This window comes from Mycolicibacterium brisbanense (assembly GCF_001570425.1).
In the GTDB taxonomy this organism is placed as follows: Bacteria; Actinomycetota; Actinomycetes; order Mycobacteriales; family Mycobacteriaceae; genus Mycobacterium; species Mycobacterium brisbanense.
The window spans coordinates 112,953-170,623 of the sequence record NZ_BCSX01000028.1; the positions used below are offsets into that span (position 1 = coordinate 112,953).

The following is a 57,671-nucleotide window of genomic DNA, read 5'->3' on the forward strand; positions in this document are numbered from 1 at the left end:
TCGATCTGGCCGCTGCTCGTTCGGAGATCGAACAACTCGTAACCGCCCGACTGACTCAGGAGAGTCCGCGATGAGCCGAATGTTCGGAACTGTCAACCAAATCGGATACGTGGTGCGTGACATTCACGCCTCGATGGACCGCTGGGTCCGCCATGGTGTTGGACCGTGGTTCTACGTCGAGAACGTCGTCACCGACTACTTCCGTTACCGCGGTGAGGATTCGGCGATGACGATGAGCGTGGCGCTGGCCAACTCCGGTGATCTGCAGCTCGAACTCATCCAGCCCACCAACGACGCGCCGTCTATGTACCGGGACTTCCTTGAGTCGGGACACGAAGGTGCCCAGCACATCGCCTATTGGACCACCGACTATCAGGGCTTGTACGACCGTGCTCTCGCCGCCGGATACACCGTCGGGCAGGAGGGCTGCATCGGCGGTGAGCAGGGCCGCTTCGCCTATCTGGACACCGAATTCGACCAGGGCACGGTGATCGAAATCAGTGACATCAGCGGCCCCAAAGGGCAGATGTTCGCCTACGTGCGTGACGTCGCCGCCGATTGGGACGGCAGTGACCCGATTCGGGTGATCGGATGACCTCAGAATTCGGCTACCCCGACGTCGACACGCTGCCCGACGAGCTGCGTGAGGCCGTCACGCAGCGGGCATCGCTGAACATTTTCCGCATGATCAGCCACACCCCGAACCTGGCGCCCGGTTTCCTGTCGATGGCAGCCGATGTGCTGCAACACAACTCGTTACCGGCGACCTGGCGGGAGCTGGTGATCCTGCGGGTCGGGTACCGGTACGAGGCCGGATACGAGACCTATCAACACGTCAACATCGGCCGGGCCATCGGGATGCGCGAGGAGGCCGTAGCGGCCGCGGAATCCGGATCGACCGACGATCTCGACGAGCAGGAAGCCCTGTTGCTGCGGTTGACCGACGTGCTGCTCGACCGGCACACCCTCACCGATGCCGAACGCGACGAGGCGCTGACGGTGCTGACGACCAACCAGCTCGCCGACTTCACGCTGACCGTCGGGTTCTACCAAATGGTCTGCAACTTCCTCAACGCCTTCGGGGTCAGGCCCGAGAACGCGACGCGATGAAAGTCCACCACCTCAATTGCGGCACCATGCACGCACCCGGTGTGACGCTGGTGTGTCATGTACTGCTGGTCGAGACCGACGCGGGCCTCGTGCTGGTCGACACCGGGTTCGGCACCCGGGATTGTGCCGATCCGGCCGGGCGGCTCGGGATCTCGCGCCACCTGTTCCGACCGGCGTTGAACCCCAACGAAACCGCACTACACCAGGTCAAGGAACTGGGTTTCGACGCAGCCGATGTCCGGCACATCGTGGTCACCCATTTCGATCTCGACCATATCGGGGGTCTTGCCGATTTTCCCGACGCCCACGTGCACGTCACCGCCGCCGAAGCCCGAGGCGCCGTGCACGCCCCGTCGTGGCGGGAACGGCTCCGGTACCGAGCGGCGCAGTGGACCCATGGTCCGAAGCTGGTCGAACATGATCCCGAAGGCGAGAGTTGGCGCGGATTCGCTTCCGCCAAGCCCTTGGCCGCGATCGGAGACGGCATCGTGCTGATCTCGCTGCCCGGCCACACCCGCGGACACGCCGCGGTGGCGGTCGACGCCGGGCACCGGTGGGTGTTGCATGCCGGCGACGCGTTCTACCATCACGGCACCCTCGACCGCAGGTCCCGCGTGCCGTTGGCGTTGCGCGCCCAGGACTCCCTGATCAACTACAACCGAAAACAGTTGCGCTACAACCAGGAACGGCTTTCAGAGCTGTACGGTCGCGCTGACCCGGACCTGCTCATAGTCTGCGCCCACGATCCAGACCTGTACGTGCACGGCCAGGACACCGCTATCGGCCGCTGAGCCCGACGTGGCTGGGTAGCCACGTGCGCCGGTGCGTGTATTGCGTCGGCGTCATCGCGGTGAATTCCCGGAATTCCCGGGCGAAATGGGCTTGGTCGAAGTAGCCGAGGATGGCCGCGACGTCTGCGCCGCGGGCTGTGCCCCCGTCGAGCAGACGCAGCGACGCCTGTAGCCGCCGCACTCGCAGGTAGGCCTTGGGTGTCAATCCCACTTCGGTGCGAAACAGTCGAATCAGCCGCTTGGGCGAAAGTCCGGTCAGCGCAACGGCTTGCGCGACCCGCATCGACGGATCGCGTTCGGCTGCGGCGAGCACCGCGGTCACCTCGGCATGCCGGGGGCTGATCCTGGGCAGGAGAAACTCTTCCACCAGTGCGATGCGCGTCGCAACGCCGGCAGCGTCGAGCAGCCGGTCGTGTAGCTCGGCTCCGGCGGTACCCCAGACGTCGGAGAGCCCCACGCAGGTGTTCTCCAGTTCGCTCAGCCCGGGGGCGAATACGACGCCGGGGCGAAAGTGGATGGTCAAAACGGTTTGGCGGGTGTCGATCTGAGTGACGTAGGAGATGCTGCCCGCCCCCGCGATGAAGGCCGGTGGCACGCCGAGGCGGGTAGTTCCGTCGGCGGCGTAGAAGTCGACCTGCTGGCGCGGGCTGAGGTCGATGATCACCGTCGCCGCCCCGCGGGGCAGTGCCCGGCTGCGATGGGTCGAGCCGCCTGCGCGATCCCAGTAGCCGAAGAAGTCGACCTTGGACGCCAGCGCTGGGCTGGGCCGGAACAGCTGGGGGCCGCTCACGGCACTTTTCGCTGCGACTCGATGCCGGCCAGCCCGTCGAGCATCGACCGCAGTTGCCCGACGAGTTGGTCGGGGCTCAGCCGCAGCTCGCCTGCCAGCCATGCGCTGATGGTCTGCGCCACCCCACCGACCGCGAAATGAGCTGTGGCTCTGAGATGTTCGTTTTCTTCGAGGTTGAGCGCGGCCTCCGCATGCCGGCCGAGCAGCATCGCGAAGAACGTGGTCGATTCGACCCGCTTGCGCGCCAGCATCTCGTTGGCGAGCTCACTGCTGAACAAGAGCCTGCCCACCCGTGGGTCCTCGGCGATGGTTCGCACGATGTTGCGCATCGCGGCGCCGGTCTGCTCGGCCAGCGGTGCGGCCGCTACGACGGCCTGCGTGGAGGTGGCGATGTCGCCGATGACCCAGTCGTACACCGCGGCGACGAAGTGGTCCTTGTCGGTGAAGCTCTCGTAGAAGTACCTCGCGGCCAGTCCGGCCTGGCTGCAGACCGCCCGCACCGTCAGGTCGGTGGCCTCGGCCCCTTCTGCGCCCAGCAGATCGAGCCCGGCCGCCAGCAACTGGGCACGCCGCTGGGCGAGGCGGGCGGTTGCTTCGATGCCGCGGTAGGGACGGACCGGTGTCACGCAAATATCGTGACACATCTTGACACCTGTCAGACGCCCCGCCAATATCAGGAAACAGCCGTTCTCAACTTTGCGACAGGGGTGATCATGACGGTCGACGAGCCGATCCTGCATGTCGAGCGCGCCATGGGCGAGCCGGCGCATCCGATGCTCGCGACCCGGCGACGCAGGCGGGGCGCCACGATCGACGACGGGCTGATGGGCGTCGCCCTGCTGGCCGGCCCGGCGAACGTGATCATGCAGCTCGCGCGGCCCGGCGTCGGCTACGGCGTGATGGAGAGCCGGGTCGAGAGCGGACGCGTCGACCGGCATCCGATCAAGCGGGCCCGCACCACCTTCACCTACCTCGCCGTGGCCACCCGGGGCACCGAGCAGCAGAAGGCGGCGTTCCGGCGGGCGGTGAACAAGGCGCACGCACAGGTGTATTCGACCGAGGACAGCCCGGTGCAGTACAACGCCTTCGACAAGGGGCTGCAGCTGTGGGTGGCGGCGTGCCTCTACAAGGGGGCCGTCGATGTGTACCGGATGTTCGTCGGCGAGATGGACGACGAGACCGCCGACCGTCATTACCGGGAAGGCCACACGCTCGGTACCACGTTGCAGGTGCCGCCGGAGATGTGGCCTGCCGACCGGGCGGCCTTCGACAAGTACTGGCAGGAGTCGCTGCAGCAGGTGCACATCGACGATGCCGTTCGTGAGTACCTGTATCCGATCGCCGTGGCCCGGCTGCGCGGAGTGACTCTGCCCGGTCCGCTACGGCGGGCCTCGGAGGGCATGGCCCAGTTGATCACCACCGGCTTTCTGCCGCAACGGTTCCGCGACGAGATGCGGTTGCCGTGGGATGCGCGCAGACAACGCCGGTTCGACCGGCTCATCGCGGTCCTGCGAACGGTCAATCACGTGCTGCCGCCGGTGGTGCGGCAGTTCCCGTTCAACGCGCTACTGCTGGAACTGAACTGGCGTATCCGCACGGGTCGGCCGCTGGTGTAGGAGGCTTGTCAGCTTCGGCGCGTACTCTCGCGGCCGTGAGCAGCCGTACCGATAAAGACACCTGGGACATCTCCACCAGCGTCGGCCAGACCGCGTTGTTCGTCGCCGCGGCAAGGGCTTTGGAAGCGCAGAAACCTGACCCGCTGGCCGTCGACCGGTATGCCGAGGTGTTCTGTCGCGCCGTCGGCGGCGATGCGGCCGCGGCACTCGACGACCCCGCTGCGGATTTCCCGTTGCGCACCGAATGGGGCGGACACTTCGTCAACTTCCAGGGCGCCCGCACCCGGTACTTCGACGACTACTTTCACCGCGTCGCGCAGGCCGGCGTGCAGCAGATCGTGCTGCTGGCGGCCGGCCTGGATTCCCGGGCCTACCGGTTGACCTGGGCCCCGGGCACCGTCGTCTACGAACTCGACCAGCCGCGCGTGCTGCAGTTCAAGCGCGAGACGATGGACCGCCATGGCGACGCGCCGACGGCCGAGCGCCGCGAGATCGCCGTCGATTTGCGCGACGACTGGCCGCAGGCACTGCGCAGTCACGGTTTCGACCCGTCGAAGCCATCGGCGTGGATTGCCGAGGGTCTGCTGATCTATTTGCCGGCAGCCGCGCAAGAGCAGTTGTTCACCGGTATCGACGCACTGGCGGCCCCCGGCAGCTTCGTTGCTGTCGAAGAGGCGGAGCCCATGGACCGCGAAGTGTTCGAGGCCAAGCGTGCCGAAGGGCGGGTCTCCGGACAGGAGACCGAGTTCTTCTCGCTGGTCTACAACGAACAGCACGCACCCGCCGAACAGTGGTTCTCCGAGCACGGCTGGACCGCGACCACCACGGGCCTGTCGGGGTATATCCATCAGCTGGGCCGAGAATTGCCTGATCCCGGCACTGACGCGCGGTACATGCTCGATTCCAACAGCCTGGTCACCGCCCGCAAGGCGTGAGACGGCTCACGTCTCTTCCCGATACCGTGCGTCTCGACACTTAAGTTATGCAATGCTAACTTCAGCCGAAAGTTAGCTTAGGCATACATAAGGGAGAGAGACGGGGGCGGTGTCGCTCCTGTGCACGCATATGGGTAGTGACACGCTCGCCGCTCCGATTCAGGGAGCACCCAGGCTCGACCGCGATGTGGTCAGCCGATTTGCCACATGCTGCCGGGCGCTCGGCTTGACGGTCAACGACCGGCAGCGCCCAGCCGATCTGGCTGCCGCCAGGTCAGGGTTTGCCGGGCTGACACACATCGCGCACGACCACTGTGACTCCTGGATCGGGCTCGCCGCCGCGGGCGACGTGTCAGCACCGGTGATCGACTCGGTGTGGCGCACAGTGGCGAGTGCCGGCCTGTTGCAGCGCGAGATCGACCTCGCCGCGGGCGACCTCGGATTCACCTACGACACCGGGCTGTACCTGGGATTCCGGGCCACCGAACCGGACGACTTCCAGCTGGCGTACGCCGCGCGCCGGTGCGAGGCCGGTGCGCTGGCCGAGGCCGACGCACTCGTCGACGACGTCCAGACGCGTCGGCCCGGATGGTTCAACGCGCGCTGGCTGCGGGTCGCGATCAATCACCGCGCGCAGCGCTGGTCGGACGTCGTGCGGCTGCTGACGCCCGTGGTGACCGACGAGTCCCTCGACGGCGTGACCGCCCACGCCGCCAAGATCACCCTGGGTATCGCGTTGGCCCGGTTGGGTATGTTCGCGCCCGCCCTGTCCTATCTGGAGGAACCGTCCGGCCCGGTGGCCGTGGCCGCAGTCGACGGTGCGCTGGCCAAGGCCCTGACCCTGCGTGGCCAGGGCGAGGACGAGGACGCCAACGATGTCCTGCAGGATCTGTTTGCCGCGCACCCGGAGAACAGCCAAGTCGAAGAGGCGCTGCTGGACCCGACATTCGGTCTGGTCACCACCACGTCGGCGCGTATCGACGCCCGCAGCGATCCATGGGACCCGGCGACCGAGCCGACCGAGGACGAGTTCGTCGACCCCGGCGCCAAGGAACGCAAGGCCCATCTGCTGGTCGAAGCGGAGGCCGAGCTGGCCGAGTTCATCGGTCTGGAAGAAGTGAAGTTTCAGGTCGCCCGGCTCAAAAGCTCGGTGGCCATGGCCATCCGGCGTCAGGAACGCGGCCTGGCCGTCGCGCAACGCACCAACCACCTGGTGTTCGCCGGTCCGCCGGGAACAGGCAAGACCACCATTGCCCGTGTGGTCGCCAAAATCTATTGCGGTCTAGGCCTTTTGAAGAAGGAGACGGTTCGCGAAGTGCACCGCGCCGACCTGATCGGCCAACACATCGGCGAGACCGAGGCCAAGACCAACGCGATCATCGACAGCGCCCTGGACGGCGTGCTGTTCCTCGACGAGGCGTACGCCCTGGTCTCCACGGGTGCCAAGAACGACTTCGGCCTGGTCGCGATCGACACCCTGCTGGCCCGGATGGAGAATGACCGCGACCGCCTGGTGGTGATCGTCGCGGGCTACCGCAAGGACCTGGACAACTTCCTGGACACCAACGAGGGTCTGCGGTCGCGTTTCACGCGCAGCATCGACTTCCCCTCGTACAGCTCGTCCGAACTGGTGGAGATCGCCGTCCGGATGGCCGAGAAGCGCGACAGCCTGTTCGAGCCCGCGGCCCACGACGACATGGAAAAGCTGTTCGGCCACCTCGCCGAGGCCACCACGCCCGACGCCAATGGCGTGCCTCGACGCAGCCTCGACATCGCCGGCAACGGCCGTTTCGTCCGCAACCTGGTCGAGCGTTCCGAAGAGGAACGCGAATACCGGCTGGACCACCTGGAATCCGATGACTTCACCGACGAGGAGATGATGACGATCACGGCCGGTGACGTCCGTAACTCGGCCGCCCCGCTGCTGCGTGGCCTTGGTTTGACGGTGCCCGCATGACCGATCGGAGGTCGTTCAGCTCTCGCACGCCGGCCAGCGAGAACCCCGACCGCGTGCAGTATCGCCGCGGGTTCGTCACCCGCCACCAGGTGACGGGATGGCGGTTCATCATGCGCCGCATCGCATCCGGCGTCGCGTTGCACGACACCCGCATGCTCGTCGACCCGCTGCGCACCCAGAGCCGGGCCGTGGTGACCGGCGCGCTGATCGTCGCCACGGGTCTGATCGGTTGCTTCGTCTTCTCGCTCATCCGGCCCGGCGGCGTCGCCGGCCATGACAAGATCCTCGCCGACCGGTCCACGGCGGCGCTCTACGTGCTGGTCGGTGAGCAACTGCATCCCGTGCTGAACCTGACCTCGGCCCGGCTGATCGCCGGGGCTGCGGACAACCCCACCACTGTCAAGACCAGCGAGATCGACAAGTATCCGCGCGGCAATCTGCTCGGTATTCCCGGGGCGCCGGAGCGGATGGTTCAGAGTGCCGCGAAAGACGCGGATTGGACTGTGTGCGAATCGGTTTCGAGCACCAACGCCGGCGTGACGGTGCTGGCAGGTCGACCGGGCGCCGACGGCGAGCGGGCAGGGAGGTTGCCCACTGACCAGGGCGTGCTGGTGCACAGCAATTCCGGGCCCAACCCGGGGGACTGGCTGCTGTGGGGTGGTAAGCGCAGCCCGATCGACGTGGGCAACCGCGCCGTGACCGAGGCGCTCGGTCTGGGAACCGATGTCCCCTCACCCCGCCCGATCGCGGCGGGGCTGTTCAACGCGATTCCCGAGGCCCCGGCGCTGGCGCCGCCGGTCATCGCCGACGCCGGCGCACCCCCGCACTTCGAACTACCGATCCAGGTGCCGGTCGGCGCCGTGGTGAGTGCGTTCGCCGCGGACAACAGCCTGCGGTACTACGCGGTGCTGGCCGACGGTCTGCAGCCGGTATCGCCAGTGCTGGCCGCGATCCTGCGCAACAGCGACTCCTACGGGCTCGAACAGCCGCCCCGGTTGGGAGCTGACGTGGTCGCCGCGGCACCGGTCGCTCGCGACATTGACACCGCTGCCTTCCCCGAGCAGCCGATCCATCTGGTGTCGGCCTCGGCAGATCCGGTCACCTGTGCCCAGTGGACGAAACCCAGTGGGGCGAACGAGAGTTCGCTGACACTGCTGTCGGGCGCAATGCTGCCGCTGCCAGACGGGCTGCACACCGTCGACCTTGTCGGTGCGGGACGGGGCGGTACGGCCGACCGCGTCGCGCTGACCCCGGGCACCGGCTACTTCGTGCAGACCGTGGGCGCCGAACCCGGCTCGCCGACGGCAGGCTCGCTGTTCTGGGTGAGTGACACCGGCGTGCGCTACGGCATCGAAACCGCAGGCGACGACAAAATCGTTGGTGCACTTGGCCTGCGCAACCCTGCCCTGCCCATCCCGTGGTCGGTGCTTGCCCAGTTCGCTGCCGGCCCCACGCTGTCGCGAGGTGACGCCCTGGTGGCACACGACGCCCTATCGGCTGATTCGGGCCCGGCCCGGTTGGAGGCCCACTCATGAGCAGGTTGATCTTCGAACATCGGCGCCGCATCGCGCCGCCGGCCACCCGCACGGGCACCATCACCATCGAACCTCCGCCGGAATTGCCGCGGGTGGTTCCGCCGTCGCTGCTGCGCCGGGTGTTGCCGTACCTCATCGTCATCCTGATCGTCGGCATCATCGTGGCGCTGGTGGCCACCGGTATGCGGCTGATCTCGCCGACAATCCTGTTCTTCCCCTTCGTGATGCTGTTGGCCGCCACTGCGCTGTACCGCGGAGGCGGCGACAAGATGCGCACCGAGGAGGTGGACGCCGAGCGCGCCGACTACCTGCGCTACCTGTCGGTGGTACGCGACAACGTTCGCGCCCATGCGGCCGAACAGCGTGCGGCACTGGAGTGGTCGCACCCGGCGCCCGAGGTGCTGGCCACCATCCCCGGCACCCGCAGACAGTGGGAGCGTGACCCACGCGACCGCGATTTCCTGGTGCTGCGCACCGGATTGCACGACGTCCCACTGGATGCTGCGATGCGCGTCAAGGACACCGTCGATGAGATCGACCTGGAACCGGTGTCGCACAGCACCCTTCGTGGCCTGCTCGACGTGCAGCGCACCGTGCGTGACGCGCCCACCGGCATCGATGTCACCAAGTTGGCCCGTATCACCGTCCTCGGTGACGAGGACGAGGTCCGAGCGGCCGTGCGGGCCTGGATCGCTCAGGCCGTGACCTGGCACGACCCCACCATGCTCGGCGTCGCGCTGGCTTCGCCCGGTGTCGACTCCGAAGACTGGTCGTGGCTGAAATGGCTTCCGCATGTGGACATTCCGGGGCAGGCCGACGGTGTCGGCCCGGCCCGCTACCTCGCCGACGACGTGGCCGAGTTGCGTGCACTGCTGCAACCGGCGTTCGGTGACCGGCCGCCGTTCCCGGGGGAGACGGACCAGGCCGCCAAGCATCTGCTGGTCATCCTGGACGATCCCGATGCCGATCCGGACGACATCGCACGGCGACCCGGCGTGGCCGGGGTCACCGTGATCCACCGGTCGGCGAATCTGCCGAATAGTGAGCAGTATCCGGACCCTGAGCGGCCCGTCCTCCGGATCACCGAGGGCCGCATCGAACGCTGGCAGAGCAACGGGTGGCAGCCGTATGTGGACCATGCCGACGAGTTGCCGGCCGCCGAAGCCGCGCACATCGCCCGCCGGTTGTCACGCTGGGATTCCAACCCGGGATATGTCCGCTCCACCGCGACCGGCGGCGCCACGTTCACCACACTGCTCGACATACCCGACGCCGCCGCGCTAGATGTGGCGGGCCTGTGGGCACCGCGTCCCCGCGACGAAGAGTTGCGAGTCCCGATCGGTGTCACCGCCACCGGTGAGCCGCTGTACTTCGATCTCAAAGACGAAGCCGAAGGCGGCATGGGCCCGCACGGCCTGATGATCGGTATGACCGGTTCCGGTAAGTCTCAGACGCTGATGTCGATCCTGTTGGCGCTGTTGACAACCCACTCCGCCGATCGGCTGATCGTGATCTATGCCGATTTCAAGGGTGAGGCCGGCGCCGACATCTTCCGCAACTTCCCCCAGGTCGTGGCGGTGATCTCCAACATGGCCGAAAAGCGGTCGCTGGCCGAGCGGTTCGCAGACACGCTGCGCGGTGAAGTGGCCCGCCGCGAGCAGATCCTCAAAGAGACCGGTCGACGGGTACAGGGCAGCGCGTTCAATTCGGTGACCGAGTACGAAGCCGCCATCGCCGCGGGTCACGATCTGCCGCCGATCCCGACGCTGTTCGTGGTGGCCGACGAGTTCACCCTCATGCTCGCCGATCACCCCGAATACGCCGAACTGTTCGACTACGTCGCACGCAAGGGCCGTTCGTTCCGCATCCACATCTTGTTCGCGTCGCAGACGCTGGATGTGGGCCGGATCAAGGACATCGACAAGAACACCTCGTACCGCATCGGTCTGAAGGTCGCCAGCCCGAGCATCTCGCGACAGATCATCGGTGTCGAGGACGCCTACCACATCGAGTCCGGCCGCGACCATAAGGGCGAAGGCTTCCTGGTGCCGGCGCCAGGTGCAGTGCCGATCAAGTTTCGCAGCACGTATGTCGACGGCATCTACGATCCGCCCAGAGTCGAGAAATCGATTGTGGTACGAGCACTTCCGCAACCTCAGTTGTTCACGGCGAGCCGCGTCGAGCCCGAGCCCGACACCGTCGTCGTGACCGGCGACGCAGACGAGGTGGCCGCACTGCCACCGCGCAAGTTGATCACCACCATCGGCGACCAGCTCGCGCAGTACGGCCCGCGCGCCCCCAAGTTGTGGCTGCCGCCGCTGGACGAGGCCGTTCCGCTCGACGATCTGTTGGCCCGCACCGGGATCGACGCCGGGCAGCTTCGTTGGCCGCTCGGCGAGATCGACAAGCCGTTCGAGATGCGGCGCGATCCACTGGTCTTCGACGCCAACTCCTCGGCGGCCAACGTGTTGATCCACGGCGGCCCGAGATCGGGTAAATCCACTGCGCTGCAGACGTTCATCCTCTCCGCTGCCGCGCTGCACACACCACGTGAGGTGACGTTCTACTGCCTGGACTACGGCGGTGGTCAGCTCGCCGGGCTGCAGGATCTGGCCCATGTCGGAAGCGTCGCCACCCCGTTGGAGCCCGAGCGGATCCGCCGGACCTTCGGCGAGCTCGAGCAGCTGCTGCGGGCCCGGCAGAAGCAAGCGTCGGTGAGCGGGCAAGGCGCCCGTACCGACGGCTACGGCGAGGTCTTTCTGGTCATCGACAACCTGTACGCGTTCAGTCGCGACAACACCGACACGTTCAACACCCGTAACCCGTTGCTGGCCAAGGTCACCGAACTGGTCAACACCGGCCTCGCGTACGGCATCCACGTCGTCATCACTACACCCAACTGGCTGGAGGTGCCGCTGGCCATGCGCGACGGGCTTGGCCTGCGGCTCGAACTCAAACTGCACGATGCGCACGACAGCATCGTGCGGGTCGTGGGTACCCTGCGCCGCCCGGCAGAGTCGGTCCCCGCGGACCAGCCAGGCCGGGGTCTCACCATGGCGGCCGAGCACTTCCTGTTCGCGGCGCCGTCGCTCACTGACATCGCCGTCATCAACGCCCGGCACCCCGGCGTCAGTGCGCCACCGGTGCGGCTGCTGCCGGCCGCGCTGACCCCGGCTGCGGTGGCTCCGCTGTACCCGGCGCCCGAGACGGTGGTCATCGGCCAACGCGAAGAGGATCTGGCTCCCGTTGCGATCGACTTCGCGAACAACCCGCTGCTGACGGTGTTCGGTGACGCCAAGTCGGGCAAAACCACCCTGCTGCGGCACATCATCCGGACCATCCGGGAGAACTCGCAGCCCGACGAAGTCGCTTTCACCGTGATCGACCGCAGGCTGCACCTGGTCGACGAACCGCTGTTCGCCGACAACGAATACACCGCGAACATCGACCGGGTGCTGCCCGCGATGCTGGGGCTTTCGGCACTCATCGAAAAGCGCCGTCCCCCGGCCGGTTTGACCCCGCAGGAGCTCGCCGGATGGGGCTACACCGGACACACGCACTATCTGATCGTCGACGATGTGGATCAGATTCCCGACGGTCCGGCGGTCAGCGGGCCGTTCGCCGGGCAGCGGCCATGGACCAACATCGTCGGGCTGTTGGCCGAGGCATCGGACCTGGGGCTGCGGGTCATCGTGACGGCCAGGGCCACCGGATCGGCGCATGCGGTGATGACCGCGCCGCTGCTGCGGCGGCTCAACGACCTGCAGGCGACGACGCTGATGCTGTCGGGCAATCCGGCCGACAGCGGCAAGATCCGCGGCCATCGCTTCGCCCGGTTCCCCGCGGGACGCGGCATGTTGCTCGGCGACGGCGATGCCCCCGAATTCGTCCAGCTGGTCAACCCGTTCGGCGCCGATCCGGCACTGTCGGCGAACAACGGAACCAACACGACAGGAAAGGAATACCGATGACATTGCGCGTAATCCCGGAAGGGTTGACCGCGGCCAGTTCGGCCGTGGAGGCACTGACCGCGCGACTGGCCGCTGCCCATGCCGCCGCGGCACCGGTGGTCTCCGCGGTGGTGCCGCCCGCCGCCGACCCCGTCTCGCTCATGACCGCAACAGGTTTCAGCGCTCACGGCGCCCAGCACAACGCGGTCGCGGCGCAGGGCGTCGAGGAACTCGGCCGGTCCGGTGTCGGTGTCGGCGAGTCCGGTGCGAGCTACGCGACCGGTGATGCCATGGCGGCGTCGTCGTATCTGATCGCCCGCGGTATCTGAGATGACAGCCCCCGTGTGGATGGCCCTGCCACCCGAGGCGCACTCGGCGCTGCTCTCCAGCGGCCCCGGTCCCGGGCCGTTGCTGGCGGCCGCGGGGGCATGGCAGGCGCTGAGCACTGAATATGCCTCTGCGGCGGCTGAACTCACCAGTGTCCTGAGTGCCGTGCAGGCCGGTGCGTGGGAAGGGCCGAGTTCTGAGCAATATGCCGCCGCGCACGGTCCCTATCTGGCATGGCTGGCGCAGCAGAGCGCCAACAGTGCCGCCGTGGCGGTACAGCATGAGACAGCGGCCGCGGCGTACACCACCGCACTGGCTGCCATGCCGACCCTGCCGGAACTGGCGCTCAACCACGCGGTCCACGGGGTCCTGATCGCGACGAATTTCTTCGGTATCAACACGATTCCGATCGCCGTCAACGAGGCTGACTACGCCAGGATGTGGATCCAGGCGGCGACCACCATGAGCACCTACGAGGCCGTGTCGGGTGCGGCGGTCGCGGCCGTGCCGACCAGCACACCAGCACCGATGCTGTTGGCGCCCGGAGTGGGGGAGGCCGGTGACGCCGCTGCGACGGCGCAGCAGTTCGCCACCCAGGCCCGGGCCGGCGATTCCGGTTCGTCCCTGAGCATTTCGGACTGGCTGTCCGATCTGCTGGAGCAGTACCTCAAGAACGTTCCGGGCGGGCAGGAGATCATCGACTTCCTCAAGGACCCGATCGGCAACCTCGGAAAACTCATCACCGACTTCCTGACCAACCCGTCGGGCGCACTGACCACGTGGGGGCCGTTCCTGTTCGCGGTCGCCTACCAGGTGTTCTTCAACCTGGTGGGCTGGCCGACTTGGGGCATGATCCTCGCATCGCCGTTCCTGATCCCGGCGTTGGCCGCGCTGGGCATCACCGGGCTGGTGTTGCTGATCGATCACGTCATGCAGCCGGCCCCGGAGGTCGCGCCCGACGAGGCGTCGCAGGACGCGGCCCAGCCCCGGGCCGAACAACCGAACGTGTACAGCCTCGCCGGTGTGCCGTCCGGTGGTGGCGCGGTCACCGGCGGCGCAGGCGCGTCGGGCGGTGCCGCGTCGGGTGCAGGCGCTCCGGCGGCTCCCGCGGCGCCGGCCGCGCCGCTCACCTTGTACGCCGTGGCCGGTGGAGATCCGGGCGAGGGGTTCACTCCGACGTTGCGCGACAAGACCAGCGCCCAAGCACCGGCGTCGGGCATCCCGGCCGCCGCGTCAGGGGTCGCCGCTTCGGTGGCGGCACGGCGTAAGCGTCGGCGCAAGCGGGCCGCGGAGCTCGAGGACTACGGCTACGCCGACGCCTACATGGACTACGAGGAGCCGGGCCCGGACCCTGAACCGCGGCGCGAACCTTCCGTGAGCGCATCCGCGCGCGGCGCCGGACCGATGGGATTCACCGGTACCGCAACGCGATCCGATGCCGTCGCCGGCGGACTGACCACGCTGGCCTCCGAGGGTTCAGGCCTCGGCGACGGTCCTGTCGCGCCGATGCTGCCGGGCAGTTGGGCGCCCGACGATGCCCCGGACACACCGGAGGGGGGTCCGCGCCGCTGACCAGACCGCACCCGCACGTTCTGACCCACCACGCACCATCACGAGAGGAAAATTCATGAGTCTGTTGGACGCTCACATCCCCCAGCTGGTCGCCTCCGAGGCCGCCTTCGGCGCCAAGGCCGCGTTGATGCGCACCACCATGGCCCAAGCCGAGCAGGCGGCGATGTCCGCCCAGGCATTTCACATGGGCGAGGCATCGGCCGCATTCCAGGCCGCGCATGCGCGGTTCGTGGAGGTCTCCGCGAAGGTCAACGCCCTGCTGGACGTCGCACAGCTGAACCTGGGCGACGCCGCGAGCACCTACGTCGCGCAGGACGCCGCGGCCGCGAGCACCTACACCTCCGTCTGATCACCCAAGCCGAAGAGACTCAGGAGTTTTCATGTCGCAGATCATGTACAACTACCCGGCCATGCTCGCGCACGCGAGCGAGATGACCGGTTACTCGGGCGCACTGCACGCCGTCGGTGCCGACATCGCCAGCGAACAGGCCGCTTTGGCCAGCGCCTGGCAGGGCGACACCGGAATGACCTACCAGGCTTGGCAGGCCCAGTGGAACCAGGCGATGGAGGAACTGGTTCACGCGTACCGGTCGATGGCAAGCACTCACGAGATGAACACCATGTCGATGAGTGCGCGCGATCAGGCCGAGGGCGCCAAGTGGGGCTGATGCGCGGTCCACGGTGCATGTCCAGTGGTCGCTGACGCCGTCGAGCTGACCGCCGAGCAGGCCTGGTATCTCGCCGACAGGCTCGGTGCCGGGGCGTTCCCGTGGGTGTTGGCGATCACGCCGCCTTACAGCGACCCGGCACATCGTGCGGCGTTTGTCGCCGAGCAGACCGTCGAGCTGACCCGGATGGGAGTGCTCGACCCGGGCGGCGAGGTCAGAACAGAAGTGGCCCAATGGGTTCGGTTGGCCTGCCGGCCGGCCCAATGGCTCGACCTGAGATTCGTCTCAGGGCCGGGTGACCTGCTGCGCGGCATCGTGGGCAGGCGCGACGGCCGCAGCGTCGTGGTGTTGCGAAACGCGCAGCTGGTCACCTTCACCGAGATCGACATCAGCCACCCACACGCGCTGGTGCCGGTGCTGACTGCCGGACTGTCACATCGCAGGCCGGCGATCTTCGAGGAGTTCTCGATGCCCGCCGCGGCGGGTGCCCGCGCCGACGAGCAGATCCGCTCCGGCACGCCGCTGGCCGAGGTGCTGGGATTCCTGGGGATCCCCCGGTCGGCACATGCCGTGGTGGAGTCGGTGTTCGAAGGCCGGCGTACCTACGTCGAGATTGTTGCGGGTGAGCACCGCGACGGTCACCGCGTGACCACCGACGTGGGGGTGAGCATCGTCGACACCATGGCCGGTCGTATCCTCGTTGCTCCCACCAAAGCACGTGACGGAGAATGGATTTCGACGTTCACCGCGGGCACTGCAGATGCGATCGCCGTGGCTGTCGAACGGCTGACCGCGGCGCTGCCCGGCGGACGCTGGTTCCCCGACCATCCGCTCACCCGCGACTTCGCCGAAGCCGCACCAACCAATCGACCCAGAGAGAACGAATGCCCGACAACACTGTGATGCCGATCGTCCGGGTGGCCGTGCTGGCCTCCGGAGACGACGGTGGTCGGCTGACCGAGATGGCACTGCCGTCGGAGCTGCCGCTGCGCGAGATCCTGCCCGCGGTGCAACGGATCGTCCTGCCCGCGAGCGAGGACGGTGCGGCACCGGACCCGGTGCGCCTGAGCCTGGCCCCGGTGGGTGGGGCGCCGTTCAGCCTCGACGCCACCCTCGACACAGTCGGCGTCGCCGACGGTGATCTGCTTGCGCTGCAACCGGTTCCCGCCGGGCCGCCCGCGCCGCGCGTCGTCGAAGACATCGCCGATGCCGCGGTCATCTTCTCCGACGCCCGCCGGCGCCCCTGGGGCCCCGCGCATATCGCGCGCGGCGCGACGCTGGCGCTGATCGGGTTGATCCTGATCGGAACGGGTCTTGCTGTGGCCCAACGCATCAGCACTGGCCAGTGGCTGGGTCTGGCCGTGGTGGCGGGCACCGCCGCTGGCACCGTGCTGGCTGCGCTGTCCACCCGGGGCCACGCAGCCGTGCTCTCGACCGCACTGTCGGTGACCGCGTTTGTTCCCGTCGGGGCAGCCCTGGCTCTTGCGGTACCGGGCGGATTCGGCGCGCCCAGTGTCGTTTTGGCCGCCGCGGGGGTCACCGCATGGGCGTTGATCAGCATGGCCGGTTCCCCAGATGATCGCGGCATCGCGGTGTTCACCGCCGTCGCGGTCGCCGGGGTGGGCGTGCTGCTGGCGGCGGGTGCCGCGTCGCTGTGGGAACTTTCGACCACCGTTCTGGGCTGTGCCCTGGTGCTCGTCGGCTTGCTGGTGACCGTCCAGGCGCCGCAATTGTCGGCCATGTGGGCACGATTCCCGCTGCCGGTGATTCCCGCGCCCGGTGACCCCACACCGTCGGCGTTGCCGATGTCGGTGCTGGCCGATCTTCCGCGTCGGGTCCGGGTGAGCCAGTCACACCAGACGGGCGTCATTGCCGCCGGCGTGTTGCTCGGCGTGACCGGATCCCTGGCGCTTGTGGCGGGACCCACCGTGTCGCCGTGGGCCTGGTACGTCGTCGTTGCGGCTGCGGTCGGCGCCGCACTGCGCGCCCGGATCTGGGATGCCGCGGGATGCAAGGCCTGGCTGCTGGGGCACTCGTACCTGCTGGCCGTGTCACTGCTGGTGGGCTTTGCGGTCCAGGGTCGTCACCAGGCGGCCTGGTGGGCGCTCGTCGCGCTTGCCGTGCTTGTGCTGGCATGGGTGGTGGCCGCGGTCAGCCCACGGGTGGTGTCTCCGGACACGTACTCCTTGCCGATGCGCCGACTGGTCGGGTTCCTCGCCACCGGTGTCGACGCCTCGCTGATCCCGGTGATGGCGTATCTGGTCGGGCTGTTCAGCCTGGTGCTCGACAGGTGACGCAGTGATCCGCAAGAACCTCGGCGTCGCGGCGGTTTCCGCGGTGGTGGCGCTGATCGGCTGCCCGTCCGCGGGCGCCATCAGCCCGCCGGTGGTCGATCCGCAGGCCGGCCCCCCACCGGGCAGCGCCGGTCCGCTGCAACCGATGATGCAGCGCACCGCATGCAGCACGACGGCGGTGTTGCCTGGCACTGATCCAGGTGCGGTCAGTGCAAATCAGTTGGCGCTCAACCTTTCCGGTGCCTGGCAGCACAGCCGCGGCGAAGGTCAGACCGTCGCGGTGATCGACACCGGTGTGCAGCCGGGGCCACGGCTGCCCGACGTCGAACCCGGCGGCGACTACGTCGAGTCGACAAACGGGCTCACCGACTGCGACGGGCACGGCACCGCTGTGGCCGGATTGATCGCCGGACAGCCCGGGGCTGACGGGTTTTCGGGTGTGGCTCCGGCCGCACGGCTGATCTCCATCCGGCAGAATTCCCCACGATTCGCACCGCGCACTCCCGGCACCGATGCCGTCGCTCGCGCATCTGCCGACGTCGCAAGCCTCGCGCGCGCCGTGGTGCGGGCGGCCGACCTGGGCGCCCGGATCATCAACATCTCGGTGGTCACCTGTCTGCCCGCCGACAAACCGATCGACCAGACGGAACTCGGTGCGGCGCTGCGGTATGCGGCCGTCGAGAAGGACGCGGTGATCGTCGCCGCCGCGGGCAACAACCGCGGCGGGGTCAGTACCGGGTCGGCGTGCGAATCCAATCCGCTCTCGACAGCGGGTACCGGGGACCCCAGGAACTGGGGCGCGGTGACCTCGGTGTCGATACCGTCGTGGTGGCAACCGTATGTGCTGTCGGTCGGATCGCTCACGGCCGGTGGGCAGCCGTCCGGATTCACCATGGCGGGGCCATGGGTGGGCATCGCGGCGCCGGGGGAGAACGTCGTCTCGGTCAGCAATGCACCCGGCGGAGGGTTGGCCAATGCCGTGCCGACCGAACAGGACAAGCTGAACCCGTTGAGCGGCACCAGCTACGCGAGTGCCTATGTCTCCGGGGTGGCCGCGCTCGTGCGCAGCAAGTACCCAGGTTTGACCGCTCGGCAGGTAGTGCACCGGCTCACGGCCACCGCGCACGGCGCAGCCCGGTCACCGTCGAACCTGACCGGTGCCGGTGGGGTGGACCCGGTCGCCGCACTCACGTGGGACGTCGCCGACCTCCCGGCCGACGGGCCTGCCGCTCCGATCGCCAAACCCATTGCCGCGCCGCCAGAACCCGCACCACGCGACAACACCCCCCGCACCATCGCGTTCGCAGGCACTGCGGTATTGCTGATCGCAGCTCTGGTCGCGCTGGTGGCGCACCGACGGAAGGACAACACCACATGACCGCCCGCCTTGCGTTGGCGTCCCTGTTCCTCGTGGCGGCGGTGCTGGCGCGCCCCTGGCAGAGCCCGGTGGAACGCTGGGTGCTGGGCATCTCCCTCGCCGCGGTATTGGTACTGATCGCCTGGTGGGGTGGGCTGTTCCTGACCACCCGGGTCGGTCGACTGGTGGCGATGCTGTGGCGCAACCTGTCGAAGGGCAAGGGGGACAGCGGTTTTGAACCCGCCGTCGAGACCATTGTGTTACGGGTAGATCCCGCTGCCGAGGCGCAGCTGCCCATTGTGGTCAGTTATCTGGACCGCTACGGCATCCGCTGCGACAAGGTGCGGGTCACCCACCGCGACGGCGACGGCGCCCGGCGCAGCTGGATCAGCCTGACCGTGGCCGCGACCGACAACCTCGCCGCCCTGCAGGCCCGTTCGTCGCGAATTCCGTTGCGTGACACCGCTGAGGTGGTGGGCCGTCGGCTGGCCGACCACCTGCGCGAGAACGGCTGGACCGTCACCGTCGTCGACGGTGTGGACACCCCGTTGCCCGACCCGGCCAAGGAGACGTGGCGGGGAGTCAAGGACGAGTCCGGATTCGCCGCGGCCTACCGTGTCGCGGTCACCGGCTCGCTCGCCGACACCCTCGCGGCGGTGCGCGGGCTGCCGGCCCGGCAGGTCTGGACCGTGCTGGAGTTCACCGGAGACCCGTCGCAGCCGCAACTTGTCGTCGGCTGCGCGGTGCACACCGACGAGCGTCCGGGTGCCAAGGCGCCGGTCCCGGGACTCACCCCGCAGCGGGGACGGCACCGCCCTGCCCTGCGGGCGCTCAGCCCACGGTCATCGCATCGTTTGGACGGCAGGCCGGTCGACGCTCTGGACGTGCTGTTCGAGGGTCTGGTGGTCGAACCGGACATTGCGCGGAAAGCGGGCCAGCCGGCATAGGCGTCGGGCAAAGGAAAAGGCCACGATCTCCAGGATCGTGGCCTTTTGCCGTTGCTGTGCCGGTGCCCCCCAGCGACAGCTTCATCTTCGATGCCGGTGTCCATTGCGGGTGTGCAGACCCGGGCCGGGACGGAGGCGTTTGTGATGCTAGGAGGCTCGATGACGTTCGGTCAAGAAGTAAACGCCAAGCAAACACACAGGACATCTACAGGTGCGGATAAGCCCGCCTCCCGGTGAGAATTGCCGTGCACGGCAAACAGCGGGCACCGGGTTCATGCGGTGATGTTGGCGCTGTCGCCGGCCGTGGCCGCGAAGCTGGTCCCCGTCACCATGCGTGCTTCGTCGGATGCGAGGAACACCACGAGCGGCGCGACGTCTTCGGGCTCAACCCACGGAACTCCCAGCGGCAGTTTTCTTTTCATGCCGTCGGCTGCCGACCGTTCATCCTCGTCCAGGTTGCCCGATGGCTCCTGTCCGCCGGTGCGGATGATCTGGGCGTACCGCTCCTCGTGTCGTGTCAGCGCGGTGTTGACCAACCCGGGGACCAGCGCATTCACGGTGATCCCATACTTGCCCAACTCCAGGGCCGCGGACTTCATCAAACCGATCAGGCCCCATTTCGACGCCGAGTAGCCGCTGCCGTCAAGCGTGCCGTGCTGACCTTGGGTGGAGGAGGTGATGATGATGCGACCACCCCCGCGCTGAACGAGCAGCGGAGCGGCGACCCGCAGCACATTGGCGGTGCCGGTCAAGTTGATGTCGATCTGGTCATGCCACAGCTGATCACTCATCTCCAACAGCGAAGCGAATCCCTGGATGCCCGCGTTGGCGAACACGACGTCAATGCCCCCGAACCGCTCTACCACCGCTGAGAACCCATCTCTGACCGCCGAGATGTCTCGCTGATCGAACACGACGGGTATCCATTCGCCGCCGGCTTCCTCGACGAGTCTTCCCGTGTGGGCGAGGTCGTCAGCGGTTGCAGGCTCGTATTCCATCGCGGCGCTCGCGCGGGCCGCGATGTCGGCGCCCGCAACCCGATAGCCGGTCCGGGCGAAGGCGACTGCCGTCGCACGTCCCATCCCGCGGGCCGCACCGGTCACCACCACTACTCGGCCTTCGGTCATCCTGGACTCCTTCGTCGTCCGATTCCCTTGCTGCACAACCGTAGACGGCCCGCCCCCGTTGCATACTCGGTCCAAGGCTCACTGCAACGTACCCGGCCGGATCGGTCGACACACCGAAAACCCGCAGGTTCCAAGGTAACTCGACTCGCCTTGTCGGGCCACGCGGGTACGGCCGCATGCCATGATTCGCCTTGACGGACAACATGATTAGCCCGGTCCGTCCGTGAGGACGGGCGGCTTGAGGTGCGGATTCTCCGGCGCTCGGGGCCGTCTCGATGCGGCCCGGTGCGTCATCGAGGCGATGGCGAACGGCGTTGCTGAAATGGCCCGGTTCGGTGCTGTGCCGGCTGCGCGATGGGGCGGGTAGCGCTGCGTCGTTCACAGCTTTCTCACAGATATGGATACGTCGCTGGAATGCCGTCGAGGGCGGTGAGCGACGAGAGGGCCCTGATCTTGACGGGCAACGGCGATGTGCCTCTGGCCGCCCGGTCAGGACTCTCGGCCCGAACCGTCGACACGCCAGCCTTTCGGAGCGAAATTCCTTGTGTGCCAAGCGGGGAGTGATGATCCCGGGGGACGGCCCGATATACCTCGAGATGGTGCGCGAGACCGCCGGAACTGACAAACATCAGTCCCTATTGACACACCAATAAGAAACGTTGTTTCCTTAGAGGAACCTTGCCGTGACCTGTGCCACAGCCAAGGTAGGGGGGTGAGAAGTCTCTCTCTCACAGAAAGCTGGAAGAAGGATCGAGTTGAGCAACAACGATGTAGCTACAAACGATTTCCTGGACTATGAACACGGGAATCTGCAATCCGGGACAAACTGGTGGGGCGCCTTCGTCATCGGTCTCGCCGGCACAATCCTGGTCACGGGTGCGGCGCCCGCGTTTCTGACCGTTTTTGGGGCGTCTTACATCCCCTTCATCACCTTCTTCACCCTCACCGGTGTGGTGCTCTGCCTGCTGCTGGCCGAACTGTCCGCCATGATGCCTGGCCGGACCGGTGGATCGCCGTCCTACGCCTACCCGGCATTCAAGATGCGCTTCCCGCGACTGGCTCCCCATGTCAACGGCATGACGGCCTGGATGTACTGGGTGGGGTGGATGCCCGTCGCACCTCTGAACATGATCCTGGCCTCCTTCTACATCACCCACCTTCTCGGTCTTGACGCCACCAAGGGCTTCACCCCGATCAGCACCTTCATTCCCTGGTGGACGCTGGTGATCACGATCGTCGGCCTGCTCATCCTGTCGATTCCGGCCTACCTGGGCATTCGTTTCGGAACCTCGATGGCGACGGTTCTGGCGGTCTTGTCGATGATTCCGCTGACCTTCCTGTCCATCGGCTTCATCTTCAATCCGAGCAAGACGAACTGGCACGAGCTCGCCGGGTTCCCGCATCTCGACGGTTCAAGCTTCTCCAGCCCGATCCAAGGTCACTCCGCCTGGGTCATGTACATCGCCTACGCCTTCCCGCTGCTGTGGACGGTCATCGCCTACGAAGCGGCTGCGTGCTACATCGGTGAGTGCAAGAACCCGCATCGCGACGCCAAGATCGCGATGACCCTGGAAGGTGGATACGGGGTGTTCGTGTACACCCTGCTGCCGATCTCCTTCGTTGTCGTTCTCGGCGCGGGTGCTCTCTCCAATCCGGACCTCGTCGACCCGAAGACCATGTTCGTCACGTTCGCCAGCACGATTTTCCCGGGTGTGGCCGGCGCAGTGATGGAGTGGCTGATGGCAGGAATGCTGATCGTGGCGCTCGTGCTGTCGGCGCTGAATTCACTGATGGGTTGCTCGCGGTCGCTCTACCAGATGTCGCTCGACGGTCAGTTCCCGAAGTTCTACCAGCACCTCAACAAGCACCACGTGCCCGACCGCGCCATGATGACCAACGTCGTAGCGAGCATGCTCATCGCCTTCATGGGTGGCGCCATCGAGATCTACGCGTTCTCCAACGTCGGCTACCTCGGCTCGTTCGTACCGGTGCTGATCGGCTACTACCTGCTGCGTAAGGACCGGCCGAACCTGCCGCGTCCGTTCCGGTTGCCCGAGCCGTTCAAGTACCTGGCGCTCGCGCTGGCCGCGCTGTACTTCTTCGTGTGGCTGGTCGGCGGCATCATCTACTCCAACATCGGTGGCCAGGCCATCTACTACTACCTCGGCGTGGCGGCGATCTTCCTCTACCTGCCGCTTTACTGGTACCGCAAGCACGAGGATCGTAAGAGCATGGTGAACCAGCCTGTCGGGCCGAATCAGACACCGGAACCGGAGATGGTGAAGTAGCAGTGTTTCGGAACCGCCAGAATCGCCCACGCCGCTCGCTTCCGCCGGTGGCACCGGAGAACGCCGCTGAGATCCTGCTCGCCTCCGAGGGGCGTCCCTTCACCGAGGATGCTCTGAAGCTTGCGGCGCGGATGTCTCTCGAGGGGCGTGGGCGGGCCATGGTGATCACCATCGCGCGGTTGCACGGCACAAGTTTCGGACTGCCCAACCCGGGGTTACAGCCCAACCGGCGGGAGATGGCAGAGCAGGAGGAGATTGTCGAGAGCGCCATCGCCAAGCTCAAGAAGCTCGGCGTCCCCGCCGACGGGCACATCGCCATCACCCGCAGCCCCCGAAAGAGCATCCTCAAGGAGGCTCGGCGGTGCCACTGCTCCGCGATCGTGATGGGGGCCGATCCGAAGCGCAACCCCTTTGTCTCCTCACTGATGTGGAGCCAGGAACCGTATCGGGTTCGCAGACGGTCCGATATTCCGGTACATCTCGTGGAGACGTCGCCGTAACCGTCCGGCGGTAACAACCACCACGATGATGCGGGGTGGTCTCGACTGAGAATGTCGAGACCACCCCGCATTGCCGTGTCGGGCGCCTACCGGATCAGGTCAACCCGAACAGGCGCGCCGCATTGTCGTGCAGCACATTGCGCAGCCATGTGTCGTCGACGCCGGGCAGGTCGGTCAGGGTGCGGATGGCATCGAGGTAGCTGTACGGGATGTTCGGGAAGTCGCTGCCGAACAGGATCCGGTCACCCATGGCCAGCAACCGCTGGGCATCCGCCCGCGGGAACGGCATGGTGGATTCGACGAACGGCGTGAACGCCATGGTGGTGTCGAGCCGCACGTTGTCGAAACGTTCGGCGATATCCAGGAATTCGCTGTACTCGGGCATTCCCATGTGCGCGATGATCAACGCCAGCCGGGGGTGACGGGCCAACAATTTCTCGATCCGCAAGGGGCCGGTGAACTCGCCGGGCACCGGTCCGGACCCGCAGTGGATGATCACCGGGACCTGGGCCTCCTCGATGGCCGCCCATACGTCGGTGAGCAGTGGATCGTTGGGGTCGTAGCGGCCGACCTGAATGTGCGCCTTGAACACCTGCGTGCCGACCTTGATGGCATCGGCGACGTAGTGCGGGGCGTCGGGTTCGGGGTAGAAGGTCGCGGTGGCCAGGCAGTCCGGGGTGTCGGCGGCGAAGCCGGCCGCCCACTGGTTGAGCCACGCCGCCATGTCGGGCTTGTGCGGATAGACCAGCGACGAGAACCGTCGCACCCCGAACGAGCGCAACACGGCGACCCGCTCGGCTTCCTCGGCACGGTAGGTGATGGGCCATTCCCGGCCGATCATCGGGCCCTGCGCATCGAAGTACTGCCACACCTTGTCCATGACGTTTTTCGGCATGAAATGGGTGTGGACGTCGACCATGCCGGGCAGGCCCAGAGATGACCAGATCTGACGTACTGACTCTGACTCGCTCATCGTCTGGGACCATATAACGCCGGCACCCGAGGAGGACTATCCGATCATGTGGAACCCCGATGTCTACCTGGCCTTCGCCGATCACCGCGGGCGACCGTTCTTCGACCTGGTCGGCAGGGTCGGCGCGGACAATCCCCGCCGCGTCGTCGACTTGGGCTGCGGGCCGGGCAATCTCACCGTCACCCTCGCGCAGCGCTGGCCGGGCGCGGTGGTGGAGGCCTGGGACAGCTCGCCGGAGATGGTCGCCGCGGCGCAGGAGCGGGGACTCGACGCGCGCGTCGGCGGCATCGAACAGTGGTCGCCCGAACCGGACACCGACGTGGTGATCTCCAACGCCGCGCTGCAGTGGGTGCCCGCTCACCGCCAACTGCTGGTGCGGTGGGCTGCGCAGTTGGCGCCCGGGTCGTGGATCGCCTTTCAGGTGCCCGGTAACTTCGATGCACCATCGCATCAGGCGGTGCGTGAGGTTGCGCGTCGTCCGCATTTCGCGGATGCATTGCAGGACATGCCCTTCCGTGAAGCCGATGTGGTCGACGCGCCCGAGCGATATGCAGGTCTACTGACCGACGTGGGCTGCGCGGTCGATGCCTGGGAAACCACCTATACGCACCAATTGACCGGGGAGACACCGGTGTTGGACTGGATCACCGGAACCGCGCTGACCCAGGTCAAGGGCCGTCTCACCGAGGAGGGCTGGAAGCAGTACCAGGATGAGATCATCCCGCTGCTCGCCGAGGCCTACCCGCGGCGAGCCGACGGGATCACGTTCTTCCCGTTCAGGCGGGTGTTCGTGGTCGCGCGAGTGGGCTGATTACCTCCCACGTAATCGACAGGCGTACCTATCCGTTCGACGATGGATGCATGCCGACACTATTGACCGCAGATCGCACCGACATCCACTACACAGACGCGGGAACGGGCCCGACGGTGGTGTTCACCCACTCGTGGGGACTCAACTCCCGGCAGTGGGAGGACCTCGCCGAACGCCTCGTGCAGTCGGGGCTTCGATGCGTGCGCTATGACCGCCGTGGTCACGGTGCATCCGGCCGGTACGACGGTGAGTGGACGCTGGATCTCCTTGCCGACGACCTGGCCGCCCTGCTGACGCAGCTCGACGTCAAAGATGTGACGCTGGTGGGTCATTCGCTGGGCTGCGGCGAGATCGTGCGGTATCTCAGCCGCCATGGTACCGCCCGAGTGCGCGGCGCGGTGTTCGTCGCACCGCAGTTGCCGCTGCTCGTCAAGACCGCCGACAATCCGGACGGTGTCGACGAGACCCTGCTCGACGCGATGCTCGAGCAGCTGCAGGCCGACGTGCGGCAGTGGTGCATCGACAACGCTCCGCCGTTCTTCGGTGCGAACCATCCTGTGCCACAAGAAGTTCTGGACGACACCATCGGGCAGATCGTGGCGGTACCGGTGCAGACGCTGGTCGCCACCCAGCGGATGGGCGCCCGCACCGACTACCGCGCCGAACTCGTCGACCTGGATCTGCCTGTTGTGGTGATCCACGGCGACGCCGATGTCTCGGCGCCCATCGAGCTCACCGGACGGCGCACCGCAGCACTGCTGCCGCAAGCCGAGCTCATCGAGATCCCCGGGGCCGCCCACGGGCTCTACGTCACGCACGCCGACGCGATTTGTGGCGTTTTAGCCGCGTTCGCCACGGCTGAAACTCCACAAATCGCTAGAGCAGATGCTCGATAGTGATGGGTAGTTCGGTGATTCGCTTGCCCGTGGCGTTGAACACCGCGTTGGCGATGGCTGCGGGCACACCGACGATCACGATCTCTCCGAGACCCTTGACGCCCAGGGGATCGGCGATCATGTCCTGGGCCGGCAGGAACGCCGCGTCGAGCGCGGGCACGTCGGCGTTGACGGGTACGAGATAGTCGGACATATTGGCGTTGACCACCCGTCCGTCACGGTGGTCGATCTGGCTGCCTTCCAGCACGGCCATCCCGATGCCGCCGACCATGCCGCCGATGGCCTGGCTGTGTGCCAGTTTGGGGTTGACGACGCTGCCCACGTCGAAGAGGGCGTACATGCGGCGGATGCGGACCAGGCCGAGTAGTTCGTCGACAGCGACCTCGGCGAACACCGCACCGTAGGCGCTCAGCGAATACCGGGTGTCGACGTCAGCAGGGTTCCAGGTCTGCTGGGAGTCCAGGCTCGGCCAGCCTCGCCGGCGCAGCAGATCCTGATACGTCTCGCCGCGCCCCGGGGCGTTGCGGGCGGCCATCCTGCCGTCGGCCACGGTCACGTCCTCGGGCCGCAAGCCGTTCAACGGCGACCCCGGATCGGTCACCGCAGTACGGATGAACCTGTCGCGCAGCATGTTTCCGGCGGTGAGCACCGCCGAGCCGACGCTGGCCATGGTCTGCGAACCGGCGTGGATCGGTGCGGCGGGAAGCCTGCTGTCGCCGAGGGTGAACTGCACCTTGGTGATCGGCAACCCGAGTGCGTCGGCAGCCACCTGGGTCATGGAGGTGTAGGTACCGGGCCCCATGTCGCTCGTGGCGCTTTGCACCTCGGCAGTTCCGTCGGCGTTGATGCGGGCCAGTGCTTGGCATTCGCGGCGTCCCGTGTGATATCCCGCCGCGGCCATACCCATTCCGATCAGGTTGGCGCCGTCGCGGGTCGACCGCGGTTCGGGATTGCGATGCGCCCAGCCGAAGGTGGCGGCTCCCTGGTGTAGACAGTCCACCAGCCGCCGGGTCGAGAACGGTTTGGCATCGGACTCATTGCGGCTCGGTTCGTTTCGGATCCGCAATTCGATGGGATCCAATGCGAGGCGGTGTGCCAGATCGTCCATTGCCGACTCCAACGCGAAAGCTCCGGGGGTGAATCCGGGGCCACGCATGTACGTCGGCATGTTCACGTCGAGCGGCACCACACGGTAGGTCGAGCGCAGGTTGGGGCTGGCGTATTGATAGCGCGGCAGGGCCACCACATTGTCGTCGTAAACCTGGTAGCGGGACGTTTCGGTGCGGGCTTCGTGAACGATCGCGGTGATGTGGCCCGCGCGGTCGGAGCCGATGGCCAACCGCTGGCGGCTGGTGGGCCGGTACCCGATGCCGCCGTACATCTGCCGGCGGGTGAGGGTGAGCTTCACCGGTCTGCCCATCCGGCGGGCTGTGTATGCAGCCAACATCTGGTGAGGCCACGTGCGTCCGGCACTGCCGAAGGCCCCGCCCACGAACGGTGATATCACCCGCACGTTGTCGACGGGCACGCCGAGAGCCGTCGCGAGCGACTCCTGCGCAATCTTGATGCCCTGCACCTTGTCCCACACGGTGAGCTGGTCGCCGTCCCAACTCGCGGTGGTCGAGGGCAGCTCCATCGGATTGTGGTGGTTGCGGGCAATCGTGTACTGCATGTCGGTGACGACCTCGGCCGACTTCAGCGCCGCGTCCGCGTCGCCGCGTGCATAGTCTTTGACGGACTGCCCCGGCTGCGGTTGTGCATTCGGGGCGTCGATATCGGTCAAACCTGTTGCATCCGAATACGTCACGTCGACCAGTGCGGCACCGTGGGCCGCGGCTTCGAGGCTGTCGGCCACGACCACCGCCAGGGGTTGACCGAAGAACGCCACCTGGCGGGGATCGAAGGGTAACTTGACGCCGCCGAAATCTGTCAGCACCCGCACGACGCCCGGGTGGTGCACCGCCTGTGTGTCGCTGATCCGGGTGACCGAGCCACGCCCGACGGTGCTGCACACCAGCACCGCGTGCAGGGCGCCGTCGACGGGATGGTCGGCGGAATACCGCGCCTTCCCGGTGACCTTCAGCGGTCCGTCGACGCGTGAGATCGGCTGCCCGACACTCGTCATGGCGCTCCTGCCACTACCGCCAGCTCCCGCTGCACGGTCCGTTTCACCAGTTCGATCTTAAAGCCGTTGTCCGACAAAGCCTTCGACCCGTCCGCGGCGTACGACGCGGCTTCCTGCCACAGCTGCGGCGTGGGTGCGCGCCCTCGGAGAACCTGTTCGACCGCGGGCAGTCGCCACGGCACGGTTGCCACGCCGCCCACCGCGACCCGTGCGCTGCGGATCACGCCGCCGCCGATGTCGAGGCCGACGGCCGCTGCGGAGAGCGCGAATTCGAAGGACTCACGGTCGCGCACTTTCAGATAGCCAGAGCGCCGCATCTCGGAGCCGGTGGGCACCTCCACGGCGACGATCAGCTCGCCGGGCCGCAGATCGTGCTCCTGATCGGGTGTGGTGCCGGGCTGTTTGAAGAAACCAGAGGCGGGGATGCGGCGCTCGCCCGAGGAACTGCGGGCGATGACAGTGGCGTTGAAGGCAACCAGCGCGACCGCCAGGTCCGATGGATGCGTGGCCACGCACTGATCGCTGCCGCCCAGGATGGCGTGTCCGCGATTGCGGCCGCTGATTGCTGCGCATCCCGAACCGGGCGAACGGCGATTGCATGCGGCCGAGACGTCGCGGAAGTACAGACAGCGGGGCCGCTGCATCAGGTTGCCTCCGATGGAGGCCATGTTGCGGATCTGCGGTGACGCACTGAGCTCCAAAGCCTGTACCAATGCCGGGAATTCGCGGCGCACGCCGGCATGGGCCGCCAGATCCGTCATCCGTACGAGTGCGCCGACGCGAAGATGTGCCGGCTGCAATTCGATTTCCCGATACGGCAGGGCATTGATGTCCACCACTTTGGCTGGACGCTCGACGGTCTCGCGCATCAGGTCGATCAGGGTGGTGCCACCGGCGATATACCGGGCACCGCCGGCTCCCGCCGCCAACGCCGACTGTTCGTCGGTGGCGGTCGAGAACGTGAACGGGAACACGTCGGCTAACTGCTCCGTGCCGTCTTCGCCACCGCGGCCACGATGTTCGTGTACGCCCCGCACCGGCAGATGTTGCCGCTCATCCACTCCCGGATCTCGGCGTCCGAGCCGGTATGGCCCTCGCGAATGCAGCCCTCGCCGGAAACGATCTGCCCGGCGGTGCAGTATCCACACTGGAACGCATCCTCGTCGATGAACGCCTGCTGCAACGGATGCAGCCGGTCACCGTTGGCCATACCCTCGATGGTCACGATGTCGGCGCCGTTGTGCATCGCGGCCAGCGTCAGGCAGGACACCACCCGCTGCCCGTTCAGCAGGATGGTGCACGCGCCGCATGCGCCCTGATCGCAGCCCTTCTTGGTTCCCGTCAACCCGATCCGGTCTCTCAACATGTCGAGCAGGGAAGTGCGGGTGTCGACTTCGACATCCGTCCAGTCACCATTGACCTTGAGCCGGACCACCTCTGAACTGCCGGCATTCTGTGCGGTTTCCTGTGCACATCCAGAGAGCAGCGAACTGGTCGCCACTGCGCCACCCACCGCCAGCGTCGTACCGACGAATACGCGCCGACTCATCTGGGTCGCTGCGTGTGCCTGGCCGTCCTCGACGTGCATCGACTTCGAGCGTACGCGCGCGCCGCTCAGCGGATCATCTGCGGGAATTCAGCAAATCGATGACCTGACCGACGAGCGCGTCGATGTCGGCTTCGGTGGTGTCAAGCACCAGGTCGGGGTTTTCCGGCGCCTCGTAGGGTGCGTCGACGCCGGTGAGCCCCCGGAGCTCACCGGCACGGGCGCGCGCGTAGAGGCCCTTGGGGTCGCGCCGCTCGCATTCGGCCAGCGAGGTCGCCACATGGATCTCGAGAAACGGCAGCTTCGCGGCGTCGTTGAGCGCCCGTGCCGTATCGCGATCGGACTTCAAAGGCGACACCAGCGAGGCCAGGGCCACCACACCGGCATCGGCCAGGAGCCGGGTCAAATGACCGACGCGGCGGATGTTCTCGGTGCGGTCACCCGCGGAGAAGCCGAGGTCATCGGACAGGCCGTGGCGCAAGTTGTCTCCGTCGAGCAGGTAAGCGACCTGGCCGGCCTCGACCAGCGCCCGCTCGACGGCCACCGCCAGCGTGGATTTACCCGACGCGGGCAGACCCGTGAACCAGATGGTGGCGCCGCGCTGCCCGGTCTTGCCCCACCGGTAGGCGCGATCCAGCGACGACGGATGCCATTTGATGTCGGAGCGGTTGTGCCCGCTGGGCTTGACCTCGCGTGCGTCGAGGATGATCCCGGCGCCGACGGTGTCATTGGACACCTCGTCGATGAGGATGAACGCGCCGTTGTCGCGGTTCTCGGCGTAGGGGTCGGCGACGACGACGGAGCTGGTCCGCAGCGTCACCGAGCCGATGTCGTTGAGCGCCAACTCGACTGGGCCGTCGAGCTCGTCAAGGGTCTCGGGGTCCAGCTTGGTGTGCAGCTCCTGCACCGTGGCTCGCACCGTGCGGGTGCCCTGTTTGAGGGCCAACCGGTCGCCTGCCCGCAATGGTGCGTCGAAGAACCAGCACACCGTGGCGTCCAATTCGCGGGCCAGCACCGGCAATACGGCGTGCTCCGAGCCGCTGACGAAAACGTCGCCGCGCCCCACGTCGATATCGTCGGCCAGCTCGATCGAAACCGACAGTGGCGCAACGCCTACCGATCTGTCGTCGTCGAGGGTGTCCAACGCGGTCACCGTCGAGCGGTTCCCGGCGGGCAAGCTCACGATCGAGTCACCGACACTCAGGGTTCCGGCCGACAGTCGCCCCGTGTAGCGCCGCCGCTGCTCGGACGTGGGGCGGGAAACCCATTGCACCGCCAGACGTAGGTTCGCCGGATCCGGGTGCGGCGCCGACAATTCGATGTCTTCGAGGTAGTCCAGCAGCGTAGGACCGTCGTACCACGACGTGCGCTCGGACCGGTGCACCACATTGTCACCGTGCTTGGCGGCGATGGGGATGACGGTCAGGTCGGCACCGCCGAGTCGGTCGGCGACCTGATGCAGTTCACGCTCCACCTCGGCGAACCGTTCCTTGTCGAAATCGACCAGGTCGATCTTGTTCACGGTGGCGACAAAGTGCTTGATACCCAACAGTTTCGCGATGCGTGCGTGCCTGCGGGTCTGGCGCAGCACCCCGGCGCGAGCGTCGACCAGCAGGATCGCCACATGTGCGTTGGATGCACCGGTGAACATGTTGCGGGTGTAGCGCTCGTGGCCGGGAGTGTCGGCCAGGATATAGCTGCGGGTGGCGGTCGAGAAGAACCGGTACGCCACATCGATGGTGATGCCCTGCTCCCGCTCGGCGCGCAGCCCATCGGACAGGGCGGCCAGATCGGCGACGCCTTCTTCGTCGGTGACGGCCTCGAGGTGATCCAGCGGCAGGCTGTCGGTGTCGTGCAGCAACCGGCCGATCAGGGTGCTCTTGCCGTCGTCGACCGATCCGGCCGTGGTGATGCGAAGCAGTTGACGCGTACTCATCAGAAATAGCCTTCCCGCTTGCGGTCCTCCATCGCCGCCACCGACGTCCGGTCATCGGCACGGGTCTCGCCGCGTTCCGACACTGTGGCAGCAGAGATCTCGGTGATGACACCGTCGATCGTGGTCGCCGTCGAGCGCACCGCGCCGGTGATGGTCAGATCACCCACGGTGCGGTACCGAACCCATTCCACGGCGGCCGTCTCGCCAGGACCGGGCTGCGCGTACTCCGACACCGCGAGCAGGATGCTGTCACGTTCGAACACCTCACGTTGGTGCGCGAAGTAAATCGACGGCAGCTCAAGGTTTTCCAACTGGATGTAGCGCCAGATGTCCAGCTCGGTCCAGTTGGAGAGCGGGAAGACCCGGACCTGCTCGCCCTTGCGGATCCGGCCGTTGTAGAGCGACCAGGGCTCGGGTCGCTGGGCGCGGGGATCCCACTGGCCGAACTCGTCACGGAAACTCAGGATGCGTTCCTTGGCGCGCGCACGTTCCTCGTCGCGACGGGCACCGCCGAATGCGGCATCGAATCCGCCCGCCTCCAAGGCGTCCAACAGGGTTCGGGTCTGTTGCCGGTTGCGGGAGGCGCCCGGGCCCGGGTCGGCCACCCGGCCGCTGTCGATGGTCTCCTGCACCGATCCGATGATCAGCTTGTGTCCGACGCCGGTGGTGCGGCGGTCGCGGAACTCGATCACCTCGGGAAAGTTGTGGCCGGTGTCGACGTGCAACACCGGAAACGGCAGCGGTGACGGCCGAAAGGCCTTCTCCGCCAATCGAAGCAGCACGATCGAATCCTTGCCCGCCGAGAACAGCAGGACCGGCCGCTGCAATTCGGCGACCACCTCGCGGATGATGTGCACGGCTTCGGCTTCCAAGAGTCGCAGCTCGTCGACCTGGGTGAGACCGGCCTCGGCAGTGAGCGTCATACGGGTAGCCCCTCCTTCTCGGCCTCCGAGCGGTAGCGGTCCACCCACTCGTCGGAACGTTGATCGGCCTGACGCTCCAGCACGGGTGGGGGAGCGAGCCGGGGGTCGAGGTTCAGCGCCTCCAGCACCGTGGCGACGACCTCGGTGAGGTTGCGCCACAGGTACGGGTACGAGACGTCGATCGGCTTGATGTCCTCCTCGGCGAACCATGAGCGCCACCCCTCCTCCTGCGCCCGCAGCAGGGTGACGACGTGCGCGATGGCGCCTGCGTGGTACTCGGCGCGCGCGTCACGCACCGGGTCGGGCCTGCCGCGCCACACCCGGGTCTGCACGGCCCGCCAGAACGACACCGCCTGGGACACGACGTCGGGGCGGTACACGTGGATGAGCACAGGGTCGCTGCCGACGACATCGCGGATTGCCGAAAGCAGTCCGGGCCCGGACCGGTCGGGCAGTCCCGCAGCGCGGTCGAGCAGCAGCGGCGTCTGGTTCCACATCAGCTTGCCGCCCCACACGCCGTTGGGAGTGCGGCCCACGGTCTGGATGTAGTCGCGCCAGATCGTTGCCGGGGCCAGATCGGGCTTGCCCTCGTCGAGAGGATCCAGCAGGCGCAGGATCGACTCGTCCTCGACACCCGCGAACCACTGCCGCGGCTGGGGCGACTGACTGGTGGTGGGCAGGTACTGGAAGAACTCCTGCGGTTCCCCGGCTACGCCGGTGGCGCGCAGGGATTCCACGAGCAGCGTGCTGCCGCTGCGCTGCGATGCGAGCACCAGGTAAGCGGTGGGATGGTCCGGCATGGGCGAGACTCTAATCCCATTTTGTTTGCGACGCGCATTCAAGACGGTGACTGGTATTTATATTCACCGTGAACGAAACTATTGTTCGTCGTGGCGCGTTTCGGCGAGGTTGCGATCGGCGGCGATGGCCGATCGGCTGGTGGCGGGGCGCCCGTGAATATGAAGATATGTCTCGGTATATCGCTCGGATATACGGGTGCCCGCGAAGTCCGATGGAATGACGTCGTGGGTCTTTTGCCGCCAGTCGTTCAACTGCATGGCCAGCTCGTCGGCAATTGCCTCGTCCTTATCGGTGCCACCGGGTCCGAGCAGGTTGTTCGACTCTGTGGGGTCGTCCGTGAGGCGGTAGAGCTCGCGGGCCGGGCGGGGTGCGCGGGTCAGGGGCTCGACGATGCGGCCCGGCGGGCTGTCCGCGATATCCCACGGGAGGTCCAACAATGGCCGTCGCGCGTAATTCTCGATATAGCTGTATTCCTTGGTGCGAATCGCGCGAATAGGGTCGAAAGAATCGTGGAAAGTTTTTGTGGTGTACACCGCGGTGCGCACCTCGTCGCCGCCCTCCGAATTGTCCCGAAGATTGCTGGCGTGTGAAAGCCCGTCCACTTCCGCGGGAATCTCCACACCGAGCAGATCCAGCAGGGTGGGCAGCAGGTCGACCCCGCTGAACAGATCGTCATAGCGTCGCGGGGCGATGCCCGAGCCGGTCGGCGGCCGCACGATCAGCGCGATGCCGGTGCCCGCGTCGTACAGCGTCGATTTGGCCCGGGGCAGGGCCGGGCCGTGATCGGTCAGGAACACCACCCAGGTGGTGCGGTCCAGGCCGTTCGCGGCCAGCGCGTCGAGCAGCTCACCGACCTTGGCGTCGGCCAAGGTGATCGAACCGTAGAACTCGGCGAGGTCCTCGCGCACCTCTCCGGCATCGGGCAGATAGTCGGGGACACTCACGCTGTCCGGATCGGCGGGGACGTAACGCTCCCGCGGGTATGGCCGGTGCGTTTCGAAGAAGCCCGTCGTGAGCAGGAACGGTTGGCGCGGCGGCTGGGCCAGCCACGCGGTGGCTTTCGCGGTGACGTATTCACAGAAGGAGTTCGACACGTCGAATTCCTTGTAGCCGAGCGTCGTCGGATACGAGGTTTCGTGTTGCATGCCGAACAGTGCTGTGTACCAGCCTGATTCCGCGAGCAGATGAGGCAGGGTGCGCACACCCGCGTGGTATTCCCAGCCGTGGTGCGCCAGCCCGAGAATGCCGTTGCTCTGTGGATAGCGGCCGCTGAACAGCGAGCCGCGCGACGGCGAACACAACGGCGCGGTGGCATGCGCGCGGGTGAACAGGATGCCCTCGGCGGCCAACGCGTCGAGTCGTGGGCTCGACACATCCGGATGTCCGTAGACACCGAGATAGCGCCCGAGATCGTGCCAGTGCACGATCAGCACATTGCTTTTCACGCTCACGTCCACCTCCTCATCTTTCGAGGCAACCATCCCACAGCGAGAATTTCATCTGTTGTTGGCTTTTGCTCACCACGATCGAAGCGCTATGCAACGCGCGGCGGCCTACTTCCAGGCGAAGACGGGTTGCTCCAGCTCATCGATCCGGTCATGGCGGCCTTCCAGACACAGCCAGCGCAACTGCAGCAGCACAGCGCCGGTGGGGGCGTGGATCAGATCGTTGCCCAGCGGGATCTGCACCACCGGCTTGGGGCTCTCGGGGATGGTGATGTAGCGCGGCGAGTCCGCGCGTTGCAGCTGGTGCAGGCCCACGCGGTAGATCGCGACCACCTCGGCCGGCGACGGGCGCGGGTCCAGCCGGCCGCCACCCCAGATCACCACCGGGGTGATGACGTAGCCGGACCGGGTCGGATAGTCGTCGAGCTGGCCGAGCACGGCGCTGCCCGGCAGTTCGATGCCGACCTCCTCGTGCAGTTCCCGCAGTGCGGCGTCGACCGTCGTCTCGCCCGGATCGAGGCGCCCGCCCGGAAGCGCCCACTGGGCGGCGTGCGAGTTCATCCGAGTCGCCCTGCGGCACAACAGAAACGCAGCACCACCCGAGACGTCGACCATGCGGCCGTCGAGGTTCGCCTCCGGCATCGGACGGCCCCCGATCCATTCGTCGACCGGTGCCGGGTCGACCCGGTCCTCGCCGACGGCGGAATCCACCAGCACCACTGCCACCGCCGCGTGCCGCTTCGTCGGATCCGTCACGGTGTACCGATCGTGGCTCGCCAGGTTGGCCTGGATCTTCCGGCGCAGCGCCTCGTCGTAGCTGATGGTCATCGTCTGACCATAGGCGGCGGTCATCGGTGATCCGGCGGCGCGCTTGAATGAAACGGTGAACACGCGAACCGGATGGCTGATCGCGTCGGCGTTGATCGCTGTCGCGGTGTACGCACTGATGTGGATGGGCTACGGGCTGCACTGGGCCTGGCTGGCCGCGTTCGACGACGCCGGCCTGACGGTGCCCTACCGGTACGGGGCATCCCATCCCGCCTGGGTCACGGGCTGGGACGTGTTCTGCACGGTCCTGAGTCCGGTGACCTTTCGGATCGTGGCCCTGGTGGTCATTGCGGTCGCCGTAGTGCGCCGACAACTGCGGATCGTGCTGTTCTTGCTGCTGTCCGTCGAGTTGAGTGCTCTGCTCACCGAGCTCGCGAAGAACCTGGCCGACCGGCCACGACCGGTCACGGCGCTCGCCTACGCCCCGTCGACATCGTTCCCATCCGGGCACGCGCTGGGCGTGATGGTCGGCGTGCTGGCGCTGCTGGCCGTGGCGTGGCCGTTGCTGCGGGCACCACTGCGCACGTGGCTTGCGGTCGTGGGCGCCGTGGTCATCGTCGCGATCGGGGTGGGTCGGGTGGTGCTCAACGTGCACCACCCGTCCGATGTCGTGGCCGGTTGGGCGCTGGGATATGCCTACTTCGTCGTGTGCTGGCTCGCGGTGCGGCCCTATCCGGCCGTCACGGAAGTGGACGGAACACCGGCAGCGCCCGGTATCGCACGCTGAAATCCGCTTTCGAGCACGACTCTCCGACTTCGCCGTCGTGGGCGAGCACCGTGGGTCCGTCCAAGGTGGTGAACCGGAATTCGGGCACCTGCAGTTCGTGGTAGAGCGGGCTGCGTACGAGCCGGCCCAGGGCGATGGCCGTGGCGATCCGCAGACCGCTGAATCGCCTGCCGCTCTCCAAGATCCGCACATCGAGCAGCCCGTCGTCCATGCGCGGGCGTACGGACGGCGCGAACCCTGACGGCAGGTACGTCGAATTGCCAAGGAAGAACAGTGAAGTCTGCAACGTCTTGTCGTCGTAGGCGATGCGGACCGACCGGTCGCGGCGCAACGTCAGATACGCCGCGTACGCCCCGGCCAGGCGCTTGCCGATCTTGCCTTCGAGCTTCTCGCGCACTCGGACGTAGTTCGGATACGCACCGATGCTCGCGGTGTTGATCACCGTCTTGTCGTCGTTGAGGCGAACCAGATCCACATACGCCGCGCTGCCCTCGCGGATGGCGTCGACCGTCTGTTCGACCGTGTCACACCCGATGTCCCTCGCGAAGTGGTTGAACGTGCCGCCGGGGAAGACCGCCAGCGGAACCCCCGCGTCGAATGCCACTCCGGCAGCGCAGGCGACGGTGCCGTCGCCGCCACCGACCGCGAGCACCTCGCTGCGGGCCGCCGCGTCGCGCATCACCTGCACGACATCGTCGTCTCCACCGAGTTCGACGATCTCGATGTGCGGCAACCTCTTTCGCGCCTCATCGATCACGCGGCCGCCGGTGCCCTCGCCGGAGTCGGGGTTGATCACCAGCACCACGCCGTCACCGTCCGGCCGCGGGTCGGTGTGGTAGCGCAGCGGGTCGGCCGTCGGGACCGCCGAGGTGGGGATGGTGGGCACCACCCTGGCGCCCAGAATGGCGATGCCGGCCCCGATGCCGAATCCGGCGAAGACGTCTCCGGGATAGTGCGCGCCGGTGGCCACGCGCGACAGCCCGACCAGACCTGCGAGCAGCGCCAGCGCGAGACCCACGGGTGGGCTCTCCAGGCCGACGCCCACCGCGAAGGCCGCGGCGCTCGCAGAGTGGCCCGATGGCAGGGAATGCGAGGTGGGGACGCGCCGGGAGCGGCGCGCAAGGGGTATCAGGGCGCGGTCCGGCCGGGGCCGGTGCCACAGCCGTTTGGCGATCTGGTTGGTCACCAGGCTGGTGACGGCCAGGCTGGCCACGCCCCGGACGCTGCCGCGACGCACCGACGAGCCGCCCACTGCGCCCAGCGCAGCCGCGATGGCCAGCCACAGCTTCGAGTGGTCGGCGGCGTTGGTCAGCCGCGGCATGGCCTTGTCGAGCAGCGGGCTGGGGGATTCGGCGACAGCTTCGAACACCTCGCGGTCCAACGTGCCCAGGTCTCGGGCGATCTTTCGCACGTCCATCAACCCAACTTACCGACCGGCCGCGACCTGATCGTGTCCGAACCTTTACGGCGACGAGAGCGTTGCCAGCGACGATGGTTGGGTGCGACGACTGGGAGCCCTGCTGTGCGCCGCGGTGCTGGCTCTGGCGGGAGCGCCGGTGGCAGGCGCGGTCGAGCCGTGGTTCGGCAATTCGGTGGGTACCGCCACGCAGGTGATTTCCGTTGTCGGCGTTGGTGGTTCGAAGGCCATGATGGATGTCTATCAACGGGATGCCACCGGTTGGCAGGCCGTTGCCGCGGGCATCCCGGCCAGCATCGGCGCCAACGGCATGGCTGCCGAAACCCACGACGGCAACATGGCCACGCCGATGGGGGTGTTCTCGCTTGACTTCGCGTTCGGCACTGCGCCCAATCCTGGCGGTGGGCTGCAGTACGTGCAGATCACCGACAACAACCACTGGTGGGACGGCGACGTCAAGAGCCCGACCTACAACACCATGCAGGTATGCCAGAAGGCGCAGTGCCCGTTCAACACCGACCCCGCCAGCGGTACCGAGAACCTGAACATCTCGGCCTACAAGCACGCCGTGGTGATGGGCGTCAACAAGGCTCGGATACCCGGCAACGGTGGTGCGTTCTTCATCCACACCACCGATGGCGGACCGACCGCGGGCTGTGTGGCGATCGACGATGCCAAGCTCGTGCAGATCATGCAGTGGCTGCGGCCCGGCGCGGTGATCGCCGTCGCCAAGTAGGCGTCAAATATGCAGGGCGGTACCGGGTTTGAGGTTGAAGTTCAAGCCCTCCAGTGACATCGTGGCGTCGTAGGTGCGGTCATATCCGGTGCCGCTGATCTTCCAGCCGTCACTCGTGCGGCGATAGGTGTCGTGATAGAACGCCGCGCCGATGAGCATGAAGTTGAAGGCCGGTGCGATCACCCGGTCCTGCAGGTACCACGTCGCCGTGGCCTGGTCACCGGTGACGGTGATCTCGGGGTGCGAGACGTGATGCTCGGTGATGGTCTCGGGTCCCAGTGACTGCCGCATGTAGTCCACCAGGGCGTCGCGGTCGGTGAAATGCAGCGACTCGCCGAGCGACTGCCCGTAGTCGGCGACGACGTCCTCGGTGAGGGTGTCGGCGAATTCTTCCCAGTTCTTGGTGTCCAACGCGCGCAGATAGCGGTATTTGACCTGCTTGACGTCGTCGATGTCGCTCATGCCCGCCATTGCAGCACAATCGCCGGGGCGGGTACAGAGTGCGCCTGCGACGGCATTGTTAGGGTCGTGATGGCGCGGCGCGCGGGGGCTATGCGGTACGTGGGCATCGGTATAGAGCGCGCTGTGAATGGCATGTGGAGTCCAAAAGTGCGATGGCGGAACGTGTTCGATTCGATTACGAAAGTGTGTCAGGGGTCTGAGTGCGTGCCGAACCGACTACTGTGATTCCCGTTATGAGCGACCCGCTTGGGTTGTCGATCGGGACCACCAACCTGGTTGCGGCGCGCGTCGGCAATCAACCTCTGATACGGCGATCGGTATTGACCTTGTCGGCAGACCGCACGCCGCAGGTCGGCGCGCCTGCCGACGGGCACGGCGTGACATTGGCCGGGTTCGTCGAACGGGTCGGTGACCCGGTCCCTCTGGTCGCTCCCGACGGAGCGTCGTACCTGGCCGACGCCCTGCTGGTCGAGGCGCTCGATGCGATGGTCGACGCCGCGGGCGGCCCGTCGCCGCAGCTGGCGATCGCGGTTCCCGCCCACTGGGGCGCTCCGACGCTGCGCGCGTTGCGCAGCGCCATGCGGACCAATCCGAATCTCTCCCACGACGGGATGCCCGCGCGGCTGGTCTCCGATGCCGTGGCGTCGCTGACGGCGCTGCGGGCCAACCCGGGCCTGCCGCTCAGCGGTGTGGTGGCGCTGCTCGATTTCGGTGGTGGCGGCACCAGCATCACGTTGGCCGACGCGGGAGCGTCCTTCGAACCGATCGACGAGACCACCCGGTATGCCGACTTCTCGGGCGACCAGATCGACCAGGCGCTGCTGACCCATGTGCTCGACGGCGTCGCGCAGGCCGGTGGTATCGAGCCCGCCGGCACCACGGCGGTGGGGTCGTTGGCCCGACTGCGCGAGGAGTGCAGACAGGCCAAGGAGCGGTTGTCCGCGGAGACGGCGACCGACCTCATGGTCGAGCTCCCGGGATATTCGGCGACGGTTCGGGTGACCCGTGCCGAGCTCGAGACGCTGATGCGGCAGCCACTGGCCGGTGCGTTGACCGCCCTGGAAACCGCCTTGGAGCGCAACGGGATTGGCTGGCCTGCGGTGGCCGCTGTGGTCACTATCGGCGGCGGCGCGAACATTCCGCTTGTCACCCAACAACTTTCGGAACATTCGCAAGCTCAGGTGGTGACCACGCCGCAGCCCGCACTGGACGCCGCGATCGGTGGCGCACTCGCCGCGGCATATTCGGCCGAGGCCGAGGTGCAGACCGGGGTGGCGCCGACCCTGGAAGCCACCGCTGCGACCCCGATCCCCGACATGACGCCCCAGGAACCGGATTCGTCGACGTTCCGGGCGCTGGCCTGGTCTCAGGACGACACCGACGACGACGTGGTGCCATACACCGGGCCGGATCTGGACTCCTTCGGAACCCACACCGCCGCCCGCCCCACCGTGCACTATGTGCCGCGGACCGGTCCGATCGAAGAGCCCCGCTCCGCGTGGCAGAAGCTGCCGGTGGCAGTGTTCGGCGTCGCCGCCGCGCTGGTGATCGTCGCGATCGGCGGCGTCACCTACGCATTGACCAGTGCCACGGACACCGCGACGACATCTGTGGCGCCCCCGCCTCCACCACAACCCGTGACGCAGAAGCAGGCGGCGCCGGTAGAGCCGCCCCCGCCGTCGGCGGCACCGCCGCCCCCGCCGGTCACCGAGGCGGCCCCGCCGCCCGCGCCGGTCACCGAGGCGCCTCCACCCCCTCCGCCGCCGCAGACGGAGACACGGGTGGTGACTGTGACGTCGACACCGCCGCCACCACCACCGACGCACACGACCACCACGACGACCACGACCACTGAAACGACGACGACCACGCCGCCGACCACGACCACCACGACACCGACGACGACCACCACCACGACGAATCCGATGACGACGACCTACATCACGGTGCCGTTTGTCCCGGTGCCGATTCCGATTCAGGTGCCGAACACGAGCCCGACCACCCAGCAGCCGCAATACCCGTATCAGCAGAATCCGTATCAGCAGAACCCGTACCAGCCGCAGTATCCCTATCAGCAGCAGAATCCGTACGGATCGCCCTATCAGCCCTAGCGGGTGGAGCCGCGGACGATGAGGCGGCCCTGCAGATCTCCGGTCGGTATCGGACGGTCCACGGCGTCAAGATGATTGGCGAGCCGCGTGACGGCGACGCGGGCCAGTAGTTCGGGTCCGAGGTCGATCGCGGTGATGGGTGGAGTGGCCGAGCGGGTGTGCTCGGAATCCGACCCGGCGATGAGTTGGACATCGTGCGGTACCCGCAGGCCACCCTCCGTGAGGGCGGTGAGCAGGCCGGCGGCGTGTCGCCCGGTGAGGCAGTAAACGGCATCGGGAAAGCTTGTGGCGCTGAACAATTCGCGATATGCGGCGGATCCGCCGGCAAGCCCTGCGGTTTCGGGTTGGTGGACGACGAGCGGGTCTTGCTCGCGTTGCGCTGTCCAGGACCGATAGGCCGCCTCGGCATCGATGTTCCAGGAGTTGCGGTCGGTTCCGGTGACCAGTGCGATGCGGCGGGCGCCGCTGCCCCGGAGGTGGTCGAGCACCTGCAGCGTCATCGGTGTGGTGCCGGTGTCGATCCAGCTGTCGTAGCCCGCGTTCTCCGGGTCGCGGCCCACGGTCAGGAATGGCATCCGTTCCTCGGTGAGCATGGCGACCAGAGGGTCGTTCTGTACCGGCTCGGTGATGAGGAATCCGTCGCAGGCCAGTGCGGCCGCCGGCGAGCTGTCCTGCGTCGGGTCGGAGACGAGCATGAGCCCGTAGCCCAGCTCCATGGCGGCCAACGCGGCCTGGCCGGCGAACCGGAGGAAGTAGTCGACGCCCTCGGGCAGGAACGAGTCGAGGGTCTCAAGCGGACGTAGGACAAGGGCGATCACACCGAGCCTGTTGTTGCGCAGGCCGCGGGCTACGGCGTCGGGGCGGTAACCCATTGCCCGGGCCACTTCGCGGACATGCTCGCGGGTGCCCGCGGCAACCACACCCTTGCCGCTGAACGTGTGGGACACGGTCGTGGCGGACACGCCGGCGCGGCGTGCCACGTCATGGATGGTCGGCCGTACCCGTCGTTCTGCCACGACCGCCACCGTAGCAAGGCGTCAACCAGGGACAAATCGATTTGAGAAAATTCGCGGCCAGCATTGCCCAAATCGATTTGGATACGTAGCGTGACCGCCATCACGTTCCTCCCACCCTCACGGAGAGCCCATGGCACCCACGACGGCTGAACCCGCCGCCCCCGGCCTTCTACCCGCCGCCGATCAGGCCGGTTGGGTGGAGAGCCACGGCATCGACTACATCCCCGAGGCCGAACGACACGGCCTCGCCCGCGAGCTGTTCGCGGTATGGGCCGCGCCCAACGTCGGCTATCTGGCCCTGGTGGTCGGCGGCACGCTCGTCCTGATGGGCCTGAGTCTGTGGCAGGCCCTGGCCGTCATCGTCGTCGGCAACCTGTTCTCCGTCCTCACCGGCATCGTGGCCGCCAGCGGCCCAGCCTCGGGCACCCCCAGCGAGGTCATCACCCGCGCGATGTTCGGGGTCCGGGGCAACCGCGTGAACATCCTGATCACGAGCTGGTTCATCAGCGTCTGCTACCTCGCACTGAACTGGGCGGCGGCCTCCTACACCGCCTTTCGGCTGGCCGAACGGTTCGGCATCGAGGTGAACCTCGCCGTCAAGATCGTGCTGATCCTGGCCATCGCCGGGATCACTCTGGCCGTCAGTGTGTACGGCCACGCCACCATCGTGCGGCTGTACCAGCCGCTGGCGCTGGTGCTCACCGCCGTGTTCGTGGTCATGGCGGTGTTCGTGCTCAGCCGGGCGAATTGGGGCTATCAGCCCGCCGAGCCGTTGCACGGCATCGGATTGTGGGCGGTCGTCGCGGCCGGCCTGGCGATCGTCGCCTCGGCCCCGCTGTCCTACACCAACAGTGCCGATTTCGCCCGCTACCTGCCGTCGGCCACCTCGCCGGTGGCGGTGGCGGGCTGGACCACCCTGGGTGCATTCGTGCCCAGTGTGCTGACCACCGGGCTCGGTGCGCTGGCCGCGACCGCGTTGAACATGGCCGACCCGGAGAGCGCGCTGGAGGGCGTGCTGCCGTCCTGGTTCATCCCCGTCTTCCTGATCGCGGTCATCGTCGGCACCATGGCCAACAACGCCATGACCGCCTACAGCTCGGGTCTGGCGCTGCAGGCCGTCGGGCTGCGGCTGCGTCGTTCGCGCAGCGTCCTGCTCGACGGGTCCATCGGCGCGGCCATGACGATGTATGCGCTGCTGGTATCGAACTTCCTTGACACCGTGAGCAATATGATGCAACTCGTGGTCACAGTGATGGGGCCGGTGATGGCCGTCTACGTCGCCGACGTGCTATGGCGGCGCAACGATTACGACGGGCCGGGGCTCAGCGATCAGACGCCGGCCAGCCCGTACTGGTACACCGCAGGGGTCAACCGGGCCGGCGCCATCGCCGTGCTGGTCGGGATCGCTCTGAGCCTGTTGTGCGTGGCCGCCGAGGTGTACACCGGGCCGATCGCGAAAGCCATTGACGGGGTGGACCTCTCCCTTCCCGTCGGCCTGCTGGTACCCGCTGTGCTGTACGTCGTCCTGATGGGCCGCCGCAAGCAGGTGTCCCGATGACGACTCGTGCGACCGTCGTCGTCGGCGCCGCAACACCGGCCGAACGCGGCCGGGCCCGCGGTCATGCCCTGCGCGCGGAACTTCCCGCCGCGGTTGACCTGTACTTCGAACTGTTCCGCACCGTCGGAATCGATGACGGGACAGTGCGTTCCGATACGGCCCGCATCGCCGACATCATCACGGCGTGGGACCCGCGGTTCACCGAGGAAATCGCTGGCGTCGCCGACGGATCCGGGGTGGAGCTGTGGCGACTCATGGCCGTCAACGCCCGCACCGAGATCCTGTCCCAGGCCCTCGGCAGCCGGCCGGGAGAATGTTCCACCATCGGACGCCTGCCCGCGTCGGGATCGCCGTTCGGTATCCAGACCTGGGACTGGCACCAGGAGATGGACCCGTTCTGGCACCCGCAGACCGTCAGCGGCACCCCGTATTCGTATGTGGGCCTCACCGAGCACGGCATGCTCGGCAAGATCGGCGTCAACAGCGCCGGGCTCGGCTTGTTCTTCAACATCCTGGGCCACCGCGATGACGCGCCTGCCGGGGTACCGGTGCATGTACTGGCCGCGGCAGTGCTCGGGACCGCGGGCAGTGTGGCCGAGGCCCTGGACGTGCTGCGTTCGGCGCCGATCAGCACCTCCGGGGCCTTCACCCTGCTCGACACCGAGACGGCCGTGTGCGCCGAGCTCAGCCCCCACGGCGTCGCGGTGCTGCCACAGCGCGGCGGCTTCCTGCCCCACACCAACCACTTCCTCGATGCGCGCAATACGCCGTTCGAGAAGCCCGGACTCTACGACCCCGATTCGCAGGACCGGCTGCGGCTCATAGAGTCTCGGCTTCAGAGTTATCCGGTGCCGGTGCAGGCCGATGACCTCGTCCCGTTCCTGCACTCCGATCCCGGCCAGCCGCAACTGTGCTGCGTGCCGACGCCGGGCGCGGTGTTCGGCCAACGCTGGGCAACACTGGCCACCGTCCAGCTCGAACCCGAGCACCGCCGGGCCCGCATCCTGGCGGGTACGCCCCGGGAGGCCCGGGACGGGGCCTGGTACGTCCTATCCGCAGCGCAGGTGGCAGTGTGACCACGCACTACCGGGCTGGCCGGATCTTCACCGCAGCCCAACCCGAATGGGCGCAGTCGCTCGTCGTCTCCGGGTCCGAGCTGGTGTTCGTCGGGGACACCGCAACGGCCGACGCCCTGCCCGGCATCACCCGCACGGTCGAGCTCGACGGTGCGTTGGTATTGCCCGGCTTCATCGACGCGCACACCCACCTCGTCTCGCTGGGGCAGTCACTGCAACAGGTGGACCTGTTCGACGCCGTCGACCTCGCTGACATCCAAAGTCGCTTGACCGCAGCGGCTTCCGCGGACCCATCGGCCCCACGAATCCTGGGCCGCAGCTGGCTGTACACCCCGCTGGCCGGCCGTACCCCTGACCGGCACATGCTCGACGCCGCCGTTGCGGACCGCCCGGTGTACCTCGCGTCCAACGATGTGCACTCGGCGTGGGTGAACACCGCGGCGCTGCGCGAGCTGGGAATCGACGCAGGCACACCGGATCCCATCGGCGGCACCATCGAGCGCGACGCCGACGGCAACGCCACCGGCATGTTGTACGAAACGGCCGCACTGGGTTTGATGCGGACCTTCCTCGACAGCACCGTCACCAACGAGGAACGCGACGCTGCGCTGGCCGCGACCTTCACGCACTATCTCGCTGCCGGAGTGACGGGCGCGGTCGACATGGGGCTCGACGGCGCGGACCTGCCTGCGCTGGAACGTGCCCTGGCCGCAGGCAACGGCACCCTGCCACTGCGGATCGCGGGGCACTGGTTGGTGAACCGGACCGCGTCGACTGCCGAGAACCTGGCGCAGGTGCAGGAGGCAATCGAGCTGAACCGCCGCCTGTCCGGACCGTGGCTGCGTATCGCCGGCATCAAGATCCTCGTCGACGGAGTCATCGACAGCTGCACCGCGGCAATGAAAGAGCCCTACGCTGACGGGAGCCATCCAGGGCCGATCTGGGATCTGCAAGCGCTGGCACCGGTGGTGGCCGCGGCCGACGCCGCGGGGCTGCAGGTCGCCATGCATGCCATCGGCGACGAGGCCTCCGACATCGCGTTGTCCGCGCTTGAGCATACGACAGAGGTCAACGGACCGCGCGACCGCAGACATCGCATCGAGCATCTGGAGACCGTGACCGAGGCCAACGTCGCGCGACTGGCTCGGCTCGGGGTCGTCGCCTCGATGCAGCCGGTACACGCCGATCCGGCGATCGCCGACAACTGGCGGGCCATGCTCGGCGACAGCCGGGCCGACCGAGGGTTCCCGTGGCCCGAATTCTCCGCTGCCGGTGCGACGTTGGCGTTCGGCTCGGATGCGCCCACCGCGCCGTACCCCCCGCTGCCGAACATGTATGTGGCCACCACCCGGCGATCACCGAGCGATCCGTCGTTGGCGCCCAATCTGCCGGACTACGCGCTGCCCCTGGCAGAGGCGCTCGCGCACGGCACCCGCGACGCCGCGTACTCGTGCCGGTGGGAGCACGTGACGGGCCGGCTGGTCACCGGATACGCAGCCGACTTCGTTGTGCTGGACCGCGATCCGTTCGCCGTCGGTGCCGATGCCCTGCTGACGGCGCAGGTGCGGATCACCGTGGCTGCGGGCCACGAACACGTGGCGTGATCCCCGCGCCGAATTCGACGAAAACGCTGCTCGCAATCGCGATCTACTGCATCTACGTCGAATTCGGCGTCAAGTCGAGCAGGTTTCTCGGATGGAAGCACGCCGCGGCGTGCGCGGGCTGCAGTTCCTCCAGCGGAGGCGTGTCCGTCTTGCACACCTCGGTGCACCACGGGCACCGCGTGTGGAAGCTGCAGCCCGGCGGCGGGTTGATCGGGCTGGGCACATCACCCTCGAGCACCAACCGCTCGCGTTCGGTATTGCGTTTCGGATCCGGGATGGGCACCGCGGACAACAGCGCATTCGAGTAGGGGTGCAGCGGCCTGCCGTACAGGGCGTCGGCGTCGGCGTTCTCGACCACCTTGCCGAGATACATCACCGCGACCCGGTCCGACACCTGCCGGATCACTCCCAGATCGTGAGCCACGAACAGGTAGGACAATCCGAAGTCCTCCTGCAGTTCCTTGAGCAGGTTGATGATCTGCGCCTGCACCGAGACGTCCAGCGCCGACACCGGCTCGTCGGCGATGACCAGCTTGGGTTGTAGGGCAACGGCTCTGGCGATCCCGATGCGTTGGCGCTGTCCGCCGGAGAACTCGTGGGGAAACCGGTTGTAGTGCTCAGCGCGCAGGCCGACCCGGTCGAGCAGTTCCTGCACCTTGCGTTTGAGGTCGGCCCCGCTGGCCAGACCATGCAACTCCAGCGGGTCACCGATGATCTGGCCCACGCGTTTGCGCGGGTTCAGCGACGCGTACGGGTCCTGGAAGATCATCTGGATCTCGCGGCGCATCCGACGCAGTTCACGCGGCGAGCGCCCGACCAATTCCTCGCCGGCGAAGCGTACCGACCCCGATGTGGGTTTGATGAGCTGCAGGATGGCTCGACACAATGTCGACTTGCCACTGCCGGATTCACCGACCAGACCCAGCGTTTCACCCTCGTTGAGGGTCAGGCTCACTCCATCGACCGCCCGCACCTGCGCGACCTCCCGGTCGATCACCACACCGGATTTGATCGGGAAGTGCTTGATCAGGTCGGTCACTTCCAACAGCGCGGTCACCGCCGGTCCCACTTCTCGGTCAGCGGCAGCCAGCAGCGATCCAGATGGGTACCGCTGTTGCGGGCTTCCAATGGGGGAGGCTCGACGCACTTGTCGAACGCATGCGGGCAGCGTGGGGCGAACCGGCATCCTTGCGGTGGATCGAGCAGTGACGGCGGTTGCCCGGAGATCTGCGTCAGGCGTGCCGTGCGGGGCTGATCAAGGCGCGTCATCGATCCCAAAAGGCCCCAGGTGTACGGATGTTGCGGATCGTAGAAGATCTCGTCGAGGGTGCCGTTCTCCACGATCTGTCCGGCGTACATCACCGCGACGCGATCGGCGACTTCCGCCACCACACCCAGGTCGTGCGTGATCAGGACAACCGCCAGCCCGCGGTCGGCGTTGAGTTGCTCTATCAGGCGCAGGATCTGGGCCTGGACCGTGACATCCAGTGCGGTCGTCGGCTCGTCGGCGATGAGCAACTCCGGTTCCAGGGCCAGCGCCATGGCGATCATGACGCGCTGCCGCATACCGCCGGAGAACTCGTGCGGATAGTCCCGCACCCGACGCTCCGGATGCGGAATGCCCACGGCGCGTAGCAGTTCCACGGCCTGCTCGCGAGCCTGAGCCTTCGAGACATCGCGGTGCGCGCGGATCATCTCGACGATCTGATCGCCAACCCGGTAAACCGGGTTCAGGGATGTCATGGGGTCCTGGAACACCATTGCGATGTGCTCGCCTCGCACCGTGCGCAGCGCATCGTCATCGAGTCCGGTGATCTCTCGACCGGCGAAGCCGACCGATCCCGCAATGGTTGTGTTGGGGCCGCGGGTCAGGCCGATCAAGGTCTGTGCCGTCACGCTCTTCCCTGACCCGGATTCCCCGACAACGGCGAGGATTTCACCGCGGGCCAGGGTGAAGGACACTCCGTCGACGGCCTCGAGGACACCGTCTTCGGTGGTGAAGCTGACGCGTAGCTCGTCGACCTCGAGGAGTTCACTCATGCCAATGATTCGCTCGCAAGCGTCGCTCATGCCGGTGCCGCCTCTCCGAGCCGAATTCGTGGATCCAGGTAGGCGTACGCCAGGTCGACGACCGTGTTGAACAGCACGATGAAGAACGCTCCGTACATCGTCACTCCGATGAGCGGCGGGAGGTCCAGTGTGCGGATCGCCTCGCCCGCGTACAGGCCCACACCGTTGATGTTGTAGACGGTTTCGGTGAGGATCGCGCCGCCGCCGACGACCGCGCCGAAATCGAGCCCGAACAACGTCACGATCGGAATCAGCGAGTTGCGCAGGATGTGGCGGATGCGGACCTGCCGTTCGCTGATGCCCTTGGCGCGCGCGGTCCGCACGTAGTCCTCGTGGGCCACGTCGAGCATGTTGGTGCGCAGCACCCGGCTGTAGAACCCGACGTAGAGGACAGCCAACGTGATCCACGGCAGGATCAGGTGATACGCCCATTGCAGCGGATTCTCGGCCAGCGGTACATAACTACTCGACGGGAACAGCTCCAGCTTGTAGCTCAGGTAGTACAGCAGGATCGCGGCCAACCAGAACACCGGCATCGAGATCCCGGCCAGAGACAGGACCGTCAACGCCCGATCGGTGAACTTGCCCGCGTGCACGGCGCTGAGATACCCGAACCAGATGGCCAGCGCCATCCACAGCACCGCGGCACCGATGCACAGCGACAGCGTCGCGGGCAGTCCCTCCCAGATCTGCTCGGCCACATTGCGATTGCTCGCATAGGAGGTGAGCTGGCCGGTGAAGATCTGCTTCATCATGGTCAGGTACTGCACCGGTAGCGGCTGGTCCAGGCCGAGGTCATGGCTGACCCGTGCGATGAGTGCGGGATTGGCGTTCTTGCCTGCGATGCGCGCAGCCGGGTTGGAGTTCGGGATCACGTTGAAGATCACGAACACCAGCACCGAGATCGCGAAGAGCACCGCCACCATGCCGACAACACGTCGGACGACGAATCTGAGCATCAGTGCTCCAACCGGATCCGGGCCTTGGGGTCGAGTGCGTCACGCAGCCCGTCCCCGAACACGTTGAGCGACAGCACCGTGATCACGATCATCAACCCGGGCACGATGGTCAAATGCGGTGCGGTGTAGATGGTCTGGTACCCGTCGGCGATCATCGTGCCCCACGACGCGTTCGGGGGCCGCACTCCGGCGCCCAGAAACGACAACGCCGATTCCAACAGCATGTTGTTGGCGATGTTGAGGGTGAAGAACACGATGATGGTCGAAATGATGTTGGGCAGCAGTTCAGAGGCCATGATGCGCAGCGGCCCCTTGCCCATGGCCACCGCGGCCTCGACGAACTCCTTCTGTCGCAATGCCATTACCTCGCCTCGGATCGGCCGGGCCATGTAGGGCACATACACGCAGCCGATGATGAGGATCGGTATCCAGAGGGAGTCGCCGGCCACCTGCACCGGGCCGAGCTTCACGCCGCCCAGCGCGAGTGCGGTGCCCAACGCGATCCCGAGCAGCAGCACCGGAAACGCCCACACCACGTCCATGGCCCGCGACAGCAGCGCGTCGATCCAGCCCCGGTAGTAACCGGCGAGCAGTCCGATGACCACCGCCAGCACCGTCGTGGTCAGCGCGGCGGCCAGTCCGATGTAGATCGAGGTGCGCCCGCCGTAGAGCAGCCGCACCATGACGTCGCGACCGTTCTGATCAGCGCCCAGCAGATAGCGGCCGTGCAGCCCGGGCCCCAACGGCGTGCCGTCAGGTGACACGACGTAGGTTTCTTCTCCGTCGATCAGCACCTTGTCGGTGATGTGATTCTCGTTCGGCGTCGTGTGGGCCACGTGATCGGCCCACAGCGGTGCGGCCAGGCAACACAGCACGATCACGACGAATAGGCCTCCGCACAACAGCGCAACCTTGTTGCGGCGCAGCCGATTCCAGGCAAGAAGCCAAGGGCTGCGTCCTTCGACGGCGGTCGCCATCACTTCAGGGCGAACGACGTGTAGTCCTGGTTGAACAGTAGATGGTGATAGCTGTTGTCGAAATCCATGCGGTCGGACACGAACGTGGTGAACTGCTCGTTGCCGTAAGGCGCCCAGATCGCCTGCTCCATGTAAGCCTTGTCCAGGTCGGCGTACCCCTTCTTCACGTCATCGGAAAGCCGTTGGGTGAGAAGCTGGTTCATCTTCGCGTCCAACTCGGGGAAGTTGGCCCGGGAGAAGTTGTTGCCGTTGGTGGGCAGGATGCTCTTGCCGTTGATCAGCGGGCGGAAGAAATCGTCCGGATGCGGGAAGTCCTGGAACCAGTCGCCGAACCCGGTGTCGACGTCCGGCGTGGTCTGGTTGCCGATCGTCGTCCAATACACGTCGCCGGCAATCACTTTGAGCGTGGCGTTGAAGCCCAGCTGGGTCAGCACGTCATGGTAGTACTCACCGATCCGTTTGCGGTCCGGCTCGTCATCGGTCCACACGGTGATGTCGCGGTCGGCCGGATTCGCCTCGGCGATCAGTTGTTTGGCCTTGTTGATATCGGGCCCGGCATAGAGCTTGTACTCCTGGTAGCCCGGCATGCCCGGGGGCAGGATCTGCTGCGTCGGGTGGAGCCGGCCGCCGAAGATGCGGTTGAGGGCCTCCGGGTCGATCGCGTAGTTGACGGCCTGGCGCACCCGTAGATCGTTGAACGGCGCACGCTGGGTGTTCATCCAGAAGTAATAGGTGTTGATGGAGTTTTCCAGCCGGAACCGATTTCCGTACCGGGCCTTGACCTCCGGCAGCCGGTCGGCGTCCGGCGGGTCTGTCATGAAGTCGATCTGGTTCTGCTGCACCCCGGTCACCTGGGCGCTGTTGCTCTTGTTCTGGGTGACGATGATCTTGTCGACGTGCGCGTCGGCCACCTCGTCGGCACCGGCGTCCTTGACCGTCTTGAACTGCGGATTGCGTTCCATCGTCAGCGTGTGCGGCGCGTCGACCTTGGTGATGGTGAACGGCCCGCTGCTCGGCGGCGGGTTGTTGGTCGCGTCTTTGTCGAGCGGGGTGGTCTGCGGGACCGGCGCGGCGAACGGCAGCGCGAGGATGTGGTCGAAGGTGCCGTTGGGCTCGTTGAGAGTGATGGTGATGTCGCCGCTCGCGTCATCGGTCTTGATGCCGCTGATCGTGTCGGCCTTGCCGTCGGCATAGTCGCTGGCGCCTGCGATGACGTTGTAGAACACCGAGCCACCCGAGTCCACCTTGAACAACCGCTTGACGGCGAAGGTGAAATCGGAGGCTTTGATGGGCGTTCCGTCGGAGTACTTCATGTTCGGCCGCAACGTGAGTTTGTAGGTCTTGCCGTCGGCCGACACCTCGGGCGTCGCCTTGGCCAGGCCCGGCACGATCTCGGTACCCGCCTCGCCCTTGGCGTGTTTGTAGGTGAGCAGCGGTGTGTAGGTGTTGTAGAGCACCTCCCAGCCCTCGAGCGTGTACGAGAGCTGTGGGTCCACATAGTCCGGGAACGAGGTCATGCTCACATTGATCTCACCGCCTTGCTTGGCGCTCGAGCCGCCGCTGCCTCCGCCCCCGCACGCGGCCACGCCGAATACGGCAAGCGCGGTGATGCTGGCGACGGTCAGAGCTCTGCGCGGTGTGATCATCTAGTTCCCCTCGAATATGACCCGGACGATTCCGATACAGCTGTACGCTATTTGCGTCCGTCGGTGAGCATCTTTCGGGAAAATTCACGGTCCGCAACCTGAGAGGCCGAAGTTTCTCCTGTGTAACGGCGGTGTGAGCAGAAGTTCAGGGTCGAATTGGCGTGTGGAGCGATCTGTTCGAGGTCCCAATTTGGATTCGTTCTGATCAGATGGCGTTATCCGGCCGGGAGCTGCAGGTTTACCCCGATGGCCACGAGATCGCCGCCGGACGCGCACGTGTTCACAGCACCTAAGTACGCAGGAGCGTCTTTAGCCCATCTATTGTGTGGCTGTGCCTGATATGGATCGTCGCAGTGTGATGTTCATGATGGGTCTGGGGGTGGCAGCCGCGGCGCTGCCTGCAGGGGTTGCCAACGCAGACCCCGTCGGGGGAAACCCGCCCGGACCCGCCGCGCCCGGCGCTCCTGCGCCGGCTGCTGCTGCTGGAACTCCCGCCTACCTGTTCCAAGATGAATTCAACGGACCTGCGGGGTCTCCGCCAGATCCGACGTGGTGGCACCTGGTGCCCGAGCGCGAGACCATCAAGAACCCGGTCGAATGGGACAAACCGTTCAACATGGGGCGGTACGTGACCGATACGGACCACGTGTTCCAGGACGGCAAGGGCAACCTCGTCATCCGCGCGACGCGCGGGCCGGGCACGACGATCCAGGAGAAGTACGCCGGCGCCAAGGTCGTCGGAAACTGGCGCGGCGGCATCGGGACCACGTGGGAGGCACGAGTCAAGCTCAACTGCCTGACCGACGGCGCCTGGCCGGCGTTCTGGCTTCTCAACGACGATCCCGTCCGCGGCGGCGAGGTCGATCTGGTCGAGTGGTACGGCAACCGCGACTGGCCTTCGGGCACAACGGTGCACGCCCGCCTGGACGGCGAATCGTTCGCCACCGATCCCCACCCGATCGACGGCGCGTGGCACACCTGGCGGATGTCGTGGACGCCGCAGGGCATGTACTTCTGGAAGGACTACGCGCCAGGGATGGAGCCGTTCTTCCAGGTTCCGGCGAACTCGTTGGACGACTGGCCGTTCAACGATCCGGGCTACACCCTGGTGCCGGTGTTCAACATCGCTGTCGGCGGCTCGGGCGGTCGCGATCCCAGCGGTGGCAGCTACCCGGCAGAGATGCTGATCGACTGGATCCGCGTCTTCCAGGGCTGATCGCCGGCCCGCGGGGCAGAGGGTCCTAGAACGCCCTACTGCCCTGCGGGCTCAACACGAATCCGTACTGCCACGGCCCGCCGTCGCCGGGGTCTGCCACGGTACACACCACGTTGTGGTCGCTCGGTACACCGCAGGTGACCGCCGAGGAGCTTTCTGGCACAACGATTTTCGAGCCGGTCGGCAGCAGGTGGTACGACGCCGGGTCAACCCTGTCGACCTCGGAACCACTGCGGTGCTCGTAGCTTCGGTAGGTTTCGAAGTCATCGAGCTTCACGGTGTCGAACCCCGATCTCGGATCGTCCGCCGGGCCGAACCATGGACCCTTGGCGAAGGCATAGTTGGTGGTGCCCGTGACGCCCGGCAGAGCGCCCCAGCAGTACGCGGTCGGCGGGCTCTGCCAACGGGTAATCGTCATGATGCGGCAGTGGATACCGTCGGCAGTCGCGAACTGCCAACCGCCGGCACCGTACGTGCTGTACGTGGCATAGCTGTCGTAGTCGACCGGTTTCAGCGCCGCCAATGCGCCGACGTCGGGGGACGCGGCCGCGTGCGGTGCAGCGAACATTCCGGCGGACAGTGCCGCTGCGGCGCTCACGGTGAGTCGATGCATTACCTCATTGTCAGGCCGCCGACGGCGGCGTCCTCGCACCAAAATCGGCCCCCTCCCTGGCTGGGAGGGGGCCGATCACGTCGGTGCTATGTGGCGTCCCCCGAACTGCCGGCACCGGCGTCGCTGTGGTCTGCCTTGGCCGGCTTGTCTGCTTTGGCCGGCTTGGACAGTGCCTTCTTGAGTCCTTCACCAATCTTGTTGACGCTGTCCGAGACTCGCTTGCCGACGTCCGAGACACGCTTGGCGGCGGTCTTGTTCGTCGTCGTGCCCGTCTTGCCGGGCGTGGAGACCGCGGTGTCGTGGGCAGCGGGAGCGGTTGCCTCGGGTGTGGTCTTGACGTCTGTGCTGCTCGCAGCCGTTGTCCCGGTGGAGTTTTCAGCTGTGGCTTCCGTGGCGGGCGCTTCGATCGCCGGTGTCTCGGTAGCGGGCAGCGACAGCGTCGTCGCCTTCGGTGTCACCTTGGCGGTGAGTTCCTCGGGGTCGGGTGGCGGCGGGTTGATGGCCGTGGCGAGTCGGCCGCGGAAGTCCAGCGCAAACTTCAGGAAGCTGGCTTGGCTGATTGCTGCGGCGGCGACGTTGGCGACCCCGTGCTCGACGGCGTTGACCACATTTGTCGGGTCTCCTGTACCGATGGACTTGCCGACCTCTTCGAGGTTGGCGGCCACCGTCTGGGCGAATCCGAATGCCGACGACGCGACAGCGATCGTGCCCCATGCGTAGTACATCGCCGCTGTCGTGACCCGCTGGGCAATTTCGAACTTGTCTTGAACGAGTCCGACGACCTTCTGGTACTGCATGAAGCCAACCCAGACGGGACCGAAAAACAATCCGACATACGCACCGAGCGCGCCATCCAGATCTCCCTCGGCCAGCTTGTTCAACGCGACTCCGGTGGTGACCGGAAATCCGGTGACCATGTTCTCGATGACGGGTGTGAGCGCAGTTGCGATATCGCCCAGCGTCTTCCCGTCTGCAGTCGCTTTCGCGAGGATCGCTCTGGCCACTGGAAGCGGATTGGCGATTTCGTCTTGGATAGCGGTCTGAAGCGCGGCGACCGCCTGATCGAACACCGGGGTGAAGACGTCAACGGGGTTGTCGATCGCCGCGCTGAGTTGCACTGCGTGGGTTTGGATTGCGGGTGGGGGAGCGGCGACCGGGGTCACCGCGATGACGCCGGCACCGACGAGGGCGACACCGGCGGTCACGTAGGGTCGTAGGGCGAGTGGCAACTGGGTCTCCTTCGGGTCAATGGGTGTCAGCCATCACTGACCGCGTGAAGGTATCCGCGAAGTTGCCGAATAACATTCGCATTCTGTAACAGGTTTCAATTCTTGTTCAACGGTGGCTGCGGAAGGCTCGGGGCGACACCCCGACCCGGTGCCGGAACGCCGTGGCGAAGTGGTTGGGCGTCGAGAAGCCGACCATCGCACTGATGTCGGTGACGGTCCGCGAAGTCGTCAGCAGCAGCGACTTGGCCCGTTCGATCCGGCGTTCCAGCAGGAACTGGTACGGCGTGGTGTGGAACGCGGCCCGGAATACCTTGATGAAGCTGCCAACCGACATCTTCGCTTGCCGCGCAAGGTCTTCGAGCGTGATCTCGGAGTCCATGCTGTCCTCGAGATAGTCGATGATCATCGAGCGGGTGGCCGCATCCAGGGTGTCGGGCCTGTGCTCGGTTCGACGCGGAGCTGACGCGGTATAGGTGTCGGCGAGCAGCAGCCGCAGAGTCTCACCCGCTGAGTCCATCAGCAATCGCGCGCCGGCGTCACCGCGATCGGCAACGCTGTGGATCCGTTCCACCAACTGATGGATCAATGGGTCACGGTGTTTGATGCGCGGAATCAGCGGGGTGGCACCGAGCAGCCGATCTGGGATGGCGATCTCGCAGAACGCGGCGGTGTCCCCTTCGACCAGCGCCGCACACTTGTCTCCGGCCGGGACCACCCAGATGTCACCCGCGGCGGGCAGCGTTCGTCCCGACGGTCCCCAGTCCAGGTTGGTCTCCATCGAACGGAGCCGACCGGCGCGGTGCACGAAGACCAGGTGGCGGCTGCCGTCGTGGCAGCACCAGTCCGTCGACGAGCGGATCTCTTCGGTCGCGAACCGTAAGGACAGCCCGCGGGTGGCGACGGCTTTCTCGCCCAGCACGACGCGTCGGGTTTTCGGCCGCGCGCCATCCCACGGCTTCATGGACACAGGCGACCCCCCTGCGCGATATGCGGCTGCGTCAATTTGGGTTGGAGCGTAGCGAGCCGAGGATGCCGAGGTGGCGGTTTCGATTCATTTTCGGGCGCACGAGTTGCTCGTGCCGCTACACTCACCGCGCTCACCGACGTCGGAGGTTCCGGGAGTGGTGCTCAAGCCGTGGGATGGTGATCGGCCCATGACGCCGCGCATCGTGCTGGAGCAGAAGGATGTCACCGCCCGCGGCATGTCGTTCATGTTCGCCACCGAGCGGATCGCCGCGCCGACCGACTGGTGCAGCGCCAACGACACCCATCATCTGGTCTACGTGTACCGCGGCGGAGCCATGCGCAGGATGGAGACCGTCCTCGATTGGGGTCCGTCCGGTCGGATTCCGCCGTCGGCCGGGGACATCTGGTGGAAGCCTGCCGGCATCGCATGCGCCGCTCTGGTTCAGGGCGACATCGCGGGGTACTGCGAGATCGCCATTCCAGGCAAGGCCATCGGCGACACCGCCCTGCTCCCGCGGGTGAAGTACCGGGATCCGCTCATCCATCATCTGGTCGACGAGATCTACAGCGTCACCGACCGTGACGATGCGGTGGCGAGACTGCTGACGGACTCGGCCGCGGAAACCCTGCGCCTGCTGATCATCGATGCGTACACCGCCGAACCTCGACCGGTGAACGCCGACCGTGCCACGCTGGACGACGCCACCTGCGCCATGCTCGTCGAATATCTCGAGGACAGCATGGACTCCGAGATCACCCTCGACGCGCTGGCGTTATCGGTCGGGATGCCGGTCGGCATGTTCATCAAGGCATTCAGGGCAGCATTCCACGCCACGCCGTATCAGTTCCTGCTGGATCGCCGGATCGACCGGGCAAAGACGTTGCTGCTGACCACAACTCGACCGATTGCCGAAATCGCTGCGGCAGTGGGCTTTTCAACGCCCAACCACTTCGCGACCGCGTTCCGGCGACGCGTCGGCGTGACCCCCCGTGACTATCGGATCGGCTGACCGCAGGTCTCAACAGCGTGTCGATGCGCCGCAAATGCGTGATTGTGTGTTAATTGGCGACACTCTGAGGAAACTCCAAGATCGACTGGGGGGTTGCTGCGAGGATCCTGTGCCGCTCGTATGGTGCTCCGTGTGGGTCGGCATGCATTAGCCAGCCGACGGCGGGTATCTCCGGCCGTCGGGGCCACTGTGCTCGCCTCGACCGCCGTGTTCTTCGCAGTCGGCGGCAG

The 57,671-nt window shown here is 66.6% G+C and carries 53 protein-coding genes (2 of these 53 cut by a window edge); 30 read left to right on the forward strand and 23 right to left on the reverse strand.

Features of this window, described 5'->3' with window-relative positions:
• The 4 genes in view from RMCB_RS17045 to RMCB_RS17060 are tightly spaced (each overlapping or abutting the next) and all read left to right on the forward strand, a layout consistent with a single transcriptional unit that may run on beyond the window.
• Positions 1 to 74, forward strand: partial view of a TetR/AcrR family transcriptional regulator gene (locus tag RMCB_RS17045; protein WP_062829804.1) — the 3' portion only. The gene continues 553 nt to the left of window position 1, outside the view; only the last 74 of its 627 coding nucleotides appear in the window; its start codon lies off the left edge, out of view; the stop codon is at positions 72 to 74.
• Positions 71 to 595, forward strand: coding sequence for a VOC family protein (locus tag RMCB_RS17050; protein ID WP_062829714.1), 525 nt, complete (start codon positions 71 to 73; stop codon positions 593 to 595). Before RMCB_RS17045 ends, RMCB_RS17050 begins: the two co-directional genes overlap by 4 nt.
• Complete coding sequence (locus RMCB_RS17055; protein WP_062829715.1) at positions 592 to 1,110, forward strand: carboxymuconolactone decarboxylase family protein; 519 nt, start codon at positions 592 to 594, stop codon at positions 1,108 to 1,110. Before RMCB_RS17050 ends, RMCB_RS17055 begins: the two co-directional genes overlap by 4 nt.
• On the forward strand, positions 1,107 to 1,901 hold the full coding sequence (locus tag RMCB_RS17060) for an MBL fold metallo-hydrolase (RefSeq protein WP_062829716.1): 795 nt from the start codon (positions 1,107 to 1,109) through the stop codon (positions 1,899 to 1,901). The genes RMCB_RS17055 and RMCB_RS17060 overlap by 4 nt, the downstream gene beginning before the upstream one ends.
• Here RMCB_RS17060 and RMCB_RS17065 read toward each other — a convergent pair.
• Positions 1,888 to 2,691, reverse strand: a complete 804-nt coding sequence (locus RMCB_RS17065; protein ID WP_062829717.1) for a helix-turn-helix transcriptional regulator — start codon at positions 2,689 to 2,691, stop codon at positions 1,888 to 1,890. The genes RMCB_RS17060 and RMCB_RS17065 overlap by 14 nt on opposite strands.
• Positions 2,688 to 3,317, reverse strand: coding sequence for a TetR/AcrR family transcriptional regulator (locus RMCB_RS17070; RefSeq protein ID WP_084388523.1), 630 nt, complete (start codon positions 3,315 to 3,317; stop codon positions 2,688 to 2,690). Before RMCB_RS17070 ends, RMCB_RS17065 begins: the two co-directional genes overlap by 4 nt.
• A gap of 87 nt (positions 3,318 to 3,404) precedes the next feature.
• On the opposite strand from RMCB_RS17070, the gene RMCB_RS17075 reads away from it, so the two are divergent.
• The 13 genes from RMCB_RS17075 to eccE all read left to right on the forward strand — a co-directional run bounded on the left by RMCB_RS17075 (position 3,405) and on the right by eccE (position 19,849).
• On the forward strand, positions 3,405 to 4,307 hold the full coding sequence (locus RMCB_RS17075) for an oxygenase MpaB family protein (RefSeq protein WP_062829805.1): 903 nt from the start codon (positions 3,405 to 3,407) through the stop codon (positions 4,305 to 4,307).
• Positions 4,308 to 4,342: 35 nt separating this feature from the next.
• Positions 4,343 to 5,242, forward strand: a complete 900-nt coding sequence (locus RMCB_RS17080; protein ID WP_062829719.1) for a class I SAM-dependent methyltransferase — start codon at positions 4,343 to 4,345, stop codon at positions 5,240 to 5,242.
• A gap of 187 nt (positions 5,243 to 5,429) precedes the next feature.
• Complete coding sequence (eccA, locus tag RMCB_RS17085) at positions 5,430 to 7,199, forward strand: type VII secretion AAA-ATPase EccA (protein WP_062829806.1); 1,770 nt, start codon at positions 5,430 to 5,432, stop codon at positions 7,197 to 7,199.
• Complete coding sequence (gene eccB / locus RMCB_RS17090; RefSeq protein ID WP_062829720.1) at positions 7,196 to 8,734, forward strand: type VII secretion protein EccB; 1,539 nt, start codon at positions 7,196 to 7,198, stop codon at positions 8,732 to 8,734. The genes eccA and eccB overlap by 4 nt, the downstream gene beginning before the upstream one ends.
• The gene (gene eccCa / locus RMCB_RS17095; RefSeq protein WP_062829721.1) at positions 8,731 to 12,705 is read left to right on the forward strand and encodes a type VII secretion protein EccCa; all 3,975 of its coding nucleotides are present in this window, start codon (positions 8,731 to 8,733) and stop codon (positions 12,703 to 12,705) included. The genes eccB and eccCa overlap by 4 nt, the downstream gene beginning before the upstream one ends.
• The gene (locus RMCB_RS17100) at positions 12,702 to 13,013 is read left to right on the forward strand and encodes a PE family protein (protein ID WP_029373987.1); all 312 of its coding nucleotides are present in this window, start codon (positions 12,702 to 12,704) and stop codon (positions 13,011 to 13,013) included. Before eccCa ends, RMCB_RS17100 begins: the two co-directional genes overlap by 4 nt.
• A gap of 1 nt (position 13,014) precedes the next feature.
• Positions 13,015 to 14,583: a PPE family protein gene (locus RMCB_RS17105; protein ID WP_062829722.1), complete on the forward strand. Its 1,569-nt coding sequence runs from the start codon at positions 13,015 to 13,017 to the stop codon at positions 14,581 to 14,583.
• Positions 14,584 to 14,638: 55 nt separating this feature from the next.
• Positions 14,639 to 14,932, forward strand: a complete 294-nt coding sequence (esxG, locus tag RMCB_RS17110) for a type VII secretion system protein EsxG (protein ID WP_029373989.1) — start codon at positions 14,639 to 14,641, stop codon at positions 14,930 to 14,932.
• A 31-nt stretch (positions 14,933 to 14,963) separates the two neighbouring features.
• Positions 14,964 to 15,251, forward strand: coding sequence for a WXG100 family type VII secretion target (locus tag RMCB_RS17115; protein ID WP_018602524.1), 288 nt, complete (start codon positions 14,964 to 14,966; stop codon positions 15,249 to 15,251).
• Between the two features lie 24 nt (positions 15,252 to 15,275).
• Positions 15,276 to 16,154, forward strand: a complete 879-nt coding sequence (locus RMCB_RS17120; protein ID WP_062829723.1) for an ESX secretion-associated protein EspG — start codon at positions 15,276 to 15,278, stop codon at positions 16,152 to 16,154.
• Complete coding sequence (eccD, locus tag RMCB_RS17125; RefSeq protein ID WP_062829724.1) at positions 16,136 to 17,545, forward strand: type VII secretion integral membrane protein EccD; 1,410 nt, start codon at positions 16,136 to 16,138, stop codon at positions 17,543 to 17,545. The genes RMCB_RS17120 and eccD overlap by 19 nt, the downstream gene beginning before the upstream one ends.
• A 4-nt stretch (positions 17,546 to 17,549) precedes the next feature.
• Positions 17,550 to 18,923, forward strand: a complete 1,374-nt coding sequence (gene mycP / locus RMCB_RS17130; RefSeq protein WP_062829725.1) for a type VII secretion-associated serine protease mycosin — start codon at positions 17,550 to 17,552, stop codon at positions 18,921 to 18,923.
• Positions 18,920 to 19,849 carry a type VII secretion protein EccE gene (gene eccE / locus RMCB_RS17135; protein ID WP_062829726.1) on the forward strand — a complete coding sequence of 310 codons (930 nt, stop codon included), beginning with the start codon at positions 18,920 to 18,922 and terminating at the stop codon, positions 19,847 to 19,849. The genes mycP and eccE overlap by 4 nt, the downstream gene beginning before the upstream one ends.
• Before the next feature lie 272 nt (positions 19,850 to 20,121).
• On the opposite strand, the gene RMCB_RS17140 is transcribed toward eccE, so the two are convergent.
• Positions 20,122 to 20,976 (reverse strand): SDR family NAD(P)-dependent oxidoreductase, encoded by an 855-nt coding sequence (locus RMCB_RS17140; protein WP_062829727.1) that lies wholly within the window; start codon positions 20,974 to 20,976, stop codon positions 20,122 to 20,124.
• Between the two features lie 755 nt (positions 20,977 to 21,731).
• Between RMCB_RS17140 and RMCB_RS17145 the strand changes: the two genes are divergently transcribed.
• Positions 21,732 to 23,264 carry an APC family permease gene (locus RMCB_RS17145; protein ID WP_029373996.1) on the forward strand — a complete coding sequence of 511 codons (1,533 nt, stop codon included), beginning with the start codon at positions 21,732 to 21,734 and terminating at the stop codon, positions 23,262 to 23,264.
• A 47-nt stretch (positions 23,265 to 23,311) separates the two neighbouring features.
• Positions 23,312 to 23,764, forward strand: coding sequence for a universal stress protein (locus RMCB_RS17150; protein WP_029373997.1), 453 nt, complete (start codon positions 23,312 to 23,314; stop codon positions 23,762 to 23,764).
• Positions 23,765 to 23,858: 94 nt separating this feature from the next.
• Here the strand turns inward: RMCB_RS17150 and RMCB_RS17155 are convergent, their stop codons facing one another.
• A complete protein-coding gene (locus tag RMCB_RS17155; RefSeq protein ID WP_062829728.1) occupies positions 23,859 to 24,737 on the reverse strand; it encodes an amidohydrolase family protein in 879 nt (292 codons plus the stop codon).
• A gap of 46 nt (positions 24,738 to 24,783) precedes the next feature.
• On the opposite strand from RMCB_RS17155, the gene RMCB_RS17160 reads away from it, so the two are divergent.
• A complete protein-coding gene (locus tag RMCB_RS17160) occupies positions 24,784 to 25,548 on the forward strand; it encodes a trans-aconitate 2-methyltransferase (protein ID WP_029366814.1) in 765 nt (254 codons plus the stop codon).
• A gap of 50 nt (positions 25,549 to 25,598) precedes the next feature.
• The gene (locus RMCB_RS17165) at positions 25,599 to 26,444 is read left to right on the forward strand and encodes an alpha/beta fold hydrolase (RefSeq protein WP_062829729.1); all 846 of its coding nucleotides are present in this window, start codon (positions 25,599 to 25,601) and stop codon (positions 26,442 to 26,444) included.
• On the opposite strand, the gene RMCB_RS17170 is transcribed toward RMCB_RS17165, so the two are convergent.
• The 8 genes from RMCB_RS17170 to RMCB_RS17205 form a co-directional block, all read right to left on the reverse strand.
• Positions 26,425 to 28,569: a xanthine dehydrogenase family protein molybdopterin-binding subunit gene (locus RMCB_RS17170; RefSeq protein WP_062829730.1), complete on the reverse strand. Its 2,145-nt coding sequence runs from the start codon at positions 28,567 to 28,569 to the stop codon at positions 26,425 to 26,427. The genes RMCB_RS17165 and RMCB_RS17170 overlap by 20 nt on opposite strands.
• Positions 28,566 to 29,543 carry an FAD binding domain-containing protein gene (locus tag RMCB_RS17175; protein ID WP_062829731.1) on the reverse strand — a complete coding sequence of 326 codons (978 nt, stop codon included), beginning with the start codon at positions 29,541 to 29,543 and terminating at the stop codon, positions 28,566 to 28,568. Before RMCB_RS17175 ends, RMCB_RS17170 begins: the two co-directional genes overlap by 4 nt.
• 5 nt (positions 29,544 to 29,548) lie before the next feature.
• The gene (locus tag RMCB_RS17180) at positions 29,549 to 30,157 is read right to left on the reverse strand and encodes a (2Fe-2S)-binding protein (protein ID WP_062829732.1); all 609 of its coding nucleotides are present in this window, start codon (positions 30,155 to 30,157) and stop codon (positions 29,549 to 29,551) included.
• Positions 30,158 to 30,191: 34 nt separating this feature from the next.
• Entirely contained in the window at positions 30,192 to 32,051 is a 1,860-nt protein-coding gene (gene cysC, locus RMCB_RS17185) for a sulfate adenylyltransferase subunit CysN (protein WP_029366816.1), read from the reverse strand.
• Positions 32,051 to 32,974, reverse strand: a complete 924-nt coding sequence (cysD, locus tag RMCB_RS17190) for a sulfate adenylyltransferase subunit CysD (protein WP_062829733.1) — start codon at positions 32,972 to 32,974, stop codon at positions 32,051 to 32,053. The genes cysC and cysD overlap by 1 nt, the downstream gene beginning before the upstream one ends.
• Positions 32,971 to 33,774: a trehalose 2-sulfotransferase gene (stf0, locus tag RMCB_RS17195; protein WP_029366818.1), complete on the reverse strand. Its 804-nt coding sequence runs from the start codon at positions 33,772 to 33,774 to the stop codon at positions 32,971 to 32,973. The genes cysD and stf0 overlap by 4 nt, the downstream gene beginning before the upstream one ends.
• Positions 33,775 to 33,852: 78 nt before the next feature.
• Complete coding sequence (locus RMCB_RS17200) at positions 33,853 to 35,226, reverse strand: sulfatase family protein (RefSeq protein ID WP_234792151.1); 1,374 nt, start codon at positions 35,224 to 35,226, stop codon at positions 33,853 to 33,855.
• 102 nt (positions 35,227 to 35,328) lie between these two features.
• Entirely contained in the window at positions 35,329 to 36,048 is a 720-nt protein-coding gene (locus RMCB_RS17205) for an NUDIX hydrolase (RefSeq protein ID WP_062829807.1), read from the reverse strand.
• Between the two features lie 55 nt (positions 36,049 to 36,103).
• Between RMCB_RS17205 and RMCB_RS17210 the strand changes: the two genes are divergently transcribed.
• Positions 36,104 to 36,775, forward strand: coding sequence for a phosphatase PAP2 family protein (locus RMCB_RS17210; RefSeq protein WP_062829735.1), 672 nt, complete (start codon positions 36,104 to 36,106; stop codon positions 36,773 to 36,775).
• On the opposite strand, the gene RMCB_RS17215 is transcribed toward RMCB_RS17210, so the two are convergent.
• Positions 36,729 to 38,192 carry a bifunctional phosphatase PAP2/diacylglycerol kinase family protein gene (locus tag RMCB_RS17215; protein ID WP_062829736.1) on the reverse strand — a complete coding sequence of 488 codons (1,464 nt, stop codon included), beginning with the start codon at positions 38,190 to 38,192 and terminating at the stop codon, positions 36,729 to 36,731. The two genes, RMCB_RS17210 and RMCB_RS17215, sit on opposite strands and share 47 nt — an antisense overlap.
• An 82-nt stretch (positions 38,193 to 38,274) precedes the next feature.
• On the opposite strand from RMCB_RS17215, the gene RMCB_RS17220 reads away from it, so the two are divergent.
• A complete protein-coding gene (locus RMCB_RS17220) occupies positions 38,275 to 38,928 on the forward strand; it encodes a L,D-transpeptidase family protein (protein WP_029366823.1) in 654 nt (217 codons plus the stop codon).
• Between the two features lie 3 nt (positions 38,929 to 38,931).
• Here RMCB_RS17220 and RMCB_RS17225 read toward each other — a convergent pair whose 3' ends face one another.
• Complete coding sequence (locus RMCB_RS17225) at positions 38,932 to 39,399, reverse strand: nuclear transport factor 2 family protein (RefSeq protein ID WP_036422455.1); 468 nt, start codon at positions 39,397 to 39,399, stop codon at positions 38,932 to 38,934.
• Between the two features lie 224 nt (positions 39,400 to 39,623).
• On the opposite strand from RMCB_RS17225, the gene RMCB_RS17230 reads away from it, so the two are divergent.
• Positions 39,624 to 41,501, forward strand: a complete 1,878-nt coding sequence (locus tag RMCB_RS17230; protein ID WP_062829737.1) for an Hsp70 family protein — start codon at positions 39,624 to 39,626, stop codon at positions 41,499 to 41,501.
• Here the strand turns inward: RMCB_RS17230 and RMCB_RS17235 are convergent.
• Positions 41,498 to 42,517 carry a LacI family DNA-binding transcriptional regulator gene (locus RMCB_RS17235; protein WP_062829808.1) on the reverse strand — a complete coding sequence of 340 codons (1,020 nt, stop codon included), beginning with the start codon at positions 42,515 to 42,517 and terminating at the stop codon, positions 41,498 to 41,500. The genes RMCB_RS17230 and RMCB_RS17235 overlap by 4 nt on opposite strands.
• Before the next feature lie 130 nt (positions 42,518 to 42,647).
• On the opposite strand from RMCB_RS17235, the gene RMCB_RS17240 reads away from it, so the two are divergent.
• The 3 genes from RMCB_RS17240 to RMCB_RS17250 are packed head-to-tail and all read left to right on the forward strand — an operon-like array spanning position 42,648 to position 46,755.
• A complete protein-coding gene (locus tag RMCB_RS17240) occupies positions 42,648 to 44,075 on the forward strand; it encodes a purine-cytosine permease family protein (protein ID WP_062829738.1) in 1,428 nt (475 codons plus the stop codon).
• The gene (locus RMCB_RS17245; RefSeq protein WP_062829739.1) at positions 44,072 to 45,151 is read left to right on the forward strand and encodes a C45 family autoproteolytic acyltransferase/hydrolase; all 1,080 of its coding nucleotides are present in this window, start codon (positions 44,072 to 44,074) and stop codon (positions 45,149 to 45,151) included. Before RMCB_RS17240 ends, RMCB_RS17245 begins: the two co-directional genes overlap by 4 nt.
• Positions 45,148 to 46,755, forward strand: coding sequence for an amidohydrolase (locus RMCB_RS17250; protein ID WP_062829740.1), 1,608 nt, complete (start codon positions 45,148 to 45,150; stop codon positions 46,753 to 46,755). The genes RMCB_RS17245 and RMCB_RS17250 overlap by 4 nt, the downstream gene beginning before the upstream one ends.
• A 52-nt stretch (positions 46,756 to 46,807) precedes the next feature.
• Here the strand turns inward: RMCB_RS17250 and RMCB_RS17255 are convergent, their stop codons facing one another.
• Genes RMCB_RS17255 through RMCB_RS17275 form a run of 5 tightly spaced genes read right to left on the reverse strand, consistent with a single transcriptional unit; the run spans position 46,808 to position 52,407 of the window.
• Positions 46,808 to 47,812, reverse strand: a complete 1,005-nt coding sequence (locus RMCB_RS17255; RefSeq protein WP_062829809.1) for an ABC transporter ATP-binding protein — start codon at positions 47,810 to 47,812, stop codon at positions 46,808 to 46,810.
• Complete coding sequence (locus RMCB_RS17260; protein ID WP_062829741.1) at positions 47,809 to 48,795, reverse strand: ABC transporter ATP-binding protein; 987 nt, start codon at positions 48,793 to 48,795, stop codon at positions 47,809 to 47,811. The genes RMCB_RS17255 and RMCB_RS17260 overlap by 4 nt, the downstream gene beginning before the upstream one ends.
• 26 nt (positions 48,796 to 48,821) lie before the next feature.
• Positions 48,822 to 49,784: an ABC transporter permease gene (locus tag RMCB_RS17265; protein WP_029366832.1), complete on the reverse strand. Its 963-nt coding sequence runs from the start codon at positions 49,782 to 49,784 to the stop codon at positions 48,822 to 48,824.
• Complete coding sequence (locus RMCB_RS17270) at positions 49,784 to 50,761, reverse strand: ABC transporter permease (protein ID WP_062829742.1); 978 nt, start codon at positions 50,759 to 50,761, stop codon at positions 49,784 to 49,786. The genes RMCB_RS17265 and RMCB_RS17270 overlap by 1 nt, the downstream gene beginning before the upstream one ends.
• Positions 50,761 to 52,407 (reverse strand): ABC transporter substrate-binding protein, encoded by a 1,647-nt coding sequence (locus tag RMCB_RS17275; RefSeq protein WP_062829743.1) that lies wholly within the window; start codon positions 52,405 to 52,407, stop codon positions 50,761 to 50,763. Before RMCB_RS17275 ends, RMCB_RS17270 begins: the two co-directional genes overlap by 1 nt.
• A 340-nt stretch (positions 52,408 to 52,747) precedes the next feature.
• Between RMCB_RS17275 and RMCB_RS17280 the strand changes: the two genes are divergently transcribed.
• Positions 52,748 to 53,623 carry a glycoside hydrolase family 16 protein gene (locus tag RMCB_RS17280; RefSeq protein WP_029366835.1) on the forward strand — a complete coding sequence of 292 codons (876 nt, stop codon included), beginning with the start codon at positions 52,748 to 52,750 and terminating at the stop codon, positions 53,621 to 53,623.
• A gap of 25 nt (positions 53,624 to 53,648) precedes the next feature.
• Here the strand turns inward: RMCB_RS17280 and RMCB_RS17285 are convergent, their stop codons facing one another.
• From RMCB_RS17285 to RMCB_RS17295, 3 genes are all read right to left on the reverse strand, one after another.
• A complete protein-coding gene (locus RMCB_RS17285; protein ID WP_062829744.1) occupies positions 53,649 to 54,236 on the reverse strand; it encodes a hypothetical protein in 588 nt (195 codons plus the stop codon).
• Positions 54,237 to 54,322: 86 nt separating this feature from the next.
• Complete coding sequence (locus tag RMCB_RS17290; protein WP_062829745.1) at positions 54,323 to 55,441, reverse strand: hypothetical protein; 1,119 nt, start codon at positions 55,439 to 55,441, stop codon at positions 54,323 to 54,325.
• A 130-nt stretch (positions 55,442 to 55,571) separates the two neighbouring features.
• Positions 55,572 to 56,426: a helix-turn-helix domain-containing protein gene (locus tag RMCB_RS17295; protein WP_062829810.1), complete on the reverse strand. Its 855-nt coding sequence runs from the start codon at positions 56,424 to 56,426 to the stop codon at positions 55,572 to 55,574.
• A 76-nt stretch (positions 56,427 to 56,502) separates the two neighbouring features.
• Between RMCB_RS17295 and RMCB_RS17300 the strand changes: the two genes are divergently transcribed.
• Both RMCB_RS17300 and RMCB_RS17305 read left to right on the forward strand, forming a co-directional pair.
• The gene (locus tag RMCB_RS17300) at positions 56,503 to 57,441 is read left to right on the forward strand and encodes a helix-turn-helix transcriptional regulator (RefSeq protein WP_308213633.1); all 939 of its coding nucleotides are present in this window, start codon (positions 56,503 to 56,505) and stop codon (positions 57,439 to 57,441) included.
• A gap of 132 nt (positions 57,442 to 57,573) precedes the next feature.
• Positions 57,574 to 57,671, forward strand: the start of a protein-coding gene (locus RMCB_RS17305; protein WP_029366839.1) for a VldE C-terminal domain-containing protein. The gene runs 568 nt beyond the window's last position; 98 of the gene's 666 nt are visible here — the first part of the coding sequence; its start codon is at positions 57,574 to 57,576; its stop codon lies off the right edge, out of view.

Bases quoted from the DNA above. Each gene is read 5' to 3' on its own strand.
- RMCB_RS17050 (WP_062829714.1), top strand. From the start codon at position 71: ATGAGCCGAATGTTCGGAACTGTCAACCAAATCGGATACGTGGTGCGT.
- RMCB_RS17055 (WP_062829715.1), top strand. From the start codon at position 592: ATGACCTCAGAATTCGGCTACCCCGACGTCGACACGCTGCCCGACGAG.
- RMCB_RS17060 (WP_062829716.1), top strand. From the start codon at position 1,107: ATGAAAGTCCACCACCTCAATTGCGGCACCATGCACGCACCCGGTGTG.
- RMCB_RS17075 (WP_062829805.1), top strand. From the start codon at position 3,405: ATGACGGTCGACGAGCCGATCCTGCATGTCGAGCGCGCCATGGGCGAG.
- eccB (WP_062829720.1), top strand. From the start codon at position 7,196: ATGACCGATCGGAGGTCGTTCAGCTCTCGCACGCCGGCCAGCGAGAAC.
- eccCa (WP_062829721.1), top strand. From the start codon at position 8,731: ATGAGCAGGTTGATCTTCGAACATCGGCGCCGCATCGCGCCGCCGGCC.
- RMCB_RS17100 (WP_029373987.1), top strand. From the start codon at position 12,702: ATGACATTGCGCGTAATCCCGGAAGGGTTGACCGCGGCCAGTTCGGCC.
- RMCB_RS17105 (WP_062829722.1), top strand. From the start codon at position 13,015: ATGACAGCCCCCGTGTGGATGGCCCTGCCACCCGAGGCGCACTCGGCG.
- esxG (WP_029373989.1), top strand. From the start codon at position 14,639: ATGAGTCTGTTGGACGCTCACATCCCCCAGCTGGTCGCCTCCGAGGCC.
- RMCB_RS17115 (WP_018602524.1), top strand. From the start codon at position 14,964: ATGTCGCAGATCATGTACAACTACCCGGCCATGCTCGCGCACGCGAGC.
- eccD (WP_062829724.1), top strand. From the start codon at position 16,136: ATGCCCGACAACACTGTGATGCCGATCGTCCGGGTGGCCGTGCTGGCC.
- eccE (WP_062829726.1), top strand. From the start codon at position 18,920: ATGACCGCCCGCCTTGCGTTGGCGTCCCTGTTCCTCGTGGCGGCGGTG.
- RMCB_RS17140 (WP_062829727.1), bottom strand. From the start codon at position 20,976: ATGACCGAAGGCCGAGTAGTGGTGGTGACCGGTGCGGCCCGCGGGATG.
- RMCB_RS17155 (WP_062829728.1), bottom strand. From the start codon at position 24,737: ATGAGCGAGTCAGAGTCAGTACGTCAGATCTGGTCATCTCTGGGCCTG.
- RMCB_RS17160 (WP_029366814.1), top strand. From the start codon at position 24,784: ATGTGGAACCCCGATGTCTACCTGGCCTTCGCCGATCACCGCGGGCGA.
- RMCB_RS17165 (WP_062829729.1), top strand. From the start codon at position 25,599: ATGCCGACACTATTGACCGCAGATCGCACCGACATCCACTACACAGAC.
- RMCB_RS17170 (WP_062829730.1), bottom strand. From the start codon at position 28,569: ATGACGAGTGTCGGGCAGCCGATCTCACGCGTCGACGGACCGCTGAAG.
- RMCB_RS17180 (WP_062829732.1), bottom strand. From the start codon at position 30,157: ATGCACGTCGAGGACGGCCAGGCACACGCAGCGACCCAGATGAGTCGG.
- cysC (WP_029366816.1), bottom strand. From the start codon at position 32,051: ATGAGTACGCGTCAACTGCTTCGCATCACCACGGCCGGATCGGTCGAC.
- cysD (WP_062829733.1), bottom strand. From the start codon at position 32,974: ATGACGCTCACTGCCGAGGCCGGTCTCACCCAGGTCGACGAGCTGCGA.
- stf0 (WP_029366818.1), bottom strand. From the start codon at position 33,774: ATGCCGGACCATCCCACCGCTTACCTGGTGCTCGCATCGCAGCGCAGC.
- RMCB_RS17205 (WP_062829807.1), bottom strand. From the start codon at position 36,048: ATGACCATCAGCTACGACGAGGCGCTGCGCCGGAAGATCCAGGCCAAC.
- RMCB_RS17215 (WP_062829736.1), bottom strand. From the start codon at position 38,192: ATGGACGTGCGAAAGATCGCCCGAGACCTGGGCACGTTGGACCGCGAG.
- RMCB_RS17225 (WP_036422455.1), bottom strand. From the start codon at position 39,399: ATGGCGGGCATGAGCGACATCGACGACGTCAAGCAGGTCAAATACCGC.
- RMCB_RS17230 (WP_062829737.1), top strand. From the start codon at position 39,624: ATGAGCGACCCGCTTGGGTTGTCGATCGGGACCACCAACCTGGTTGCG.
- RMCB_RS17240 (WP_062829738.1), top strand. From the start codon at position 42,648: ATGGCACCCACGACGGCTGAACCCGCCGCCCCCGGCCTTCTACCCGCC.
- RMCB_RS17245 (WP_062829739.1), top strand. From the start codon at position 44,072: ATGACGACTCGTGCGACCGTCGTCGTCGGCGCCGCAACACCGGCCGAA.
- RMCB_RS17260 (WP_062829741.1), bottom strand. From the start codon at position 48,795: ATGAGTGAACTCCTCGAGGTCGACGAGCTACGCGTCAGCTTCACCACC.
- RMCB_RS17265 (WP_029366832.1), bottom strand. From the start codon at position 49,784: ATGCTCAGATTCGTCGTCCGACGTGTTGTCGGCATGGTGGCGGTGCTC.
- RMCB_RS17270 (WP_062829742.1), bottom strand. From the start codon at position 50,761: ATGGCGACCGCCGTCGAAGGACGCAGCCCTTGGCTTCTTGCCTGGAAT.
- RMCB_RS17275 (WP_062829743.1), bottom strand. From the start codon at position 52,407: ATGATCACACCGCGCAGAGCTCTGACCGTCGCCAGCATCACCGCGCTT.
- RMCB_RS17280 (WP_029366835.1), top strand. From the start codon at position 52,748: ATGGATCGTCGCAGTGTGATGTTCATGATGGGTCTGGGGGTGGCAGCC.
- RMCB_RS17285 (WP_062829744.1), bottom strand. From the start codon at position 54,236: ATGCATCGACTCACCGTGAGCGCCGCAGCGGCACTGTCCGCCGGAATG.
- RMCB_RS17295 (WP_062829810.1), bottom strand. From the start codon at position 56,426: ATGAAGCCGTGGGATGGCGCGCGGCCGAAAACCCGACGCGTCGTGCTG.